At 72.0% G+C, this 56,558-nt stretch carries 48 protein-coding genes and 1 pseudogene (2 of these 49 cut by a window edge); 29 read left to right on the plus strand and 20 right to left on the minus strand.

From position 1 onward, the window contains the following. Positions 1-626, plus strand: partial view of a MerR family transcriptional regulator gene (locus ADK65_RS33545; RefSeq protein ID WP_053674881.1) — the 3' portion only. The gene continues 97 nt to the left of window position 1, outside the view; the window shows 626 of its 723 coding nt (coding positions 98-723); the start codon falls outside the window, past its left edge; its stop codon occupies positions 624-626. On the opposite strand, the gene ADK65_RS33550 is transcribed toward ADK65_RS33545, so the two are convergent. The 4 genes from ADK65_RS33550 to ADK65_RS33565 all read right to left on the minus strand — a co-directional run bounded on the left by ADK65_RS33550 (position 612) and on the right by ADK65_RS33565 (position 5,695). Beyond that, positions 612-2,798 (minus strand): 3-hydroxyacyl-CoA dehydrogenase NAD-binding domain-containing protein, encoded by a 2,187-nt coding sequence (locus ADK65_RS33550; RefSeq protein WP_053674883.1) that lies wholly within the window; start codon positions 2,796-2,798, stop codon positions 612-614. The genes ADK65_RS33545 and ADK65_RS33550 overlap by 15 nt on opposite strands. 34 nt (positions 2,799-2,832) lie before the next feature. Further along, entirely contained in the window at positions 2,833-4,047 is a 1,215-nt protein-coding gene (locus ADK65_RS33555) for an acetyl-CoA C-acetyltransferase (protein ID WP_053674885.1), read from the minus strand. Between the two features lie 11 nt (positions 4,048-4,058). Continuing rightward, positions 4,059-5,204 carry a CaiB/BaiF CoA transferase family protein gene (locus ADK65_RS33560; protein ID WP_053674887.1) on the minus strand — a complete coding sequence of 382 codons (1,146 nt, stop codon included), beginning with the start codon at positions 5,202-5,204 and terminating at the stop codon, positions 4,059-4,061. Positions 5,205-5,314: 110 nt separating this feature from the next. Further along, on the minus strand, positions 5,315-5,695 hold the full coding sequence (locus tag ADK65_RS33565) for an MmcQ/YjbR family DNA-binding protein (protein WP_053674889.1): 381 nt from the start codon (positions 5,693-5,695) through the stop codon (positions 5,315-5,317). Positions 5,696-5,786: 91 nt separating this feature from the next. On the opposite strand from ADK65_RS33565, the gene ADK65_RS33570 reads away from it, so the two are divergent. Continuing rightward, positions 5,787-6,965, plus strand: coding sequence for a saccharopine dehydrogenase family protein (locus ADK65_RS33570; protein WP_053674891.1), 1,179 nt, complete (start codon positions 5,787-5,789; stop codon positions 6,963-6,965). 37 nt (positions 6,966-7,002) lie between these two features. Here the strand turns inward: ADK65_RS33570 and mmpA are convergent, their stop codons facing one another. Then, complete coding sequence (gene mmpA / locus ADK65_RS33575) at positions 7,003-7,149, minus strand: morphogenic membrane protein MmpA (protein WP_170320889.1); 147 nt, start codon at positions 7,147-7,149, stop codon at positions 7,003-7,005. A gap of 180 nt (positions 7,150-7,329) precedes the next feature. Here mmpA and ADK65_RS33580 point away from each other — a divergent pair, with 180 nt between their 5' ends. Continuing rightward, positions 7,330-7,524 carry a hypothetical protein gene (locus tag ADK65_RS33580; protein ID WP_053674895.1) on the plus strand — a complete coding sequence of 65 codons (195 nt, stop codon included), beginning with the start codon at positions 7,330-7,332 and terminating at the stop codon, positions 7,522-7,524. Here the strand turns inward: ADK65_RS33580 and ADK65_RS33585 are convergent. Further along, entirely contained in the window at positions 7,512-8,204 is a 693-nt protein-coding gene (locus ADK65_RS33585; protein ID WP_053674897.1) for an endonuclease V, read from the minus strand. The two genes, ADK65_RS33580 and ADK65_RS33585, sit on opposite strands and share 13 nt — an antisense overlap. 62 nt (positions 8,205-8,266) lie before the next feature. Here ADK65_RS33585 and ADK65_RS33590 point away from each other — a divergent pair, with 62 nt between their 5' ends. Continuing rightward, the gene (locus ADK65_RS33590) at positions 8,267-8,560 is read left to right on the plus strand and encodes a YciI family protein (protein ID WP_053674899.1); all 294 of its coding nucleotides are present in this window, start codon (positions 8,267-8,269) and stop codon (positions 8,558-8,560) included. A gap of 10 nt (positions 8,561-8,570) precedes the next feature. On the opposite strand, the gene ADK65_RS33595 is transcribed toward ADK65_RS33590, so the two are convergent. Both ADK65_RS33595 and ADK65_RS33600 read right to left on the minus strand, forming a co-directional pair. Beyond that, a complete protein-coding gene (locus ADK65_RS33595; RefSeq protein WP_053674901.1) occupies positions 8,571-8,894 on the minus strand; it encodes a hypothetical protein in 324 nt (107 codons plus the stop codon). A gap of 70 nt (positions 8,895-8,964) precedes the next feature. After that, positions 8,965-10,011, minus strand: coding sequence for a WD40/YVTN/BNR-like repeat-containing protein (locus ADK65_RS33600; protein WP_053674903.1), 1,047 nt, complete (start codon positions 10,009-10,011; stop codon positions 8,965-8,967). Between the two features lie 322 nt (positions 10,012-10,333). On the opposite strand from ADK65_RS33600, the gene ADK65_RS33605 reads away from it, so the two are divergent. Further along, entirely contained in the window at positions 10,334-10,750 is a 417-nt protein-coding gene (locus tag ADK65_RS33605; protein ID WP_053674905.1) for an SsgA family sporulation/cell division regulator, read from the plus strand. Between the two features lie 72 nt (positions 10,751-10,822). Here ADK65_RS33605 and ADK65_RS33610 read toward each other — a convergent pair whose 3' ends face one another. Next, on the minus strand, positions 10,823-11,473 hold the full coding sequence (locus ADK65_RS33610) for a GOLPH3/VPS74 family protein (protein WP_053674907.1): 651 nt from the start codon (positions 11,471-11,473) through the stop codon (positions 10,823-10,825). A 309-nt stretch (positions 11,474-11,782) separates the two neighbouring features. Between ADK65_RS33610 and ADK65_RS33615 the strand changes: the two genes are divergently transcribed. From ADK65_RS33615 to ADK65_RS33635, 5 genes are all read left to right on the plus strand, one after another. After that, entirely contained in the window at positions 11,783-13,408 is a 1,626-nt protein-coding gene (locus ADK65_RS33615; RefSeq protein WP_053674909.1) for an ABC-F family ATP-binding cassette domain-containing protein, read from the plus strand. 10 nt (positions 13,409-13,418) lie between these two features. Next, positions 13,419-15,695 carry an ATP-binding cassette domain-containing protein gene (locus tag ADK65_RS33620; protein WP_053674911.1) on the plus strand — a complete coding sequence of 759 codons (2,277 nt, stop codon included), beginning with the start codon at positions 13,419-13,421 and terminating at the stop codon, positions 15,693-15,695. A gap of 175 nt (positions 15,696-15,870) precedes the next feature. Next, positions 15,871-18,288 carry an Orn/Lys/Arg decarboxylase N-terminal domain-containing protein gene (locus tag ADK65_RS33625; protein ID WP_053675183.1) on the plus strand — a complete coding sequence of 806 codons (2,418 nt, stop codon included), beginning with the start codon at positions 15,871-15,873 and terminating at the stop codon, positions 18,286-18,288. A gap of 347 nt (positions 18,289-18,635) precedes the next feature. Continuing rightward, positions 18,636-19,412 (plus strand): dimethylargininase, encoded by a 777-nt coding sequence (gene ddaH, locus ADK65_RS33630; protein ID WP_053674913.1) that lies wholly within the window; start codon positions 18,636-18,638, stop codon positions 19,410-19,412. A 190-nt stretch (positions 19,413-19,602) separates the two neighbouring features. Then, entirely contained in the window at positions 19,603-20,580 is a 978-nt protein-coding gene (locus ADK65_RS33635) for an acyl-ACP desaturase (protein ID WP_053674915.1), read from the plus strand. Positions 20,581-20,691: 111 nt separating this feature from the next. Here the strand turns inward: ADK65_RS33635 and ADK65_RS33640 are convergent, their stop codons facing one another. Beyond that, positions 20,692-20,940 (minus strand): WhiB family transcriptional regulator, encoded by a 249-nt coding sequence (locus ADK65_RS33640; RefSeq protein WP_053675185.1) that lies wholly within the window; start codon positions 20,938-20,940, stop codon positions 20,692-20,694. Positions 20,941-21,149: 209 nt separating this feature from the next. Here ADK65_RS33640 and ADK65_RS33645 point away from each other — a divergent pair, with 209 nt between their 5' ends. Then, positions 21,150-21,935, plus strand: coding sequence for a VOC family protein (locus ADK65_RS33645; protein ID WP_053674917.1), 786 nt, complete (start codon positions 21,150-21,152; stop codon positions 21,933-21,935). A gap of 248 nt (positions 21,936-22,183) precedes the next feature. Here the strand turns inward: ADK65_RS33645 and ADK65_RS33650 are convergent, their stop codons facing one another. Both ADK65_RS33650 and ADK65_RS33655 read right to left on the minus strand, forming a co-directional pair. After that, positions 22,184-23,221 (minus strand): LacI family DNA-binding transcriptional regulator, encoded by a 1,038-nt coding sequence (locus tag ADK65_RS33650; RefSeq protein WP_053674920.1) that lies wholly within the window; start codon positions 23,219-23,221, stop codon positions 22,184-22,186. Positions 23,222-23,324: 103 nt separating this feature from the next. Further along, positions 23,325-24,302 (minus strand): multicopper oxidase domain-containing protein, encoded by a 978-nt coding sequence (locus tag ADK65_RS33655; protein WP_053674922.1) that lies wholly within the window; start codon positions 24,300-24,302, stop codon positions 23,325-23,327. 189 nt (positions 24,303-24,491) lie between these two features. Between ADK65_RS33655 and ADK65_RS33660 the strand changes: the two genes are divergently transcribed. Together ADK65_RS33660 and ADK65_RS33665 are read left to right on the plus strand one after the other, a co-directional pair. Continuing rightward, entirely contained in the window at positions 24,492-26,972 is a 2,481-nt protein-coding gene (locus tag ADK65_RS33660) for a ThuA domain-containing protein (protein ID WP_053674924.1), read from the plus strand. A 44-nt stretch (positions 26,973-27,016) separates the two neighbouring features. Continuing rightward, a complete protein-coding gene (locus tag ADK65_RS33665) occupies positions 27,017-29,164 on the plus strand; it encodes an OmpL47-type beta-barrel domain-containing protein (RefSeq protein ID WP_053675187.1) in 2,148 nt (715 codons plus the stop codon). Here ADK65_RS33665 and ligD read toward each other — a convergent pair. Next, on the minus strand, positions 29,151-30,182 hold the full coding sequence (gene ligD / locus ADK65_RS33670) for a non-homologous end-joining DNA ligase (RefSeq protein ID WP_053674926.1): 1,032 nt from the start codon (positions 30,180-30,182) through the stop codon (positions 29,151-29,153). The genes ADK65_RS33665 and ligD overlap by 14 nt on opposite strands. Positions 30,183-30,754: 572 nt before the next feature. Here ligD and ADK65_RS33675 point away from each other — a divergent pair. Both ADK65_RS33675 and ADK65_RS33680 read left to right on the plus strand, forming a co-directional pair. Beyond that, entirely contained in the window at positions 30,755-31,588 is an 834-nt protein-coding gene (locus tag ADK65_RS33675; RefSeq protein WP_053674928.1) for a hypothetical protein, read from the plus strand. A gap of 194 nt (positions 31,589-31,782) precedes the next feature. Then, positions 31,783-32,847 (plus strand): ATP-dependent DNA ligase, encoded by a 1,065-nt coding sequence (locus ADK65_RS33680; RefSeq protein ID WP_053674930.1) that lies wholly within the window; start codon positions 31,783-31,785, stop codon positions 32,845-32,847. A gap of 13 nt (positions 32,848-32,860) precedes the next feature. Here ADK65_RS33680 and ADK65_RS33685 read toward each other — a convergent pair whose 3' ends face one another. Next, entirely contained in the window at positions 32,861-34,051 is a 1,191-nt protein-coding gene (locus ADK65_RS33685) for a zinc-dependent alcohol dehydrogenase (RefSeq protein WP_053674932.1), read from the minus strand. A gap of 204 nt (positions 34,052-34,255) precedes the next feature. Between ADK65_RS33685 and ADK65_RS33690 the strand changes: the two genes are divergently transcribed. Then, positions 34,256-35,236: a DUF3048 domain-containing protein gene (locus ADK65_RS33690; protein ID WP_053675189.1), complete on the plus strand. Its 981-nt coding sequence runs from the start codon at positions 34,256-34,258 to the stop codon at positions 35,234-35,236. A 38-nt stretch (positions 35,237-35,274) separates the two neighbouring features. Here ADK65_RS33690 and ADK65_RS33695 read toward each other — a convergent pair whose 3' ends face one another. After that, entirely contained in the window at positions 35,275-35,739 is a 465-nt protein-coding gene (locus ADK65_RS33695) for a MarR family winged helix-turn-helix transcriptional regulator (RefSeq protein WP_053674933.1), read from the minus strand. Positions 35,740-35,942: 203 nt separating this feature from the next. On the opposite strand from ADK65_RS33695, the gene ADK65_RS33700 reads away from it, so the two are divergent. The 7 genes from ADK65_RS33700 to pcaD all read left to right on the plus strand — a co-directional run bounded on the left by ADK65_RS33700 (position 35,943) and on the right by pcaD (position 42,421). Continuing rightward, positions 35,943-36,698 (plus strand): CoA transferase subunit A, encoded by a 756-nt coding sequence (locus tag ADK65_RS33700; protein ID WP_053674935.1) that lies wholly within the window; start codon positions 35,943-35,945, stop codon positions 36,696-36,698. After that, positions 36,698-37,342, plus strand: a complete 645-nt coding sequence (locus ADK65_RS33705; protein WP_053674937.1) for a CoA transferase subunit B — start codon at positions 36,698-36,700, stop codon at positions 37,340-37,342. The genes ADK65_RS33700 and ADK65_RS33705 overlap by 1 nt, the downstream gene beginning before the upstream one ends. Then, complete coding sequence (locus ADK65_RS33710) at positions 37,339-38,541, plus strand: thiolase family protein (protein ID WP_053674939.1); 1,203 nt, start codon at positions 37,339-37,341, stop codon at positions 38,539-38,541. Before ADK65_RS33705 ends, ADK65_RS33710 begins: the two co-directional genes overlap by 4 nt. Positions 38,542-38,628: 87 nt before the next feature. Continuing rightward, positions 38,629-39,402, plus strand: a complete 774-nt coding sequence (pcaH, locus tag ADK65_RS33715) for a protocatechuate 3,4-dioxygenase subunit beta (protein ID WP_053674941.1) — start codon at positions 38,629-38,631, stop codon at positions 39,400-39,402. A 6-nt stretch (positions 39,403-39,408) separates the two neighbouring features. Beyond that, a complete protein-coding gene (gene pcaG / locus ADK65_RS33720) occupies positions 39,409-40,014 on the plus strand; it encodes a protocatechuate 3,4-dioxygenase subunit alpha (RefSeq protein ID WP_053674943.1) in 606 nt (201 codons plus the stop codon). Then, on the plus strand, positions 40,011-41,306 hold the full coding sequence (gene pcaB / locus ADK65_RS33725; protein WP_053674945.1) for a 3-carboxy-cis,cis-muconate cycloisomerase: 1,296 nt from the start codon (positions 40,011-40,013) through the stop codon (positions 41,304-41,306). Before pcaG ends, pcaB begins: the two co-directional genes overlap by 4 nt. Then, positions 41,303-42,421: a 3-oxoadipate enol-lactonase gene (pcaD, locus tag ADK65_RS33730; RefSeq protein ID WP_053674947.1), complete on the plus strand. Its 1,119-nt coding sequence runs from the start codon at positions 41,303-41,305 to the stop codon at positions 42,419-42,421. Before pcaB ends, pcaD begins: the two co-directional genes overlap by 4 nt. A 196-nt stretch (positions 42,422-42,617) precedes the next feature. Here pcaD and ADK65_RS33735 read toward each other — a convergent pair whose 3' ends face one another. Next, positions 42,618-45,302: an ATP-binding protein gene (locus ADK65_RS33735; protein ID WP_053674949.1), complete on the minus strand. Its 2,685-nt coding sequence runs from the start codon at positions 45,300-45,302 to the stop codon at positions 42,618-42,620. A 687-nt stretch (positions 45,303-45,989) separates the two neighbouring features. Here ADK65_RS33735 and ADK65_RS37705 point away from each other — a divergent pair. Further along, a complete protein-coding gene (locus tag ADK65_RS37705) occupies positions 45,990-47,300 on the plus strand; it encodes a DUF2510 domain-containing protein (RefSeq protein WP_078956278.1) in 1,311 nt (436 codons plus the stop codon). 153 nt (positions 47,301-47,453) lie between these two features. Here the strand turns inward: ADK65_RS37705 and ADK65_RS33745 are convergent, their stop codons facing one another. Continuing rightward, positions 47,454-48,062 carry a TetR/AcrR family transcriptional regulator gene (locus ADK65_RS33745; RefSeq protein ID WP_053674951.1) on the minus strand — a complete coding sequence of 203 codons (609 nt, stop codon included), beginning with the start codon at positions 48,060-48,062 and terminating at the stop codon, positions 47,454-47,456. 167 nt (positions 48,063-48,229) lie between these two features. On the opposite strand from ADK65_RS33745, the gene ADK65_RS33750 reads away from it, so the two are divergent. Together ADK65_RS33750 and ADK65_RS33755 are read left to right on the plus strand one after the other, a co-directional pair. After that, complete coding sequence (locus ADK65_RS33750) at positions 48,230-49,033, plus strand: phosphatase PAP2 family protein (protein WP_053674953.1); 804 nt, start codon at positions 48,230-48,232, stop codon at positions 49,031-49,033. Then, complete coding sequence (locus ADK65_RS33755) at positions 49,030-49,977, plus strand: hypothetical protein (protein ID WP_053674954.1); 948 nt, start codon at positions 49,030-49,032, stop codon at positions 49,975-49,977. Before ADK65_RS33750 ends, ADK65_RS33755 begins: the two co-directional genes overlap by 4 nt. Here the strand turns inward: ADK65_RS33755 and ADK65_RS33760 are convergent. After that, complete coding sequence (locus ADK65_RS33760) at positions 49,967-52,018, minus strand: phosphocholine-specific phospholipase C (protein ID WP_053674956.1); 2,052 nt, start codon at positions 52,016-52,018, stop codon at positions 49,967-49,969. The two genes, ADK65_RS33755 and ADK65_RS33760, sit on opposite strands and share 11 nt — an antisense overlap. A gap of 169 nt (positions 52,019-52,187) precedes the next feature. Here ADK65_RS33760 and ADK65_RS33765 point away from each other — a divergent pair, with 169 nt between their 5' ends. Next, positions 52,188-53,471 carry an MFS transporter gene (locus ADK65_RS33765; protein ID WP_053674958.1) on the plus strand — a complete coding sequence of 428 codons (1,284 nt, stop codon included), beginning with the start codon at positions 52,188-52,190 and terminating at the stop codon, positions 53,469-53,471. A 22-nt stretch (positions 53,472-53,493) separates the two neighbouring features. Here the strand turns inward: ADK65_RS33765 and ADK65_RS36645 are convergent. Together ADK65_RS36645 and ADK65_RS33770 are read right to left on the minus strand one after the other, a co-directional pair. Beyond that, a pseudogene (locus ADK65_RS36645) lies at positions 53,494-53,711 on the minus strand (response regulator transcription factor); the annotation flags it as partial. A 126-nt stretch (positions 53,712-53,837) separates the two neighbouring features. Then, positions 53,838-54,836, minus strand: coding sequence for a YdcF family protein (locus ADK65_RS33770; RefSeq protein ID WP_159038859.1), 999 nt, complete (start codon positions 54,834-54,836; stop codon positions 53,838-53,840). Positions 54,837-55,349: 513 nt separating this feature from the next. Between ADK65_RS33770 and ADK65_RS33775 the strand changes: the two genes are divergently transcribed. Beyond that, positions 55,350-56,420, plus strand: a complete 1,071-nt coding sequence (locus ADK65_RS33775; RefSeq protein ID WP_199825751.1) for an aromatic ring-hydroxylating dioxygenase subunit alpha — start codon at positions 55,350-55,352, stop codon at positions 56,418-56,420. Continuing rightward, positions 56,417-56,558: the 5' portion of a hypothetical protein gene (locus ADK65_RS33780; protein ID WP_053674963.1), read on the plus strand. Its footprint extends 38 nt past the window's final position; the window shows 142 of its 180 coding nt (coding positions 1-142); its start codon is at positions 56,417-56,419; its stop codon lies beyond the right edge, outside the window. The genes ADK65_RS33775 and ADK65_RS33780 overlap by 4 nt, the downstream gene beginning before the upstream one ends.

A 56,558-nucleotide genomic window follows, 5' to 3' on the forward strand; every position in this document is an offset into this window, starting at 1 on the left:
GGCTGCTGCCCCCGCCGGTGCTCGGGCCGCGACGGGTGGGGCACTACGGGCGCGAGCACCTGGCCCGGCTGGCGCTGATCGAGGAGTTGCAGCAGCAGGGCATGACACTGGCCGGCATCGAGCGCTACCTGCGGCAACTGCCGCCGGACCTCAGTGCGCACGACCTCGCCATCCACCGGGCCGTGGTGGCGTCCTGGGCCCCGGAGACCGTCGAGACGGTCACCCGGGCGGAGCTGGAGCGGCGGGCCGGACGGCCCCTGGGCGACGAGGACGTCGAGCGGCTCGTCGCCATGGGCGTGGTCCGGCCCGCGGACGGCGGGTACGAGGCCGATCTCGGTCTGCTCCGGCTGGGCGCCGGACTGCTGGACGTACCGCTGTCCCAGCAGGCGATCTCCACGGCGCGCACCGTCCTCGTCGATCACGCCTGCGCCGCGGCCCGGGAGCTGTCCCTGCTCTTCCGCGGTGAGGTGGCGGAGCGTGACGCGCGGGACGTGTGGTCCCTGTCGGCGCACATGCACCCGCTGGTGGTGCAGGCGCTCCTCACCGCTTTTCAGCGGTCGCTGAGGGAAGAGCTGGGCGAGTGGCTCACCGGGCCGTCGGAGTCCGGCGGGTCAGGCGCGGGCTGAGTCGCTGAAGCGCTCCCCCTTCTCCGCCTTGTCCACCAGCAGCGCGGGTGGGGTGAAGCGCTCGCCGTACTGCTCGGCGAGTTCCCGCGCACGCGCCACGAAGCCGGGCAGGCCTCCCTCGTAGCCGTTGATGTACTGGAGCACGCCGCCGGTCCAGCCGGGGAAGCCGATGCCGAAGATGGAACCGATGTTGGCGTCGGCGACGGAGGTCAGCACGCCCTCCTCCAGCAGCCGGACGGTGTCCAGCGCCTCGGAGAACAACATCCGCTCCTGCATGTCCCGGAACGGGATCCGATAGCCCGGCTTGGTGTAGTGCTCGCGCAGCCCGGGCCACAGGCCGGTGCGCTTGCCGTCGTCGCCGTAGTCGTAGAAGCCGGCGCCGCCGCTGCGGCCGGTGCGGCCGAACTCGTCGACCATGCGGTCGATGACGGCCTCGGCGGGGTGGGCCGTCCAGGTGCCGCCCGCCTCCTCGACCGCGCGCTTCGACTCGGCCCTGATCTTGCGGGGCAGGGTCAGCGTGAGCTCGTCCATCAGGGACAGCACCTTGGCGGGGTAGCCGGCCTGGGCCGCCGCCTGCTCCACGGAGGCGGGCTCGATGCCCTCGCCGACCATGGCGACGCCCTCGTTGATGAAGTGGCCGATGACGCGGGAGGTGAAGAAGCCGCGCGAGTCGTTGACGACGATCGGCGTCTTGTTGATCTGCCGGACCAGGTCGAAGGCCCGGGCCAGGGCCTCCTCGCCGGTGCGCTCGCCCTTGATGATCTCGACGAGCGGCATCTTGTCGACGGGCGAGAAGAAGTGCAGGCCGATGAAGTCGGTCTGCCTCTCGACACCTTCGGCGAGAGCGGTGATGGGCAGGGTGGAGGTGTTGGAGCACAGCAGCGCGTCGGGGGCGACGACGTTCTGGATCTCCTGGAACACCTTGTGCTTGAGGGAGGTGTCCTCGAAGACCGCCTCGATCACGGCGTCGCAGCCGGCCAGGTCCTGCACCTCGGCGGTCGGGGTGATGCGGGCGAGCAGCGCGTCGGCCTTCTCCTGGGTCGTACGGCCCTTGGCGACGGCCTTGGCGCACAGTTTTTCGGAGTACGCCTTGCCCCTGAGGGCCGCCTCCAGGGAGACGTCCTTCAGGACGACGTCGATGCCGGCGCGGGCGCAGGAGTAGGCGATGCCGGCGCCCATCATGCCGGCGCCGAGGACTGCGGCCTTGCGGACCGTGCGGGGCTCGACGCCCTTGGGGCGGTTCGCGCCGGAGTTGACGGCCTGCAGGTCGAAGAAGAACGCCTGGATCATGTTCTTCGAGGTCTGGCCGGCCGCGAGGTCCACGAAGTAGCGGGCCTCGATGACCTGGGCGGTCTCGAAGTCGACCTGGGAGCCCTCGACGGCGGCGGCCAGGATGTTGCGCGGGGCCGGGTAGGGGGCGCCGCCCGTCTGCTTGCGCAGGCCGGCCGGGAAGGCGGGCAGGTTCGCGGCGAACTTGGGGTTGGCCGGCGTGCCGCCCGGGATGCGGTAGCCCGGCTTGTCCCAGGGCTGCTGGGACTCCGGGTTGGCGTCGATGAAGGCCCGGGCCTTGGCGAGCATGTCCTCCTGGCTGTCGGCGACCTCGTCGACGAGGCCGTTGTCGAGGGCGCGGCGCGGGTTGTACTGGGTGCCCTGGAGGAGGACCTTCAGCAGGGCGTCGGCGATGCCCAGCAGGCGGACGGTGCGGACGACGCCGCCACCCCCGGGCAGCAGACCGAGGGTGACCTCGGGGCAGCCGATCTTGGAGCCGGGCGCGTCGAGGGCGATGCGGTGGTGGCAGGCGAGCGCGATCTCGTAACCGCCGCCGAGGGCCGCGCCGTTGAGGGCGGCGACGACGGGCTTGCCGAGGGTCTCGATGCGGCGCAGGTTCCGCTTGATGGCCATGCCGCCGTCGAACAGCTCCTGCGCCGTCTCGGGCGTGACGCGGATGAGGTCGCGCAGGTCGCCGCCGGCGAAGAAGGTCTTCTTGGCGGAGGTGATGATGACGCCCCGGATGGAGTCCTTCTCGGCCTCCAGGCGGTCGGTGACGGCGGCGAGGGAGTCGCGGAACGCCTGGTTCATGGTGTTCGCGGACTGGTTGGGGTCGTCGATGACCAGGGTGACGAGGCCGGTGCGGTCCTGTTCCCAGCGGATGGTGGTGGACTCAGTGCTCATGTGGAGGTGCTCCGTGTGATCCGTCGGGAGGGGGTCAGATGCGCTCGACGATGGTCGCGACGCCCATGCCGCCGCCGACGCACAGCGTGGCGAGGCCGTAGCGCTTGTCCTGGCGCTCGAGTTCGTCGACGAGGGTGCCGAGGATCATCGCGCCGGTCGCGCCGAGGGGGTGGCCGAGCGCGATCGCGCCGCCGTTGACGTTGACCTTGTCCAGGGACAGGCCCATGTCCCTGACGAAGCGCAGGACGACCGCCGCGAACGCCTCGTTGATCTCGACGAGGTCGATGTCGTCGATGGTCAGTCCCGCCTTGGCGAGGGCCTTGCGGGTGGCGGGGGCGGGGCCGGTGAGCATGATGGTCGGCTCGGAACCGGACACGGCCGCGGAGACGATCCGGGCGCGGGGCGTGAGGCCGTAGCGCTCGCCGACCTCCTTCGAGCCGATCGCGACGAGCGAGGCGCCGTCGACGATGCCGGAGGAGTTGCCCGCGTGGTGGACGTGGTCGATCTTCTCCACCCAGTGGTACTGCTGGAGGGCGACGGCGTCGAAGCCGCCGAGTTCGCCGATGTCCGCGAAGGACGGCTTGAGCTTGGCCAGGGAGTCCGCCGTCGTGCCGGGGCGCGGGAACTCGTCGTGGTCGAGGACGACGAGACCGCTGCGGTCCTTGACCGGGACGACGGACCGCTCGAAGCGGCCGTCCTTCATCGCGGTGGCGGCCCGCTCCTGGGAGAGGGCCGCGTACTCGTCGACGTCGCGCCGGGAGAAGCCCTCGATGGTGGCGATGAGGTCGGCGCCGATGCCCTGCGGCACGAAGTTGACCTGGAGGTTGGTCATCGGGTCGTTGAACCAGGCGCCGCCGTCGGAGGCCATCGGCACCCGGGACATGGACTCGACGCCGCCCGCGAGCACGAGGTCCTCCCAACCGGAACGCACTTTGGCGGCGGCCAGGTTGACGGCCTCCAGGCCCGAGGCACAGAAGCGGTTCTCCTGCACACCGGCCACGGTGTCGGGCAGGCCCGCGGCGATGGCGGCGATCCGGGCGATGTCGGAGCCCTGGTCGCCGACCGGGCCGACGACGCCGAGGACGATGTCGTCGACGGCGGCCGGGTCCAGGTCCGGGAACCGGGCGCGGATCTCGTGGATGAGTCCGACGACCAGGTCGATGGGCTTGGTGCCGTGCAGGGCTCCATTGGCCTTTCCGCGGCCGCGCGGGGTGCGGATCGCGTCGTACACATACGCTTCGGTGCTCACGAGGAGGCCTTTCACTGAGAGGTGCGGGACGACGGGAGCAGCCCGGGGACGTCCCAGTCCCGGGCGACGTCCGCCGTGTCGGCGCCCGGCCGGGCCGGGCCGGTGCGGACGGTGGTCGGGGTCGCGGAGAAACGGGGGGCCGGGGCGGGCTGGGTGATGCCGCCGTGGTCGGTGAAGGTGCCGCGGGCGGCCAGATGCGGGTGGTGTGGGGCCTCGCGCAGCGACAGCACGGGCGCCACGCAGGCGTCGGAGCCATCGAAGACGGCCGTCCACTCGTCCCTCGTCCGCGCTTTGAAGCGGGCGGCGATCTCTTCGCGCAGTGCGTCCCATCGGGTGACGTCCGTGCGGGCCTCGGCCCGGTCGTCGACGCCCAGGAGGGAGAGGAACTCGGCGTAGAAGCGCGGTTCCAGGGCGCCGACGGCCATGTACCGGCCGTCGGCCGTCTCGTAGGTGCCGTAGTAGGGGCAGCCGCCGTCCAGGAGGTTGCCGCCGCGGCGGTCCTGCCAGCCGCCCGCGGCGAGCATGCCGTGGATCATCGTGGCGAGGTGGGCCGTCCCGTCGACGATGGCGGCGTCGACGATCTGGCCGGTGCCGGTCGCGCGGGCGTGGTGGAGGGCGGCGAGGACGCCGACGACGAGGTAGAGGGAGCCGCCCGCGTAGTCGCCGAGCAGGTTGGCCGGGGCAGGCGGTGCCTCCTGGGGACTGCCGATCATGCCGAGGGTGCCCGTGGGGGCGATGTACGCGATGTCGTGCCCGGCGCGCCGGGCGAGCGGGCCGTGCTGGCCCCAGCCGGTCATGCGGCCGTAGACAAGACGCGGATTGCGTGCGTGACAGGGCTCGGGGCCGACGCCGAGGCGTTCGGCGACCCCGGGGCGGTAGCCCTCGACCAGGACGTCGGCACGGGCCGCGAGGTCGAGCACCTGATCCCGGCCCTCGGGTGATTTCAGGTCGACGACCACTGAGCGCTTGTTGCGGTTGGTGACGTCGTACGCCGGGTCGATCCCGAGGCCGGGGCCGCCCGGGCGGTCCACGCGCACGACGTCGGCCCCGAGGTCGGCCAGGAGCATGGCGGCGAACGGGCCGGGTCCGATGCCGGCCAGCTCGACGACGCGCACGCCGGTGAGCGGGCCGTGTCCTGGCGTCCTTGCCGTGGTCATCCAGCCCCCATTGCTGTGACACATCTGATGTAACACCAGTGATGCTAAGAACGTGTTCCACTCGGCACAAGACCTGAACGAGCAAGCGCTTAGCAATCTGCCGGACGAGGTCAGGCCCCGTCCAGCGCGGCTATCAGCCGCTTCGGAGCGATGACGCGGTAGCTCTCCTCCACCCAGTCGCAGAGCACCTCCGCGGCCGGGGCGCCCTGCCGCTCCAGGGGGATGGACACCCAGCCCGCCTTGCCCAGGCCGTACCCGGCGGGCTCGGCGCCCGGGCAGGCCAGCGCATGGGCGTGCGCCGTCTCGTCGGTGAGCTTCACCGTCACCCCCAGGGGGTAACTGCCGTCCTGGACCCCGAGGAAGACGAACACCTTCTTGTTGACTTTCGCGACGGACTCGCCCCAGGGGAACTCCTCGACGGCATCCGGCAGCCCCAGCGCGAACGCGCGCACTTTCTCCCACTTCTTCAGGGCATTCCTGGGCACGGCCATCAGGGTCCTCCGGGCTCGTCGTCGGGCTCCGCACCCCTCACGCTAGCCTCGGCCACCGACAGCGGCACGGGCTGCACGACCGAGGGGTGTCATGAGCAGGCAAAGCAGGACGGACCGTCCGTACGACATCGTGCTCTTCGGAGCGACCAGTTTCGCCGGGGCGCTCACCGCCGAGTACCTGGCCGCCCACGCGCCGAAGGAACTGCGCTGGGCGATCGCGGGCCGCGGCGCGCAGAAGCTGGAGCGGCTGCGGGAGCGGCTGCCCGCCGACGCGGAGATCGACGTGCTGCGGGCGGACGCCCGCGACCCGGCCTCGCTGCGCGACCTCGCCGGGCAGGCGCGCGTGGTGGCCACGACCGTCGGACCGTACGTGACGTACGGGGAGGAACTCGTCGCCGCCTGCGCGGACGCCGGGACCGACTACCTGGACCTGTGCGGCGAGCCCGAGTTCGTGGACCTGATGTACGTCCGTCACGACGCCCGCGCGCGGGAGACCGGGGCGCGGCTGGTGCACGCTGCCGGGTTCGACTCGATCCCGCACGACCTGGGCGTGTACTTCACCGTCCGGCAGCTGCCCGAGGACGTGCCGCTGACCGTGGAGGGCTTCGTCACCGCGGACGCGGCCTTCTCCGGCGGCACCTTCGCCTCCGCGCTGGGCCAGTTCGCACGGCAGCGGGAGATGGCGGCGGCCGCGCGGGACCGGCGGCGGCACGAGCCCCGGCTGGTGGGCCGGCGGACGTCGGCACCGGTGGGCGCTCCGCGGTTCGCCAGGGAGGTCGGCGCGTGGGCGCTGCCGATGCCGACCATCGACCCGCAGATCGTGCGGCGTTCGGCGGCGGCCCTCGAACGGTACGGCCCCGACTTCCGCTACCGGCAGTACGCGGCCGTCCGGCATCTGCCCGTCGCCATGGGCGGGGTCGCGGCGGTCGGCGCTCTGGTCGCGGCGGCGCAGGTGGCGCCCGCGCGGCGCTGGTTGTCGGACCGGCTCAAGCCCGGGGAGGGGCCGAGCCCCGAGAAGCGGGCGAAGAGCTGGTTCTCCGTGCGCTTCGTGGGCGAAGGCGGCGGCTCCCGGGTGTACACGGAGGTCTCGGGCGGCGATCCCGGTTACGACGAGACGGCCAAGATGCTCGCCGAGTCGGCGCTGTGCCTGGCCTCCGACGACCTTCCCGAGACGGCGGGTCAGGTCACCACGGCGGTGGCGATGGGCGACGCGCTGATCGGCCGGCTGCGCGCGGCGGGCATCCGTTTCCGCGTCGCGGCGGCCCGCTGAAGGGCCGCTGAGGGCCTGCTGAGGGTCCGCCGGTGGCCTACAGCGGCCACTCGGCGAGGGTGTAGATCATCCCGGCGATCCAGCCGAGTCCGGCCAGGACGGCGAGGATCAGCCCTATGGTGACGGCCCGCTCGACGGTCTGGGTCGGGGCGGCGACAGGCTTGGGCGCGCGGTGCGTTGTCATGCGCCCCAGCCTGTCGGCGCGGCCGCCCCCGGACATCCGTACGGGTACTCAGGGCCGGTACTCAGATTCACCCGCCCCGCCCGGCCCGCGCTCCTCTCCCCCGCTTGAGACTTTCGGCCTTCCGCCTAGGGCGACCGCTCGAAAAGTCCCAACAAGGAGTTCAATGAAACCCTTGAAGGCATGAGATTCCTTCTGGAAGTTTCCCTGGACGACGCGGCGTTGGCGAAGGATCCGGCGGGCGAGCTGGGCCGGATCCTCAGGTACTGGGCCGGCAATCTGCGCCACTACGAACTCGTCCCCGGCGACGAGTCGGCGGTGTACGACTCGGAGTACCGCGAGGTGGGCCGCTGGCGGGTGGACGGTCAGGCCGAGTAGGTCTCCCGCAGCGCCTCGCGGCACAGCGCGTCCGCCCTGCGGGTGGTTTCCGGGAGGCGGTAGGCGGGGGTCAGCGCGAGGGTGTGGGCGCAGGCGTCGTCCAGCGTCATCCGGTGGCCGACGGAGACGAAGACCGGCTTGACCCCGGCCCGGGTTCGCAGGGCCCGGCCGACCTCCTCGGAGCCGGCCAGCAGGGGGGCGGTGCTGCCGCGCGGGGTGTCCGGGTCCTCGTGGGTGAAGGTGAACGGGTTCTTGGCGACGCCGATCGTGCGCAGGCCGGTCAGGACGCCGAGGTGGCTGGCGAGGCCGAAGCGGCGGGGGTGGGCGAGGCCGTAGCCGTCGCACACGACCAGGCCGGGCGGGCAGGGCAGGGCGTCGAGGGCGGCGAGGATCGTCGGGATCTCGCGGAAGGCGAGCAGCCCGGGCACATAGGGGAAGGAGACCCGGCCCACGGCCGTGGCCTCGGCGACGACCTCGAGACTCGACGCGTCCAGGACGACCGCCGCAGCGGCGACGACGTCCCGTTCGTCGTCGTAGGCAACGTCGACGCCCGTCACCCGGCCCGCTCCGGGCGGCGGTCCGTCCGCGTCGAGGATCACGCGTGCGCGCAGTTCGTCCTGGACGGCGCGGGCCTGTTCCTCGGTGGTGGGCCAGTCATCGGGGATGCGTACGGTCGTCATGGTGGCCTGAGCCTACGGGCTCCCCGGCAGCCGGACAGGGGCCCGGAGGTAGGCTCCCGGTCATGTTCGTGCTGGAGCTGACGTACACCGCCCCGCTGGAAGCCGTCGACGCCGTGCTGGAGGACCACGTGGACTGGCTCGACGAGCAGTACCGGCAGGGGGTGTTCCTCGCGTCCGGGCGCAAGAACCCCCGCGACGGCGGGGTGATCATCGCCGTCGCGGGGGATCGCGCGCGGATCGAGGCGATCGCCGCGGAGGACCCGTTCGTGACCGCGGGCGTGTGCGCGTACCGCGTCACCGAATTCGCGGCGACGAAGACGGCACCCGCGCTGGAGGCCTACCGCGAGACCCTCTGAGGCGCCCGCCTCACTTGCCCGGGGCGCGCTGCAGCTGGCTCTTGTTCATGCCGGAACGGCCCTCGACGCCCTTGCGCTTGGCCTCCTGGTACAGCTGGTCGTACGTGGGCCCCTGGGAGCCCTGCCCCGACCGCTGACCACCCCGCTTGCCGGAGGACATGTCCTTGGTGGAGGTACGGCTGGCGGTCTTGGACTCGCCGGAGCGGGCGCGTTCCTTGTTCACCGTCCGCGCGGCGATCTCCTTGGCGCGGCCGGTGCTCTCGCCCCGGTCCTTCGCACTTTCCTTGATGTGCTCGTACTGGCGCTCCCGCTTGGAGCTCGAACCGCGTGGCATTGCCGCTCACTTCCTTTCCCGATCAGTGAACGAGTACCCAGCCTGCCAACGATCAGGGCACCCCGCATGCTCAGTGCTCCAGGCGGGCAACCCGGCCCTTCTCACCGGCGGCCCAGCACCCGTGGTCCCGGGTGCAGTCGACGGTGTCGTAGGAGCCCGCGTCGACGGTCCGCCAGGTCCGGCCGGCGTCCGTGGTGAGGTCGGTGCCGGTGGGGCCGACGGCGAGGGCGGCGGTGCGGCTGTGCGGGAGCCAGGCGACGCCCGAGCGGTAGGCGGGCGGGGGTGTGGCGGCCGGGCGCCAGGTGCGGCCGCTGTCGGCGGTGCGGGCGGCGGCCCGCGGTGAGGGCTGGTCGGGGCGGAAGTCGCCGCCGACGGCGAGACCGTGGGTGCGGTCGCGGAAGGCGAGCGCGAAGACACCCCGGGCGGGGTCGCCCGCGGGGAGGGGCGAGTCGGTGGCCGTCCAGGTGCGTCCGCGGTCGAAGGAGTGCAGGACCCGCGCGCGTGCCGCCCCGCCGGTGGCCAGCCAGACGTCCCGTGTCCCGGACGTCACCAGACACTGGCCGCTCGCCGCGAACCCGGCCTCGCCCTCCTGCGCGGCCGGCATCCCCCGGTCCGGCAGCACCTTCCACGTACGGCCGCCGTCGCCGGTCGACAGGATGCGGAGCTTCCCGTCCACCGGGTCGCTCATCGCGAGCCCGTGGCGGCGGTCGAAGAAGGCGAGGCAGTCGTAGAACGCCCTCGGGTCGGAGTTGCGGAAGGATTCCGTCCAGGTCGCTCCGCCGTCGTCGGTGCGGTAGACCCGGGACGCCTCGCCCTCTCCGATGGCCAGCACCACGGCCCGGCGGGCGTCGAACGCCTCGACGTCCCGGAACTGCAACTCCCCCGCGCCGGGCGGCGACACGTTCCGCCAGTTCTCGCCGCCGTCGGTGGTGCGCAGCACGGTGCCGCCGGTGCCGGCGACCCAGGCGGTGTTCCGGCTGACGGCGGCGAGGCCCCGGAAGCGTGCCTGCGGGGTGCCGGTGTCCTTGAGTTCCCAGTGCGGCGAACGGTGCTCGGGCGCGTGCGCGTGCGCCGGTAGGGCGGTCAGGGCCGCCAGTGCCGCCCCGCAGACCGCCATGGCCGTCGCCCTGCCCCGCGTTCCTCCCGTCGGTCGTGTACGTCCCGTCCGTCGCGTGCTCCCCATGCGCCTCATGGCGGGGAAGCTAGCCCGCCCCCAGGGTGCCGTCCAGATGGCCTCGCGGGTGCTGCCGACGGTGCGGTGGACGCCACAAGTGCCCTTGGAGGCACACAAGGAGAGTCATGTCACTCCGGTGCATGAACGCGGTGACAGAGGTCACTCGCATCTCGTGTGCACGGATTGGCTGATTCCGTCGTCTCTTCCAGTGCCCGGCCTCATCCGCCCGGAAGTGTCCGTCCAGCCGTCACAAGGGAGCAAGGCGTTGTCCATCGTCATCGAGCAGCCCGTGGAGGCCCGCCTCGTCGCTGCCGCGCCGCGTATGCCGAGCATTCCCGCGACGCTGCACTACGACCGGCGTGACCCTTTCGCGGTCCGCATGACCTTCCCCGCCCCGGCCACGCTGGAGGGCGTCGAGGTCTGCTGGACCTTCTCCCGCGAGTTGCTCGCCGCGGGCCAGAAGAGCGCCGAGGGGCACGGCGACGTGCGGGTGCGCCCCTACGGCTACGACCGCACGGTGCTGGAGTTCCACGCCCCCGAGGGCACGGCGGTGGTCCATGTCCGCTCCAGCGAGATCCGCCGGTTCCTCGAGGCCACGAGCGAACTCGTGCCGGTCGGTCTGGAGCATCTCCAGCTTGATCTGGACCATGGCCTGGCCGAGCTGATGCGGGACGCGTGCTGAGCCGACGGTCTCGAGCCGGCAGGCGCCGCCTGTTCCGTCGCGGCCGGCCGTCACGCCACCGGGCACGGCGCATCATCCTCGGGCAGCTGCCGGATCCGGTGACCTCCCCGCGGTGACCGCCGCGGTGACCTCGCGGACGATGCGTCCCGATCCGGGCGTCGCCGCTGCGGCCCGCTCGGTCAGTTCCCGGGTGCGGTGTTCGGGGGTGCTCTCCGCGAAGAGGCCCGCGGCGGCAGCGAGGACGGCGACCGCCGCGTCGCGAGCGGAGATCCCGGCGGGCAGCGGCCCCCGGAGGACCTGCCGGGTCTCCTCCCGCAGCGCCGCCACGACGGTGGTGCGTTCCAGCGCGTACTCCACGGACGGGAGCACCCCGAGCACCCGGCGCTTCTCCGCCCGCAGGCAGCCCTCGGCCACCAACTGTTCCCGCACGGCGTCGGAGGTCACCCGCGCCCGCAGCGTCACCCAGGTCCGCCAGGGGTGCGGGCAGGACTCGCGGACGAGCTCCAGCAGCCCGTCGAGGACCGGGTCACCCGCGCTCGCGTCCAGGTCCACCGGCGTGGCGATACCGTCCACGTCGGTCAGCAGCCCGCGCTGGGCCAGCTCGACGAGGGCACCGGCCCGGACCAGGCCCGGCCACGGCACGGTGCGGCCGGCCGCGGGACGTGCGGCGTCCCAGGCCAGCAGGCAGAGCCGGGCCGGCAGCGAGAGCGGGCCGTGCGGCACGGGAGGCCTCCTCGAAGCGGGACGATCGGGTTGCGCGTAAATGCGTTGACAGGCTCACAGCGCCTTCATACGGTGTACGAGTCCTGTTGCCGCCGATTGGAGAAGGACGTTGCTCGTCTGAGGTCCTGAGACACCGCGTCACATCCCTCTGTGGTGTGCGCTGCGTGCGACCTCGGCGTTCGAGCCGTCCTCCCGGTGCAGGGCATTTTTCATGTCCGTGGCGTACCCATGGAGCCTCCTCCCCCCGGTCGCAGGTGTCTCGACACGCGTTTGCCCCTGACCGCTTCGAGCAACCGCGAATGAGGCTCCATGTCTGCTTCCATCACCGTCACGTCCCTTGCGTTCGCCTGGCCCGACGGCACTCCCGTCTTCGAGGGCCTGGACGCCGCGTTCGGCCCCGGCCGGACCGGCCTGGTCGGCGTCAACGGCTCGGGAAAGTCCACCCTGCTCAAGCTGATCGCCGGTGAACTCGCACCGGCCGACGGCACCGTCCGCGTGGCCGGCGAGGTCGGATACCTCCCGCAGAACGTCACACTCGACACCACCCTGCGCGTCGACGAAGCCCTCGGCATCGCCGCACAGCGCGCCGCCCTGCACGCCATCGAGTCGGGCGACGTCTCCGAGGCGCATTTCGAGACCGTCGGCGACGACTGGGACGTCGAGGAGCGCGCCCTGGCCACGCTCGGCGAACTCGGCCTGGGCCACGTCGAGCTGGATCGCACCATCGGCGAGGTGTCCGGCGGCGAGTCGGTCCTGCTGCGCCTGGCGGCGCTGCTGCTGCGCCGGCCCGACGTGCTGCTGCTGGACGAGCCGACCAACAACCTCGACCTGTACGCCCGCAGGCGGCTGTACGCGGCCGTCCAGTCCTGGCCGGGCGTGATGATCGTCGTCAGCCACGACCGCGAACTGCTGGACCTCGTCGACCAGATCGCCGATCTGCGTTCCGGCACGATCACCTGGTACGGGGGCAACTACGCGGCCTACGAGGAGGCACTGGAGATCGAACAGGAGGCGGCGGAACGCATGGTGCGGGTCGCCGAGTCCGACTTCCGCAAACAGAAGCGGGAACTGGCCGACGCCCAGGTCAAACTGGCCCGCCGCAAGCGGTACGGGCAGAAGATGTGGGACAGCAAGCGCGAACCGAAGATCGTCATGGGGGCGCGCAAGCGCGCGGCGCAGGAGTCCGCGGGCAAGCACCGCATCATGCACGAGGAGAAGCTCGCCGAGGCCCGGGAGCGGCTCGACGAGGCGGTGGAGGCCGTACGGGACGACGACGAGATCCGCGTCGACCTGCCGTACACGGCCGTGCCGCCGGGACGGACCGTGCTCACCCTCCAGGATCTCGGGCTTCGGTACGGCACCCGCGTGAAAGGCGGTTTCGAGCTGCGGGGGCCCGAGCGGGTCGCGTTGATCGGACGCAACGGCGCGGGCAAGACGACGCTGCTGCGCACGATCACCGGGGAGCTCGCCCCGGAGTCGGGCGAGGTGCGCACGCACGTCCCGTTGCGGTTCCTGCCGCAGCGGCTCGACGTCCTCGACGGGGAGCTGTCCGTCGCCGAGAACGTGGCCCGGTTCGCTCCGGGCGCCACCAACAACCGGGTCCGGGCGCGGCTGGCGCGCTTCCTGTTCCGGGGCGCCCGCGCGGACCAGAAGGCGGCGACGCTGTCCGGCGGTGAACGCTTCCGGGCCGCGCTGGCCGCGCTGATGCTGGCCGATCCCGCGCCGCAGCTGCTCATGCTGGACGAGCCGACCAACAACCTGGACATGGCGAGCGTCCGGCAGCTCACCACGGCCCTGGAGTCGTACGAGGGAGCGCTGGTCGTGGCCAGTCACGACCTGCCGTTCCTGGAGTCGGTCGGCATCACGCGCTGGCTGCTGCTGGAGGAAGGAGAACTGAAGGAAATCACGCCAGAGGCTGTCGGGTTTTCCTCCTAGCGTCGGAGGCATGACCGACTTCGCGCACGACGCCATCACCCTGACCGGAGCACGCGAGAACAACCTCAAGGACGTCACCCTCCGCATCCCGAAAGGCCGGCTGACCGTGTTCACCGGCGTTTCGGGGTCGGGAAAGTCGTCCGTCGTCTTCGACACGATCGCGGTGGAGTCGCAGCGCCAGCTGAACGAGACCTACCCCTGGTTCGTCCGCAACCGGCTGCCCAAGTTCGAGCGGCCGCACGCGGACCGCCTGGAGCACCTCACCCCGGCGATCGTCGTCGACCAGCGGCAGGTCGGCGGCCACTCCCGGTCGACGGTCGGCACCATGACGGACGTCTACTCGGTGATCCGGGTGCTGTTCTCCCGGCACGGTACGCCGAGCGCCGGGCCGGCGACGGCATACTCGTTCAACGACCCGTCGGGGATGTGCCCCGAGTGCGACGGCCTCGGCCGGACGGTGCGGCCCGACTGGGACCGGATCCTCGACCCGGACCGCTCCCTCGCCGACGGGGCGGTCCGCTTCCCGCCGTTCGCCGCCGGCACCTGGCAGGGCCAGACGTACACCAGCAGCACCGAGCTGGACCCGCACAAGCCGGTCGGGCGGTTCACCACCGCCGAACGCGGTTTCCTGATGCACGGGCGGCCGGGCAGCAAGGTCACGGTCACCGGCAGCGGCGGCACCTGGACCACCGAGTACGAGGGGCTGGCCGTCCGCTTCGAGCGGCTGTACCTGAAGCGGGACCTGTCGGCCATGAGCCAGAAGACCCGGGACCTGGTGAGCGCCTACGTGGTGGAAGGCACCTGCCCGGGCTGCGACGGAGCCCGGCTGAACGCGGCGGCGCTCGCGACCCGCGTCAACGGCCGGTCGATCGCCGACTGCACCCGTATGCAGGTCACGGACCTGATCACCGTACTGAAGGAGATCGACGACCCGGTGGCGGGGCCGGTCGCCTCGGCCGCCGTGGCCGCGCTGGAGCGCATCGAGGCGATCGGCCTCGGCTACCTCAGCCTCGACCGGGAGACCGCCACGCTCAGCGGCGGTGAGGGGCAGCGGCTCAAGACGGTGCGGCACCTCGGCTCCAGCCTCACCGGCATGACGTACATCTTCGACGAGCCGAGCCTCGGACTGCACCCACGGGACGTCGGCCGTCTCGGCGAGCTGCTGCTGCGGCTGCGCGACAAGGGCAACACCGTGCTGGTCGTCGAACACGACCCGGACGTCATCACACTGGCCGATCACGTCGTCGACATGGGGCCGGGCGCCGGTGCCGGGGGCGGCACGGTGGTGTTCGAGGGCACGCCGCAGGAGCTGGCGGCGTCCGGCACGCTCACCGGGCGGTGCCTGCGCCGCCGTACGGCGGTCAAGGACCGAGTCCGGAAGCCGACTGGGGAGTTGTGGGTCAAGGGCGCCGGCCGGCACAACCTGCGGGACGTGACCGTACGGTTCCCGACCGGTGTGCTCACCGCGGTCACGGGGGTCGCCGGGTCCGGGAAGAGCACCCTGGCCGGGGAGTTCACTGCGGCGCACGGCGAGACCGTGGTCGTCGACCAGTCGTCGATCGGCATCTCGGGCCGCTCCACCCCGGCGACGTACCTGGGGATCATGGACACGGTCCGCAAGATCTTCGCCCGTGAGACGGGGGCCGAGGCGGGCCTGTTCAGCTTCAACTCCGGCGGGGCCTGCGGCAGCTGCGGGGGACGAGGCATCCTCTACACCGACCTGGCCTTCATGGACCCGGTGACGACGACCTGCCACGCCTGTGAGGGGCGACGCTTCAAGGAGGAGGTGCTGCGGCTGACCGTGCGGGGCAGTTCCGTCGCGGACGTCCTGGAGATGACGGCCGAGCAGGCGCTGGGCTTCTTCGACGACCCGGGCGTACGACCCCGGTTGCGTGCCCTGCGGGACGTCGGACTCACGTATCTGACGCTGGGCCAGCCCCTGTCCACCCTCTCCGGCGGCGAGAGGCAGCGGATCAAGCTGGCCACGCGACTGCACCGGACCGGGGTGGTCTACGTCCTCGACGAACCGACGACCGGCCTGCACATGGCGGACGTGGAGGGACTCGTGGCCCTGCTGGACCGGCTCGTCGACGCGGGCAACACGGTCGTCGTCGTCGAGCACCATCTGGACGTGGTCGCCCGGGCGGACTGGGTGATCGACCTCGGCCCGGGCGGTGGCCGTGACGGCGGCGGGATCGTCTTCGAGGGGACACCGCGGCAACTGCTGGACGCCGAGGGCTCGTACACCGGGGAGCACCTGAGGCGGGCGGTGCGGCACCGCCGGTGAGCCGGGACCGCACCGGCCGGTCGTCGATGAGCGGTCCGGGCGTCGGACCGCTCGTCAACGCGCGGCCCTTCGGTGTGGGTCGATGGGGTGGTTTGGTCCGACGCCGGCCGATCAGGGTGCGGGGCCCGCGAACACTGGAAGGGGGTGGCGCGGGCCACCGGGGATGGGGAACGGCATGGCCGACAGCACGGTACTGGTGGCGGTGGCGGAGCACCCGGACGACGGGGGCGTCGGCGCCGAGCAGTTGAAGTGCATCGCCGAGGGAATCCGGGCGCGCGGCTCAGAGGTCCGGTGGGTGGTGAGCGTCGCCGACGCCGATGCTGTCCTGCGGACCGAGGCCGGGCTTGCCGCCGCGGTGGTCGCGTGGGACCTGCCGTCCGGGGCGGGGGACGGATCCGGGGCCGGGGGCGGGGGTGGAGCGGAAACCGGGGGCGGACCGGGTGGTGCGACGGTGCTGCGCCGGATCGGGCGCCGGTTCCAGAACCTTCCGGTGTTCTTGGTCATGGCGGACGAGGGGCTGTGCGAGCTGCCGCTGTGGGTGTCCCAGTCGGTGGTGGGTTACGTGTGGCCGCTGGAGGACACGCCGGCGTTCATCGCCGGGCGGATCACCACCGCCGCGCGCGCCTACCAGGACGCGCTGCTCCCGCCGTTCTTCAAGGCCTTGCGGCGCTTCGACGACGCGCATGAGTACTCGTGGCACACGCCCGCGCATTCCGGGGGTGTCGCCTTCCTCAAGTCGCCCGTGGGCCGGGCCTTCCACGCGTACTTCGGGGAGCGGCTGCTGCGCAGCGACCTGTCGATCTCGGTGGAGGAGCTCGGCTCGCTGTTCGAGCACACCGGGCCGATCGGCGAGGCGGAGCGCAACGCCGCGCGGGTCTTCGGCTCCGCGCACACCTACTTCGTCCTGCACGGCGACTCCACCTGCAACCGCCTGGTCGGACACTTCAGCGTGACCCGCGACGAGATCGCCCTGGTCGACCGCAACTGCCACAAGTCCGTCCTGCACGGCCTGGTCGTCTCCGGCGCGCGCCCGGTGTACCTGGTCCCCACCCGCAACGGTTACGGCCTCGCCGGGCCCCTGCCACCCGCCGAGATCGCGGCGGACTCGGTGGCCGCGCGGATCGCCGCGCATCCGCTGACGCCGGACGCCGTCTCCTCGCGTGCCCAGTACGCGGTGTTCACCAACTCCACGTACGACGGGCTGTGCTACGACGCGGTGGCGGCGGCCCGGGCCTTCGCCGCGGCCACGCCCCGGCTGCACTTCGACGAGGCGTGGTTCGCCTACGCCCGCTTCCATCCGCTCTACGCCGGGCGCTACGGCATGTCGGTGGACGAGGACGCCCTTCCCGGTCCCGACCGGCCGACGGTCTTCGCGACCCAGTCCACCCACAAACTGCTCGCGGCCCTCTCGCAGGCGGCCATGGTGCACGTCAGGCCCGCGCCCCGGGCACCGGTGGAGCACGACCGGTTCAACGAGGCACTGATGATGCACGGGACCACGTCGCCGTCGTACCCGATGATCGCCTCGCTGGACGTGGCGACGGCCATGATGGACGGCCCGCAGGGGCAGTGGCTGGTCGACGAGGCGGTGACCGAGGCGATCCGGTTCCGTCAGGAGATGGTGCGGATCGGGCGGCGGATCGAGGCGGCGGGTGACCGGCCGCCGTGGTTCTTCGGCGTGTGGCAGCCCGACGAGGTGACGGACCCCGCGAGCGGGAAACGCCTGCCCTTCGACGAGGCACCGGCCGACCTGCTGCGCACCGAGCCGACCTGCTGGCACCTCGCGCCCGGCGCGGACTGGCACGGCTTCCCCGGGCTGACCGACGGCTACTGCATGCTCGACCCGATCAAGGTCACCCTGACCTGCCCAGGGCTCGACGCGACCGGCCGGATGCCGGACCAGGGTATCCCGGCCCGGGTGCTCACCGCCTATCTGACGACGCGCGGCATCGTCGTCGAGAAGACCGACAGCTACACCACGCTGGTGCTGTTCTCCATGGGCATCACCAAGGGCAAGTGGGGCACCCTGCTGGACGCCCTCATGGACTTCAAGGACCTCTACGACGGTGACGCCCCGCTGGACCGGGTGCTTCCCGCTCTGGTGGCGGAGCACCCGCGGCGCTACATCGGGCTGACCCTGCGCGACCTGTGCCAGGAGATGCACGACCACCTGCGCGCGGCCCGCCTGGTCGAACTGCTCGACACCGCCTTCCAGCACCTGCCCGAGCCGGTCGCCCCGCCGCAGTTGTGCTACCAGCGGCTGATCCGCGGCGGCACGGAGCGAGTCCGTCTGGCGGACGCGCCGGGGCGGGTCGCCGCGGCGATGGTCACGGTGACGCCGCCGGGCATCCCGGTCCTCATGCCGGGCGAGAGCACGGGTGAGGCGGACGGCCCCCTCCTGCGCTACCTCGGCGCGCTGGAGTCCTTCGACCGCCACTTCCCCGGCTTCGGCAGCGAGACCCACGGGGTGACCCGCGAGCCCGACACCGGCGACTACCTGATCGCATGCCTCCGTCCGGACGAGCAGCCACAGACCACCGCCGGCGCGGTGACGCCGGCGCAGCGGCGAGGGACGGATGAGGCCGGAGTGTGAGGGGCTGAGCCGCGGCACGCGAACGGGGACGCCGGGCAGGCGAACGCTGCGGGCCACCCCCTCGGTGCGCTGACCCCGGAACGCGGGCAGGACGCCCGGCGGCCGGCGCCGAGGCCGGACGGGCGACGGCCGGAGGGCCGGATCGATGGGCTGTGTTGGAGGGGGCGCTCGCCGGGTACCCGGCGGGCGGTGGCTCGGCCCCTCCACCTGCTCCGCCCCTCCCCGGGGCTGTCCTCCCCCTCGTTCGCCCTGCATGATGGTCGGCCGACGCCCGATGGGTTCCGGTCGATCCCCGGAGGCTCCGTCGGTGCGGTCCCGACCGTCCCATCCGATACGGAGTCACGCTCGTGCCCAGCAAGAAGGCCCTCGTCCGCCGCCCCAGCCCGCGTCTCGCCGAAGGGCTGGTGACCCACATCGAGCGGGAGAAGGTCGACACCGGCCTGGCCGTCGAGCAATGGGAGGCGTACGTGGAGGCCCTGCGCACGCACGGCTGGGAGACCATCGAGGTGGACCCGGCCGACGACTGCCCCGACTCGGTGTTCGTCGAGGACACGGTCGTGATGTACAGGAACGTCGCCCTGATCGCCCGTCCGGGTGCCGAATCCCGGCGGGAGGAGACCGCCGGGGTGGAGGAGGCCGTGGCCGGTCTGGGCTGCTCGGTGAACTGGATCTGGGAGCCGGGCACCCTGGAGGGCGGAGACGTCCTGAAGATCGGCGACACGGTCTATGTGGGCCGGGGCGGCCGTACCAACGCCGCCGGCGTCCGGCAGCTGCGCGCCGCGTTCGAGCCGCTCGGCGCCCGGGTCGTCTCCGCGCCGGTGAGCAAGGTGCTGCACCTGAAGTCGGCGGTCACGGCGCTGCCCGACGGCACGGTCATCGGGCACATCCCGAAGATGGACACGCCGTCGCTGTTCGCGCGCTTCCTGCCGGTCCCGGAGGAGGCGGGGTCGCACGTGGTCCTGCTCGGCGGCGACAAGCTGCTGATGGCGGCGAGCGCGCCGAAGACCGCCGAGCTGTTCGCCGACCTCGGGTACGAACCGGTCGTCGTGGACATCAGCGAGTTCGAGAAGCTCGAGGGATGTGTGACGTGCCTCTCGGTGCGGCTGCGGGAGCTGTACGTCTGAGCGGACCGCGTGTCCCCCGTCCGGCCCCTCGGCCTGCGAGTCCGGGGAACTGACGCGCCATCGGGCGACCCTGCTGATCAGCGGCCTTTACAGCACCCTTAACCTACGGCTTCGTAACCTACGGAGACGTAGCCTACGATGCCGTAGGTTTACTGCTCACCGCTCGTACGCTTGTCCCCCTGGAGAGTCCATGACGATCACCACTCCCCACCTCGGCAGCCCGGCCGGCGCCTGGACCGACGCTCAGCTGCTGTACGCCCTGGAGGAAGTGGTCGAGAAGGAACTCAACCGGCATCTGAAGGTCGCCAAGGACTGGATGCCGCACGAGTACGTGCCGTGGACCGACGGTCGCAACTTCCCCGGTGTCTTCGAGGACGGCGAGGCGTGGGAGAAGGAGCAGTCCAAGGTCACCGAGATCGGGCGCATCGCGCTCGTCGTCAACCTTCTCACCGAGGACAACCTCCCCAGCTACCACCACGAGATCGCCTCCCTGTTCGGCCGCGACGGCGCCTGGGGCACCTGGGTGCACCGCTGGACCGCGGAGGAGGGCCGGCACGGCATCGTGATGCGCGACTACCTGCTCACCTCGCGCGCGGTGGACCCGGACAAGCTGGAGGAGTTCCGGATGTCCCACATGAGTGAGGGCTTCGAGTCGGACAACCGGCACTCGATGCTGCACTCGGTCGCCTACGTCGCCTTCCAGGAGCTCGCCACCCGCGTCTCGCACCGCAACACCGGCCACCAGTCCGGGGACCCGGTCTGCGACCGCATGCTGGCGCGCATCGCCACCGACGAGAACCTGCACATGGTCTTCTACCGGAACCTGCTGAAGGCGGCCTTCGAGCTGGCGCCCGACCTGACGATGATGGCCGTGCGCGACGTCATCGTGAACTTCCGGATGCCCGGCCACGGCATGCCCGGCTTCGAGCGCGCCGCCGCGCAGATGGCGATCGGCGAGATCTACAACATGCGCATCCACCACGACGACGTGCTCCAGCCGGTGCTGCGCTTCCTGAAGATCATGGAGGTCGACGGCCTCGGCCCCGAGGGCCGCAAGGCGCAGGAGGAGCTCGGCCTGTTCATGGGCGGGCTGGACTCCGAGGCGTCGAAGTTCGACGAGAAGCTGGCCGCCCGCAAGGCGCGCATGGCCGCCCGGGCCGGCGCCTGACGCCGCCCCGCACGCACGGCCACGAGGCCCCGGACGCCACGAGCGTCCGGGGCCTCGTGCGCTGCCGGCCGCGGGCGGCACGGAACCGGGCGGTCTCCGCCTCCCCGGTGGCTAGTGCCGCGGCATCCGCCGCAGCTCCAGCCGTTCCTTCTCCGAGAGACCGCCCCAGACGCCGAAGCGCTCGTCGTGCTCCAGCGCGTACGCCAGGCAGGCCGCCCGGATCGGGCACATACCGCAGATCCGTTTCGCCTCGCGCACCGAACTGCCCGGCTCGGGGAAGAAGAAGTCCGCCCCCGTCTGCGCGCACAACGCCTCGTGCTGCCATGTGAGTTCGGGCGGGGTGATGGTGTCGATGTGCATGACCGCGAGCGTCGCGGGCAGCGAAAAACGTTCGATCAACGCGCGATCAACACCGCGTTCAGGCACCCGGCCGCTCGATGATCACCCGCCGGGCAGAAAGACGCACGGCGGCGCGCCGACCCCGGGAGCCGCGCTCCGGCGGCGGTCGTCACCGGACGGTGCGAGACTCGGCAGTGCGGAGAACGGGCCCCTGCGTGAGGAGGGCGACGATGCTCACCACCCGTTTTGTCACCGGCGCTCCGAACTGGATCGATCTCGGCTCCCCCGACATCGACGGCGCCGCCGCCTTCTACGGCGGACTGTTCGGCTGGCGGTTCCAGCCGGGCGGCCCGGAGGTCGGAGGGTACGGCCTGTTCCAGCTCGGCGGCAGGACGGCCGCCGGGGGCATGCAGACCGCGCCGGAGCAGGGCCCGCCGTCCTGGACGGTGTACTTCCAGGCGCCGGACGCGGACGCCACGGCGCGGGCGGCCGAGCAGGCGCACGGTGCGGTGAGGGTGCAGCCGATGGACGTCCAGGACCTGGGCCGGATGGCGATCCTCGGCGACCCGGCCGGGGTGCCCTTCGGGCTGTGGCAGCCCGGGCGCAACAAGGGCCTGGAGGTCGTCCAGGAGCATGGCTCGCTGTGCTGGGTCGAGTTGTACACGGCGGACGTCCCGGCCGCGGCGGCCTTCTACCACTCCGTGCTGGGTCTGGAGACCTTCGGTGCCGACTTCGCCGGCGGCACGTACACCACGTTCCACCCCGCCGGACAGCACGAGGACGCCATGTTCGGCGGTGTCGTGCCCCTGGCCGACGACCCGGCGGAGAACGAGGCGTACTGGCTGCCCTACTTCGAGGTCGCCGACACGGACGCCCTCGTCGCCAGAGCCGAGGAGCTGGGCGGCACGGTCCGCCTCCCGGCCACCGACCTGCCGTCCGTCGGCCGCCTCGCCAAACTGGCGGACCCCTACGGCGCCCGTTTCGCGGTGATCCGCAGCGAGCCACGGCAGGGCTGAGCCGACCGCGGCATGCCGTCCGGACCGTCCCGGCGGCTCCGAGGCCGGCCGGGGAGCGGATCCTGCGGGCCTTGCCGGGGCGGTGGGGGGCGCCCGGGACCTCGGATGTGCTGGTCGTCGTGCGGGTGCCGCGGCGGGGTTGCTCGTCGCGCGGTTCCCCGCGCCCCCTCGGAGCGCGCTTCCTGGGGCGCATCCGGGGGTCCAGCCTGCCCGGCGAGGACGCCACGGCACGGCGGAGCGAACGCCCCTCAGGCAGACCCGCGCCGCACCAGCGTCGTCGGCAGCACCACGCTCGACGGGGGTGCCCCGACGCCCTCCCGCGGGGCGTCCCGGTCGAGGCCGCGCAGCAGCAGGCGGGCCATCAGGCGGCCCATCTCCTCGATGTCCTGACGGACCGTCGTGAGCGGCGGGTCGGTCTGGTCCGCGACGGGCCGCATGTCGTCGAAGCCGATGACGGCCACGTCGTCGGGGACGCGGCGGCCGGACGCGCGCAGGACGCGCAGCGCGCCGGAGGCCATGAGGTCGTTGCCGGCGAACACCGCGTCCAGGTCCGGGCAGCGCTCCAGCAGCTCGCCCATCGCCCGCTCGCCGCCGGCCGGGGTGAAGTCGCCCTCTGCGATCAGCCGCGGGTCGGCGTCCACCATGACGTCCCGGTAGCCGTCGAGGCGGTCCGCGGCGGAGGTCTGGTCGAGGGGGCCGGTGATGTGCGCGATCCGGGTGCGGCCGAGTCCTGCCAGGTGCCGTACGGCGTCGCGGGCACCGCCGCGGTTGTCGCTGTCGACGTAGACCACGTCGCGCCGGTCGCCGCTCCAGCCGGGCCGTCCGCCGAAGACGGTGGGCACACCGGCCCGCTGGATCAGCTCCGGCAGCGGGTCGTCCAGGTGCAGCGAGAAGACGAGGGCGCCGTCGACGTGTCCGCCGGCGAGGTAGCGGCCGACCCGGGCGTGGTCGTCCCTGCCCTCGGTGAGCAGCAGCACGAGCTGGTTGTCGTGGGCGGTGAGTTCTTTGCTGATGCCGCGCAGCTGGAGCGCGAAGAACGGGTCGGCGAAGACCCGGGTCTCCGGTTCGGCGACGACGACCGCCACCGCGTCGTGACGCCGGGTCACCAGGGAGCGGGCGGCCTGGTTGGGCACGTACCCGAGTTCCTCCACGGCCTTGCGGACCTTCTCCACGAGGACGTCCCGCACCCCGTCCCCGCCGTTGACCACGCGGGAGACCGTGGCCCGCGAGACACCCGCCCGGGCGGCCACGGCCTCCAGCGTGGGACGCGGCGCTGTGTCGGTCACTCAGGGCTCCTCACCTGCGGCTGCGGACCAGGATAGCCCGGGGACGCAGCGCGGTGAGAGCGCTCTCGTGTGTGCCTTCGCGCCTTCGGAGAGGGAGCGCCCGTCAGTGCTCGTGGCCGCCGCCGGGCGGCTCCTGGCCGTGCTCGTGCGGCTCGTGCCCCGGAATGGTCCCGTCCGGCTTCTTCACCAGGAACAGTCCGACCATCCCCATGTCGGAGTGACTCTGGACATGGCAGTGGTACATCCAGGCGCCGGCGCCGACCCCCTCCCCCGCGATCACCTGGAAACCGAAGGAGTCCGCCGGGCCCGTGATCTTGTTGTCGATGACCTGGCTGGGGTCCTCGGGGCCGGTCAGCATGCCCGTGCGGTTGTCCGCCCAGCGATGTCCGTGCAAATGGAACGTGTGGTAGAACTCGCCGTGCGTGATCACGACGAACTCGACGCGATCCCCTACCGTGGCCTCGAAGTCCGGCCCCGAGTGCGGCGGCCGGTTGTTGATGCGCATGTCGTTGAAGACGACGGTGTGGGTGCGGTCGGGCAGGTCGTCGCCCTCGCGGCGGACGACGACCGCGCCGAAGAGGCCCTTCTGCAGCCCCACGGTGCCGTGTTCCGTTCCCACGACGTGGTCGTGGTAGTGCCAGTAACCCGCGCTTCCCGAGCGCCAGGTGCCGTCCTTGCGACGTCCGGGGGCATGGGTGCGCCAGGTGTAGGTGCGGGTGCCGCCCGGCTCGACGTGACTGCGGTTCAGTTTCGTGCCGTCGCTGGTGATCTCGTAGTCGAGGCCGTGGACGTGCAGGCTGACGTCCACGTCCATGGTGTTCTCGAACTCGACGTGCAGCGTGTCCCCTTCGTTGAGTTCGATCAGCGGCCCGGGAACGCTCGCCCTGCCCTTCTCCAGGCCATAGCCCATCTGCCCGTCGGGGAGCTTCTCGGCGTAGAGCTTGATGCGCTTCACCTCGCCCCCGGCGGGAGCGGTCCTCGCGGGCCCAGCGGCGCTCACGGCCTCCGGCGCCACGGACAGCGACGTCGCGACGGCCGCGCCGCCCAGCAGGACCCGCCGGTTGAAGCTGCGTCTGTCCATGCGGAACTCCCCACCCTGGTAAGGCATTTACGGAGGCGTACCTGTGATGAACCTGTGAGACGGTACCGGCCGCACACCCGTTTATCCACACTCAAGACAAAGTTGGCGCCATACCGGTCATAGGTATTGGCGGGACATGCAAAGGGGTTTAGCTTCCTTGGCGGTGTTGCTGTGACCGAGGAGGTGCCCATGCACTTACGAGGGTTGAGCAAGTCAAGACGCGTCTGGGCGGCGTCCGTCGCCGCCGGGGCCGTGACCGCCGGGTTGCTGTCGGGCCCCGCCGCGAACGCGCGCCCCTTTCCGGAACCCCCGCTGACAACGATGTCGATCAAGTCGCCGCCGGGCGGCGCGAACGTACGGGTGCTGATCTTCCACGGTTCCGCGGCGGCCGGGGAGGAGTCGCCGGTGGTGAACGCCGGGATCGAGGCCATCGAGGACATCGGCCTGTCGGGCCCGGCGAACCGCCGCTTCACGGTGCGGGCCACCGACGACGCCTCGGTCTTCACCGACGAGACGCGGCTCGGCCGCTTCAACGCGGTCGTGTTCCTGACCGGCGGGGGCGATGTCCTCGACGCGGAGCAGGAGGCGGGCCTGGAGGCCTACATGGAGGCCGGCGGCGGGTTCGTCGGCATCCATGACGCGGCGCGCGCGGAGCCGTACTCGGACTGGTTCACCGGGCTGTTGGGCGCCCGTCCGGCCGCGTCGAGCCCCACGGCCGTCCAGCGGGCGACGGTGGAGGTCGGCGACCGCGGGCACCCCGCCACCAAGGGCCTGCCGGTGCAGTGGAAACGCCCGGACCGGTGGCTGAACTGGGTGAAGAACCCCTCCGGCGACGTGCACACGGTGGCCCGGGTCCGCGAGTCGACGTACCGGCCGGGCACGGGCTCCAACGGCTGGGACCATCCGGTGAGCTGGTGCCGTGACTACGACGGCGGCCGTTCCTTCTACACGGGCATGGGCGGGACGGTGTCGTCGTACGACGAGACCGACTTCCGCGACCATCTGCGCGGCGCGCTGATGTGGACGACCCGGCTGGAGCAGGCCGACTGCAAGGCGACCATCAACGCCAACTACGCGGCGGAGCGGCTGACCAGGCCCAACCAGCCCGGGCAGAACGACCAGATCGGCGAGCCGCACGGGATGGTCACCGCGCCCGACGGCAGGGTGTTCTACATCGGCCGGGGCGGTGCGGACTCCTCGCAGCCGGTGGTCACCGACTGGAACAACCCCGACATCGGCAAGGGCAGGGGCGAGATCCACGTCTACGACCCGAAGACCAAGCAGGTCACCCTGGCCGGGGCGCTCACCGTCTTCGGCAACAAGGGCGGCGGTGACGAACTGGTCAAGGTCGAGGAGGGGCTGCTGGGCATCGAGCTGGACCCGCGGTTCGCGCAGAACGGCTGGGTGTATCTGCACTACACGCCGCACGAGCGGATCAACCGCGAGACACGGATGGCGGAGCGGCGGGTCTCCCGGTTCACGCTCGACCGGACCACGAACAAGCTGGACCTGGCCGGCGAGAAGGTGCTGCTGAAGTGGCCGGTGCAAATCCACAGTTGCTGCCACGCGGGCGGCGGAATGGCGTGGGACTCCAAGGGCAACCTGTACATCGCCACCGGTGACAACAACTCCAGCGGCTTCAGCTCCGGTTACTCGGGCAACAACCCGGAGCCGAACTACAAGGGCGTCTCCTTCGCGGACGCGCGCCGCACCGCGGGCAACACCAACAACCTCAACGGCAAGATCCTGCGCATCCATCCGGAGCCGGACGGGACGTACACCCTCCCCCAGGGCAACCTCTTCACCGGCAGGGAGCCCGACGAGGGCGGCGGCAAGACGCGCGGCGAGATCTACGTGATGGGCGTCCGCAACCCGGCGCGCATCTCCGTCGACCCGTCCACCGACGTGCTCTACGCGGGCTGGGTCGGACCGGACGCGAGCGCGCCCTCGACGACCTGGGGTCCGGCGAAGTACGACACCTTCGCCGCCATCACCGAGGCCGGCAACCGCGGCTGGCCGTACTGCATGGGCAACAAACAGCCCTACCGGGACCGCAATCTGCCGGACCCGTCCAAGCCGCTGGGCTGGTACGACTGCGACCACCCGAAGAACGAGTCGCCGAACAACGACGGGCTGGTCAATCTGCCGCCGGTGACCGGCAACAACATCTGGTACTCGCCCTCGGGCGGCGGCCCGGACTACCCGCGGGACGCGAACGGCGTGCCGTCGTACAAGCCTGCGGAGGCCACCTACCGGCTGCCCTGGCTGAAGGGCGGCGGGCAGGCCGCGATGAACGGGCCGGTCTACCGGTACGGCACGATCGCGGCCGACAGTGCCGTGAAGTGGCCGGCGTACTGGGACGGCAAGTGGTTCGTCGGTGACTTCTACGACGCCGACCAGCCGCGCAACGCGGTGCTCATGGACCCGAAGACGCAGGGAGACGGTGGTCTGCCGGTGCACGCGGAGTCGCTGAAGAAGATCGTGCCGGTCGGCAACGACGGCATCAGGAACCTGATGGACTGGAAGTTCGGCCCGGACGGCGCGCTGTACGTCCTCGACTACGGGCGCGGCTTCTTCACCTCCGACTCCAAGTCGGCGCTGTGGCGGGTCACCTACAAGGGCGGCGGGCCTACGCCGGCCGTCAGCCAGTTGGCGAGGGGGACCGAGTGATCCGGCAACGAAGAGTCTGGGCCGCCCTGCTGGCCGCCCTGCTGATGATGCTCGGCGTGCAGGCGCTGCCCGCCGCCGGGCAGCCGGAGACGAAGGCGGCCGCCGACCAGGTGCTGACCTGGACGGCCGGCAACGACATCGACAGGTACCTCTCGGCACCGAGGACCGCGGTCGCCGGTGCCGCCACGATCGTCTTCGAGAACAGCGCGGCCACCGGCAACACCACGGGCATGCCGCACACGCTGACGTTCGTGACCAGCGACCCCGAGTTCAACAGCGACGTGCAGCTCAACATCCTGGCCAACCCCAACGACGCCCGGGGCGGCAGGCACACCGCCCAGGTGACGCTCACGCCCGGCCGGTACTTCTACCACTGCACGATCCCCGGCCACGGCCAGATGCAGGGCATCCTGACGGTGACCGAGGCGACGGGCGGGGACACCACCGCGCCCGAGACGTCGGCGCACGTGAGCGGCACGCAGAACGCGCAGGGCGAGTACGTCGGCTCGGCGAGCGTGGCGCTGCACGCCACCGACGAGGGCGGCTCCGGCGTCGAGCGGATCGAGTACGCGATCGGTGACGCGGGTGCCTGGCAGCCGTACACCACGCCGGTCGTCGTCGACCAGGTCGGCAGCCACACGGTCCGCTACCGGGCGTTCGACAAAGCGGGGAACGTCTCCGCCGAGAAGAGCGCCGCGTTCACCGTCGTCGCTCCCCAGTCGGACGACACCACCGCGCCGGAGACCTCGGCGACGGTGAGCGGGGAGCGCGACGCCGGCGGGGCGTACATCGACATGGCGACGGTCACCGTCTCTGCCTCCGACACGGGGACCGGGGTCAACACGATCGAGTACGCGATCGGCTCCGGCGCCTGGCAGCCGTACGCCGGGCCCGTGATGGTCCACCAGGTGGGTGAGCACACCGTCCGCTACCGGGCCACCGACAAGGCGGGCAACGTGGCGGCGGAGAAGAGCGTGCGGTTCACGGTCGTCGCGGCGCCACCCGCGGACACCACCCCGCCGGTGACCGGCGTGATCGTGGAGGGCACGAAGAACGCGAGCGGCGCGTACGTCAACAGCGCCCGGGCGACCGTCACGGCCACCGACGCGCACGGCTCGGGCGTCGACAGGATCGAGTACTCGCTCGACGGCGGACCCTACCTGGCGTACTCGGCGCCGGTCGTGGTCGACCGGGCGGGTGCGCACACCCTGGCCTACCGGGCGACGGACAAGGCCGGCAACACCGCGGCGGCCCGCACGGTGACCTTCACGGTCGTCTCCGGACAGGTCCCGGCACCGGACTGCCCCGAGTACGACGAGCGGCTGACGGTGATCGTCGGCACGGTCGACTCGGGCGTGCGCAACCGGGTCACGGACAACCGCTGCCGGATCGGCGAGCTGATCGAGGACGAGAAGGAGTGGACGTCCCAGGCGCTGTTCCTCAAGCACGTGAACTCCGTCCTGGACGCGCTGCTGAAGGAAGGGGTGGTCGACGAGCGGGAGTCCACGGCGATCCGCAAGGCCGCCCGGCAGTCGGGCATCGGCAGGCCGGGGCAGACCGAGGGCTACCGCTCGCTCTTCGACGGCACCGCGGAGTCCCTCGCCAAGTGGCAGCAGGTGGGCGGCGGTTCCTTCGGGCTGAACCCGGACGGGACGATCACCTCCGGCACCACCACGCCCGGCATGGGCATGCTGTGGTTCCCGCAGCGCAAGTACGGCGACTTCTCGCTGAAGCTCCAGTGGCGGGACGACGCCCCGGGCACCGGCAACGCCAACTCCGGTGTCTTCGTGCGCTTCCCGTGGGTCCACGACCACCCGGAGGAGTCGCGCCCGGAGTGGGTCGCCGTCAAGTACGGGCACGAGGTGCAGGTGCTCGACCGGCCCGACGGCGACCTGTACAAGACCGGCTCGGTCTACGGTTTCGACCGCGTCGGCCTCGCCGGTGCCGGCGTGACGCAGAAGGGCACCTGGAACGACTACGAGATCCGGGTGGAGGGCCAGCACTTCTCGGTGCTGCGCAACGGTGTGCTGATCAACGAGTTCGACAACACCGGCGGCCAGGAGTTCAGTCCGCCCCGCTCGGACGACCCGGGCACGGACGGGCGACGGTTCGCCTCCGGCTACATCGGGCTCCAGGTGCACGGCACGACGGATGTCGTCTCGTACCGGGACATCCGGATCAAAGAGCTGTAGGGGGCTCCTTCTCCTTGCGGGCCCTGCTCGGCTGTACCCGCCTGGGCTCCCCCGGCATCTTCGGATACTCGGGCGGGTACGGCAGATCGCCCAGTCCGTGGTCGTGTTCGTCGCGGCGGGCGAGGTCGAGCAGGGCTTCGAGGGAGTAGCGCTTGTCGTCCATGTCCGCGTGCACGTCGCCGAGTTCGGCGAAGCGTGCGGGCATGGTCGCGAGGTCGAAGTCCTGGGGGTGCGCGATGCCTACCTCCTCCCAGCGCAGGGGCGCGGAGACGGGGGCGTGCGGGCGTGGGCGTACGGAATAGGCGGAGGCGATCGTGCGGTCGCGGGCCGTCTGGTTGTAGTCGATGAAGATGCGCTTGCCGCGTTCCTCCTTCCACCACTTGATGGTGACCTGTTCCGGCATCCGCCGTTCCATCTCCCGGCCGACGGCGATGGCGGCGCGCCGGACCTGGGTGAAGGTCCAGCTCGGTTCGATGGGCACGAACACGTGCAGGCCCCGGCCGCCCGAGGTCTTGGGGAAGCCGCGCAGCCCGCCGAACTCGTCGAGCACCTGGCGCAGTTCGTGGGCGGCGCGGGCGGCGTCGTCGTAGTCCGTGCCGGGCTGCGGGTCGAGGTCGATGCGGAGTTCGTCCGGGTGGTCGACGTCGTCGCGGCGCACCGGCCAGGGGTGGAAGGTGAGGGTGCCGAACTGGGCGGCCCACACCACCGCTCCGGCCTCGGTGGGGCACATCTCGTCGGCGCTGCGGCCGCTGGGGAAGGTGATGTGCGCGGTCGGAATCCAGTCGGGCATGTTCTTCGGCGCCCGCTTCTGGAAGAAGTTCTCCCCGGTCACGCCCTCCGGGTAGCGCTCCAGGGTGGTCGGCCGGTCGCGCAGGGCGCGCAGGATGCCGGGGCCGACGGCGATGTAGTAGCGGGCCAGGTCCAGCTTGGTGAAGCCGCGCTCCGGGAAGAAGACCTTGTCCGGGCTGGACAGCCGTACGGTCCGGCCGCCGACCTCCAGTTCCACCGCGTCACCCATGCCCGCCACGGTAGGCGCAGGGCGCGGACCTCGCACATCGGCCGAGCATGAACGTTTCGCCACTTCACCCCGGATTTTCCGGCGCCTCTTGAAGCGGGTCGGCCACCCATTCCTCCGCCGTGCAACGCTCCACCCGCACGTGCCGGAAGCACATTCCCGGCCCGCGGCGAATCTCGCACACCTGCCGTCGCATCCCCTGCGAGCCAATACTCGGGCGGCATGTACATGTTAAAAGCAGAATGGGTAGCAGTGCATGTCTAAACCAAGGGCCGCCTAACGGCGAAAATTGGCCAAGATCCTGCCGCGACCAGGCATGACAGCACCTCGCGGCATCGATGGCCTGAAGTCATACGGCACCCAGAATGCGAGACCCAACAAAAAACCAGAACGCGTTTTGGAGTCCCTCGATCAAGCAAGTATGACGCCCTACTAAAACGCCGGACTTCACGGAATGTGCCGTCGCTCACACGAGATCGAATTACGTTTCTCATTTCACGCGACTGCCTGATAGGAGAAAGGCAGGACGCGTAACGCCGCTCAGTGTCGAGCGGCGGGAGAAGGGACACGCCGCAATGCCGATCGAAGCCATCACCGGGGCGCTGGCCGCCGGAATCATCCAGGCCATGACCTCGGACGCGTGGGCGAACGTGCGCCCGCGCATCACCCGGATGCTCGGCACCAGCAAGCCCGAGCGCGACGCCCTCGCCGGCGCTTTCGACGAGCACGCCGCGACCGTTCGGCGAGGCGACAGGAGCCAGGCCCGGAACGACCTGGTCGCCCTGCTCCGCGACTACGCCGCCACTCACCCCGACGCCGCCGACACATTCCAGGCCGTCATCGACGAGCTGGAGCAGATCGCCGACGTCACCGTCGACAACAGCACCACGACCGGCGACGTCTCGAACTCCATTGTCGCCGGCAACCGCGCCCAGGTCGCCACCGGCGGCGGCACCATCCAGGGCAGCCACAGCGTCAACGCCTCGGGCAGGGCACGCGTCCGACAGGACTACAGCACCCGTCACCAGAACATCACGGAGGAGCACAACGGCGGCGGCGGAAAGGTGCTCCTGCTCGCCCTCGCGGGTCTCGCCGCCGTCGTGTTCGTCATCTTCCTGGTCAACCGCGCCCAGGACGACAAGGCCTCGGACGACGGAGCGCCCGGCCCGGTGACCACTGCCACCGCGACCACCAAGAAGGACCCGCTCGACGGCGTCCCCGTCCGGACGTGCGGCGAATGGCTCCGCCTCCCCGCCGGCGAGGGCGAGCCCATCGCACGCGACATCGCCCTCCGCCTCGGCAATACGCAGGCGGCCAGTGACGCGTGGATCGTGCAGAACACCCAGTACGGCTGCGGCGGCGTGGAGGACCGGCTGCTCGCCGACGTCCTCGCCCCGTCCGGCACCTGACACGCCGCACGCCCCACCGGAGCCCGCCAGGCCCCCGCCCGGCGGGCTCCGGCACGTCCGGCCCCCACACACACGGCCGAGGCGCACGAAGGGCCGGAGCTCCGGTCTGACCGGCGCCGATCGGGCAGGTGACGCGGTTCCGGCCGACTCGGCGCTGACGGGCGGACGCCGTGGACGACTCGTAGAGTCGATCCATGGAGCTCCCGGTGATGCCCCCCGTCCTGCCGATGCTCGCCAAGTCGGTGGCCGCGATTCCCGCGGGGATGCAGTACGAGGCCAAGTGGGACGGCTTCCGGGCCATCGTGTTCCGCGACGGGGACGAGGTCGAGCTGGGCAGCCGTACAGGAAAGCCTCTGACCAGGTACTTCCCGGAGCTTGTGACGGCCGTGCGGGAGCGGTTGCCCGAGCGGTGCGTGGTGGACGGGGAGATCGTGATCGCCAGGGAGGGGCATCTGGACTTCGACGCGCTGACGGAGCGGATCCATCCGGCGGACTCGCGGGTGCGGACGCTGGCGGAGCGGACGCCGGCCTCGCTCGTCGTGTTCGACGTGCTGGCGCTGGGAGACGCGTCGCTGATGGACGCGCCGCTGACCGAGCGGCGGGAGCGGCTGACCGCTGAGCTGTCCGGGGTGCGGGCGCCGGTGCACCTGGCTCCGGCGACCACGGACATCGAGGTGGCGCGGCAGTGGTTCGAGGAGTACGAGGGGGCCGGTCTCGACGGTGTCATCGCCAAGCCCCTGACCGTGCCCTACCGGCCGGATCAGCGTGCCATGTTCAAGGTCAAGCACGAGCGGACGGCGGATGTGGTGGTCGCCGGGTACCGCCTTCACAAGAGCGGCCCTGTGGTGGGTTCGCTGCTGCTCGGCCTGTACGACGAGCGGGGGACCCTCCAGCACGTGGGAGTCTCCGCCGCCTTCACGATGAAACGGCGCGCGGAACTCGTGGAGGAGCTGGAGCCGCTGCGTCTGGACGACGTGTCGGGGCATCCGTGGGCGGCGTGGTCCGAGGAGGCCGCCCACGAGACGGCCCGGCTGCCGGGGGCGCCGAGCCGCTGGTCCGGCCGCAAGGACCTGTCCTGGGTGCCGCTCCGTCCGGACCGGGTGGCGGAGGTGGCGTACGACCACATGGAGAACGGGCAGCGCTTCCGGCACACCGCCCGTTTCCGCCGCTGGCGCCCGGACCGGACCCCCGAGAGCTGCACCTACGCGCAACTGGAGGAACCGGTCCGCTACGACCTGGCCGAGATCCTCGGCGCCTAGGGGCCTGCTGCCCTCACGGCTGCATGAGGATCTTCACCGCGCCGTCCTGCTTGCGCTGGAACATCTCATACGCGTGCGGCGCCTCGGACAGCGGCACCCGGTGGGTGGCGAAGTCGTCCACGCCGAGGGGGTCCTCGTCGGTCAGGTACGGGATGATCTCGTCGGTCCAGCGGCGGACGTTGGCCTGCCCCATGCGCATCTGGATCTGCTTGTCGAACAGGGTGAGCAGCGGGATCGGGTCCGCCATACCGCCGTAGACGCCGGACAGCGAGATGGTGCCACCGCGGCGCACCAGTTCGATGGCGGTGTGCAGTGCGGCGAGACGGTCGACACTGAACCGCTCGGCGATCGGGCCGCCCAGCTTGCGGGGCAGGAGCGCGGCGGCGTTCTGCACCATGCGGGCGGCCGCGCTGCCGTGGGCCTCGGTGCCGACCGTGTCGATCACGGCGTCGGGGCCGCGGCCGTCGGTCCGGTCGCGGATCGCTTCGACGAGTTCCTTCTCCTCGTCGAAGGACCCGAGGTCGAAGGTCTCCACGCCCCGTGCCTTCGCCCGGCGCAGCCGCGCCGGGACCAGGTCCACGCCGAACACGCTTCCCGCCCCCTGCACCTGCGCGACTCGGCAGGCCATGTCGCCGATGGGGCCGAGACCGAGCACGGCGACGCTGCCGCCCTCGGGGATGTCGGCGTAGGCGACCGCCTGCCAGGCGGTGGGCAGGACGTCGGAGAGGTACACGAAACGGTCGTCGGCCGGTCCTTCGGGGACCTTGATCGGGCCGAACTGCGCCTGCGGGACGCGCAGGTATTCGGCCTGGGCGCCCGGCACCGAGCCGTACAGGCGGGTGTATCCGAACAGCGCGGCGCCCATGCCCTCGCCCTGCACCTGGGTGGTCTCGCACTGGGTGGGCAGGCCGGTCAGGCACATCCAGCAGTTGCCGCAGGCGATCTGGAAGGGCACCACGACCCTGTCCCCCACCTGGAGGTCCTGGACGCCCGCACCGACCTCCTCGACGATGCCCATGGGTTCATGGCCGAGGATGTCGCCCGGGGTCATGAACGGGGTGAGCACCTCGTACAGGTGCAGGTCGGACCCGCACAGCCCGGTGGAGGTGATGCGGATGATCGCGTCCGTCGGCTCCTGGATCGTCGGATCGGGCACGTTCTCCACCCGGACGTCCCGCTTGCCCTGCCAGGTCACTGCCCTCATCGCCTCGCGCTCCCTCCGTCAGCGTGCGCGTCGGTCGTACGGCGCCGTCCGGGTACCCGGACGCCCCGCGCTGAACCTTGAGCCGATCGACGGACGCGGCCCGGACACCTCCCCGACGGGAACGATCGCCGGTGGCCATCGATGGTCAGATAAGCGCACAATCAAGACACATCGAGGACATGAGGCGCGGTGGCGACGGTGGGCATGAGACGAGGGGCACGCGGACGGCGCGCCACGACGGCGGCGGCGCTGCTCGTCGCCACGACGACGGCCGCCCTCGCGGCGGGCTGCACCGCCGGCAGCGGACCGGGCGACGACGGACGGGGTTCCCCGAAGGAGTCGGAACACACCGCGTCCCCGTCGGTGACCGGCCCCTCCGCGCTCGCCGTCAAGATCGACAACGCGCCCGTGGCCCGTCCGCACACGGGCGTCGACGCGGCGGACGTGGTCTACGCGGAGCAGGTCGAGGGCGGGCTGAGCCGGCTGATGGCGGTGTACGCGACCCGGCTGCCGGAGGCGGTGGGGCCGGTGCGCAGCGCCCGCGAGTCGGACCTGGAGCTGCTGCGCCAGTTCGAGCGGCCCACGCTCGCCTTCTCCGGTGCCCAGAAGAAGCTCCTGCCGCTGATCGACAGGGCGCCGCTGCGGGCGGAGACACCGGGCAACGCGGCCGACGCCTACTTCCGCGGCTCCGGCGAGCCCGCCCCGCACAACCTCTACCTCCGGCCCGGGCGGATCGTCCCCAAGGCCCCCGGCGAGGCCGCCCTGACCACCGGTTTCCACTACGGAGCGGCACCCGCGGGCGGCACGGCGACGAACTCCCGGACCGTGCGCTACCCGGCAGCCCGGTTCACCTTCACCTGGTCGGACTCCCGCGACCGCTGGCTGATCGGCATGGACGGCACGCCCGCGACGACGGCCGACGGCGAGCGGATGGCGGCCGCGACGGTCGTCGTGCAGTACGTGAAGGTGCGCGAGTCCGCCTTCCGCGACTTCCTCGGCAACAACACGCCGTACACCGAGACGGTCGGCTCGGGCACGGCGCAGGTGCTGCGCGACGGGCGGGCCTGGGAGGTGAACTGGAAGCGGCAGGAGGCCACGGACGGTACCGCTTTCACCACCGGCGACGGCACTCCGGTGAACTTCGCCGAGGGCCCGGTGTGGGTGGTGTTCGCCAAGGCGCCCTGACCGGCCCGGGCGCCCTGGCACCTCCCGGCCGGGCTCCCTCAGCGGGGCGCCACCAGGGGCTCCTCGGGGTTGCGGAGCCCCTCGGCCGCGTCCGCGACCCGCCGGATGAGGTCGAAGAACACGGTTCGCTCGTCGGCGGTCAGCGGGGCGAGGAACACCTGGTTCATCCGGGCGGTGCGCACGGTCAGCCTGCGATGCGTGCGCGTTCCCTCGTCAGTGGGACGCAGCAGGGAGCGGCGGCCGTCCTGGGGGTCACGCACCTTGTCGAGGAGTCCGCGCCGGCTGAGCCGGCTGATCACCTCGGCGATGGTGGACCGGTCGAGCCCCACCCGCTCCCCCACCGTGCGCTGGTCCAGTCCGGGTTCGGCGACGAGGGTGTTGAGGACCGCGTACTGGGGCGAGGTGATCTCCTCGGAGACCATCGCGTTCCACAGCAGGTAGTGCGCCTGCTGAAGCCGCCGGGCCAGGTGCCCGGGGTGGGTGGTGAGGTCCGCGGCCGCCATGTGCACCCCTCGCTCGTTCGTTGGTGCACTGAACAATACTCAACACGACGGCCGCTGTCTCCCGGCCCTGCACAGGTCGACCCGCCTGCTTTCCGGGGTCTTGACGCCCTCGTCTCTCGGTGGCAGCGTGAGGGCAGCTCGTAGAAATACTCAGTGCCCTGATTAATTCGATCGGGTCGCTTGGAAGAGATGGGGCCTCTCGGATGGACAAGGTGGTCGCCACAGCGCTGGAGGCGGTGGCCGACGTGCCGGACGGCGCGTCGCTCGCGGTGGGCGGTTTCGGGCTGAGCGGTGTACCGAACGTACTGATCGGGGCGCTGTACGAGCGCGGTGTGGCCGGGCTGTCGGTGGTCTCCAACAACTGCGGGGCGATGGAGTCGGGCCTGGCGGTACTGCTGGCCGCCGGCCGGATCGCCCGGGTCACGGGTTCCTACATCGGCGCCAACAAGGAGTTCGCCCGGCAGTACCTGGCCGGGGAGCTGGAGGTCGAGCTGATCCCGCAGGGCACGCTTGCCGAGCGGCTGCGGGCCGGCGGCGCCGGGATCCCCGCCTTCTACACCCCGGCCGGTGTCGGCACCCAGGTCGCCGACGGCGGGCTGCCCTGGCGCTACGACGGCCAGGGCGGGGTGGCGCTCGCCTCCCCGCCGAAGGAGGTCCGGGAGTTCGACGGCACCGAGTACGTGCTGGAGCGGGGCATCCGCACCGACTTCGCCCTGGTGAGGGCCGCGCGTGGCGACCGGCACGGCAACCTCGTCTTCAACAAGTCCTCCCGGAACTTCAACCCCCTGGCCGCGATGGCCGGGAAGGTCACGATCGCCGAGGTGGAAGAGCTGGTGGAGCCCGGTGAGATCGACCCGGACGCGGTGCACCTGCCGGGCATCTTCGTGCAGCGGGTGCTCGCGCTCACCCCGGAGCAGGCGACGGACAAGAACATCGAGCAGCGGACGGTGAGGTCCTGATGGCCTGGACGCGTGAGGAGATGGCCGCACGGGCGGCGCGGGAGCTGCGGGACGGCCAGTACGTCAATCTCGGCATCGGCCTGCCCACGCTCATCCCCAACCACCTCCCCGAGGGCGTCGAGGTCGTCCTCGAATCGGAGAACGGCATCCTGGGCACCGGCCCCTACCCCACCGAGGACGCCGTCGACCCGGATCTGATCAACGCCGGGAAGGAGACGGTGACGGTCCTGCCGGGGGCCTCCTTCTTCGACTCGGCGCTGTCCTTCTCGATGATCCGGGGCGGGCACATCGACGTGGCCGTGCTCGGTGCCATGCAGGTGTCCGAGCGGGGCGACCTGGCCAACTGGGCCGTCCCCGGCAAGCTGATCACCGGCATCGGCGGGGCGATGGACCTGGTGCACGGCGCCCGTACGGTCGTCGTCGTCATGACCCACACGGCCAAGGACGGCTCGCCGAAGATCCGCACCGAGTGCGCCCTGCCGCTGACCGGCAAGGGCTGCGTGAACCGCGTCATCACCGACCTCGGCGTCCTCGACGTCACCGACGACGGACTCGTCCTGGTCGAGACCGCGCCGGGTGTGACCGCCGACGAGATCGCCGCCAGGACGGACGCCGAACTGACCGTGCCGGAGGGCCTGAAGTGAAGGACGTCTACATCGTCGACGCGGTCCGCACGCCGATCGGCCGCTACAACGGCGCTCTCGCCTCGGTCCGCCCGGACGACCTCGGCGCGCACGCGATCCGCGAACTGCTCGCCCGCACCCCGGATCTGGACCCGGCGCGCATCGAGGACGTGTACTTCGGCAACGCCAACGGCGCCGGAGAGGAGAACCGCAACGTCGGCCGCATGGCCGCCCTGCTGGCGGGGCTGCCCACCTCGGTGCCGGGCGTGAGCGTCAACCGGCTGTGCGCGTCCGGTCTGGAGGCCGTGATCCAGGCGGCCCGCGCGATCGCCGTCGGAGACGCCTCGATCGCCGTGGCCGGTGGCGTGGAGTCGATGACCCGGGCGCCCTATGTGCTGCCCAAGTCCGGCAACCCCTTCCCGGCCGGGCACACCGAGCTGTACTCGACGACGCTCGGCTGGCGGATGGTCAACCCGCGCATGGAGCCGCAGTGGACGATCCCGCTGGGCGAGTCGGCCGAACTCATCGCGGACAAGCACAAGATCGGCCGGGAGCAGCAGGACGAGTTCGCCCTGCGCAGTCACGAGAAGGCCGCCCGGGCGCAGTCCGAGGGCCTGTTCGACGGTGAGCTGGTGTCCGTGCCGGTCCCGCAGCGCAAGGGCGATCCCGTGCTCTTCGCCGCCGACGAATGCGTCCGCCCGGACGCCTCCCTGGCGGCGATGGCGAGGCTGAAGCCGTCGTTCCGGGCGGAGGGCGGCACCGTGACGGCAGGCAATGCCTCACCGCTGAACGACGGTGCGGCGGCGCTGCTGCTCGTCGACGAGGAGGGGCTGAGCGCCACGGGGCGCGAGCCGCTGGCCCGGGTGTCCGCCACCGGTGTCGCCGCGACCGACCCGCACTACTTCGGGCTGGCGCCCGTGGAGGCGGTCAACCGGGCGCTGGCCAAGGCGGGCAAGGGGTTCGGCGACCTGTCCGTGCTGGAGCTGAACGAGGCGTTCGCGGCGCAGGTGCTGGGGTGTGTGGCCGAGTGGCCCGAGTTCGATCCCGCGATCCTCAATCCGCGGGGCGGGGCGATCGCCCTGGGGCATCCGCTGGGTGCGTCCGGGGCGCGGCTCGCAGGGACCGTCGCCCATCAGCTTGCCCGGCGGGGCGGCGGCGTCGGTGTGGCCACGCTGTGCATCGGCGTGGGCCAAGGGCTTGCGCTCGTTCTGGAGCGTTAGGCGTTCGGCTGCGGGCCGTATGTGGCCGGCCGCGCAGTTCTCCGCGCCCCTGACGGGGCACGATCCTCAAGAACCTCAGGGACCCTCATGACTCTCACGCAGCACGACATCGATCAGGAGATCGCGGCCGAGCGCGCCGCGTACGAGAAGCGCCTCGCCGACGGCGGGCCCGTCGAGCACCAGCCGCGCCGCGACTACGCGCCCTACCGGTCCTCGCTGCTCCGGCACCCCAAGCAGCCGCCGGTCACCATCGACGTCAGCAAGGACCCGGAGCTGGTGGAGCTGTCCTCCCCCGCCTTCGGGGAGCGGGACATCACCGAGATCGACAACGACCTCACCCGGCAGCACGACGGCGAGCCGATCGGCGAGCGCATCACGGTCTCCGGACGGCTGCTGGACCGCGACGGACGCCCCGTGCGCGGTCAGCTCGTGGAGATATGGCAGGCCAACTCCGCGGGCCGCTACGCCCACCAGCGCGAGCAGCACGACGCCCCGCTGGACCCCAACTTCACCGGTGTGGGCCGCACCCTCACCGACGCCGACGGCCACTATCGCTTCACCACCGTCCAGCCGGGCCCCTACCCGTGGCGCCAGCACGTCAACGCCTGGCGGCCGGCGCACATCCACTTCTCGGTCTTCGGCTCGGCGTTCACCCAGCGGCTCGTGACGCAGATGTACTTCCCGAGCGACCCCCTGTTCCCCTACGACCCCATCATCCAGTCCGTGACGGACGACGCCGCCCGGCAGCGGCTGGTCGCGACGTACGACCACAGCCTGTCGGTGCCGGAGTTCTCGATGGGCTACCACTGGGACATCGTGCTGGACGGCCCGCAGGCCACCTGGATCGAAGAAGGGCGCTGAGCGGCCATGACGAAGATCGACACCAACCGGCCCGATGCCGTGCTGCCCACCCCGTCGCACACCGTCGGCCCGTTCTACGGCCACGCCCTGCCGTTCCGCGGCGGTGAGGACATCGCGCCCCTCGGGCATCCGGACACCGTCACCGTGCACGGTCACGTCACCGACGGCGAGGGCAACCCACTGCCGGACGCCCTGATCGAGCTGTGGGGGCCGGACCCCGACGGCAATCTGGCGACGGCCGACGGCTCCATGCGGCGCGACCCGGCCTCCGGAGGCTTCCTCGGGCGCAACGGCGTGGAGTTCACGGGCTGGGGACGCATCCAGACCGACGCGAACGGCCACTGGTACGCGCGCACCCTGCGGCCCGGCGCACGGGGGCGCAGCGCCCCGTACCTCAGCGTGTGCGTGTTCGCGCGCGGCCTGCTCGTGCATCTGTACACCCGCATCTACCTGCCGGGCGACGCGGCGGTGCTCGCGGCCGATCCGCTGCTGTCCGGGCTGGAGGACGCTCGGCGCGACACGCTGATCGCCGCGGAGGAGGGGAACGGCACGTACCGTTTCGACATCCGCCTTCAGGGCGAGGGCGAGACGGTCTTCCTGGAGTTCACGTGACAGCGCACCCCGGCGACACCGGCCTGCTCGCCCCCGGCTGGGCCGGCTCGGAGGCCGCGACCGCCACCGGCGACGAGGCGTACCTGCGGGCGCTGCTCGACGCGGAGGCCGCGTTGACCCGCGCCCAGGCCGCCATGGGGCTCGCCCCTGCCGAGGCGGCTACGGCGGTCACCGAGGCCGCCCGCTCCGGTGCCTTCGACGTACGGTCTCTCGCCGAACGCGCCCGCACGGGCGGCAACCCCGTCATCCCGCTGGTCGGGGATCTGACCAGGGCCGTGGGCGAGGCGTACGGGTCCTACGTCCACCGGGGCGCGACCAGCCAGGACATCATGGACACGGCGACGATGCTGGTCGCCGCGCGGACCCTCGACGTGGTCCTCGCCGACCTCGGCCGCGGCGAACGGGCGCTGTCCCGGCTGGCCGCCGAGCACCGCGACACCGCGATGCCGGGGCGGACCCTCACCCAGCACGCCGTACCGACCACCTTCGGGCTGAAGGCGGCCGGGTGGCGGTCACTGGTCCTGGACGCGCGGGACCGGGTGCGGGCCGTCCGGGAGTCGCTGCCCGTCCAACTCGGGGGCGCGGCGGGGACGCTGGCGGCGTTCGGGGCGTACGGCGCGAGCGATCCGGCCGGGCTTCCGGAGGCGTACGCCCGGGAACTCGGTCTGCGGGCACCCGGACTGCCCTGGCACACCCTGCGGACACCGGTCGCCGACCTCGCCGGATGCCTCGCCTTCACGGCGGGCGCGCTGGGCAAGGTCGCCGCTGACGTCCTCATCCTGTCGCGCACCGAGATCGCCGAGGTGGCGGAGGGCAGCGGCGGGGGTTCGTCCGCCATGCCGCACAAATCCAACCCCGTACGGTCCACCCTGATCGCCTCCGTCGCGCGCCGGGCGCCCCAGCTCGCGGCGACGCTGTACGGGTCCATGGCCGCCGAGGACGAACGCCCGGCCGGGGCCTGGCACGCCGAGTGGGAACCGCTGCGGGACCTGCTGCGGCTGACCGGCGGTGCCGCTCGTGACGCCGCCGAACTGGCCGAGGGGCTGCGGGTCAGGCCCGAGGCCATGCGCGAACACCTGGACAGCACGCACGGGTTGATCGTCTCGGAGCGGCTGTCCGCCGAACTGACCCCGGTACTCGGCCGCGCCCGCGCCAAGGAGCTCCTCACCAGGCTGGCCTCCAAGGGGCAACCGCTGGCCGAGGCCCCCGAGCTGGCCGACGTGGATCTCGATCCGGCCCATTACACGGGCTCCGCCGGAGTCCTCACCGACCGTGCTCTGGAGCGACGTTGACACTTCTGAACCACCATGCCGAAGGGCCCGCCTCCGCTCCCCCGCTGCTGCTCGGCCCCTCGCTCGGCACGTCGTACGCCCTGTGGGACGACGTGGCGCCCGAGCTGTCCGTCACCCATCGGGTGGTGCGCTGGGACCTGCCGGGGCACGGCGGTTCGGCGGCCGGTCTCATCGAAGCCGGCGCCACGGTCGGCGACCTCGCCGAACTGGTGCTGGCGCTCGCCGACTCGCTCGGCATCGAGCGGTTCGCGTACGCGGGCGTGTCGCTGGGCGGGGCCGTGGGGCTGCATCTCGCGGTGCACGCTCCGGAGCGCCTGACGTCGCTCGCCGCGATCTGCTCGTCGGCCCACTTCAACGGGCCCGGGCCGTGGGAGGAGCGGGCCGCGCTGGTACGGCGGGAGGGGCTGGCCGGGCTGGCGGACAACGCCGGCGCGCGCTGGTTCGCCGGTGACTTCACCGTGCCGCGCCTGGTCCAGGACCACCGGGACGCCGACCCGGAGGCGTACGCCGCGTGCTGTGACGCGCTCGCCGCGTTCGACCTGCGCGACCGGCTGCCGGAGATCGCCGTGCCGACCCTGCTGGTCGCCGGCCGCGAGGACCCCGCGACGCCCCCCGCCCATCTGCGGGAGATCGCCGACGCCGTGCCGGGCGCGACGCTCGTGGAGCTGCCGGGGGCCTCGCACCTGGCCCCCGCCCAGTGTCCGGAGGCGGTGCTGACCGCCCTGCGCGCCCACTTCGGTCAGGGCGCCCTTCTGGGCATGGCGGTGCGACGCGAGGTGCTCGGCGACCAGCACGTCGACCGGGCGCAGGCCCGCCAGACCCCGTTCACGGCCCGCTTCCAGGACTTCATCTCGCGCTACGCGTGGGGCGAGATATGGACCGATCCGACGCTGTCCCGCCGTGAGCGCAGCATGATCACCCTCACCGCGCTGGTCGCACACGGCCACTACGACGAGCTGGCCATGCATGTCCGCGCGGCCCGGCGCAACGGCCTCACCCCGGAGGAGATCGGCGCGGTGCTGCTCCAGACGGCCGTGTACTGCGGGGTGCCGGCGGCGAACTCGGCGTTCGCGACGGCCCAGCGGGTGCTGGCGGAAGAGGACGGCATCTCGTGAGGGCCGGCGGACGAGGGCCCCGCATGTCATGAGCCCGGCCGGTCTCGCACCCTCCTGCCTCACCGCTCCGGCCATGGACGAGTCCACGGACGGCTGCCGCGGTGGCGGCGTGCGGGGAGGCCGCCCGGCTCACCGGCCCTGAGCGGCCCGGAGGTCTCCGCCGGTGGCGGGCCCGGCCCGCCGCTCCGCGCCCGCCCTACGCCGGGCCGACACCCGCCCTGAGCGCGGCACGTGCCCGCTGTGCCAGTCCGTCGGCCCCGCACGAGACCGCCAGGTCCAGGCCGCGGTGCAGGTCGGCCGCCGAGCGGGCGGCGATGCCGAACTCGATGCGGGCCGCCGCGTGTTCGTACTGGCAGGGCGAGGCTTCCAGGTAGGTGACGGCCTGGCCGTAGAGCCGGACCGCCCGCTGGCCGGTCTCCAGGTCGGCGGCGCAGCGCAGGGCTTCCCCTATCGCCGTGTCCGTGCCGAAGCGCTCGGCCTGGCGGCGTACGTCGACGGCGAGCCGCGCGGCACGGGCCGGGTCCTCGGTGCGCAGGGCGCGGGCGAGGTCGGCCGCCCAGGGGACCAGTACGGGGTTGTGGTGCCCGCGGGCCGCGGCAGCCTTCTCCGCGGCCTCCAGTTCGTTGATGCCGTCCTTGGTGCGGCCGACGGCCAGCAGCAGGCGGCCGCGCACCGAGCGGGGATCGGGCAGGACGATGGTGGACGGGTAGGGCGGGGCGAAGCCGTGCCGTTCGGCGACCTCCCAGGCCTGCTCGACCTGGCCGCGGGCGAGCAGGGTGTCGACGAGGCTGCAGGTCGCGGACCAGTACAGGGGCAGGCCGCGGCCGACGCGTTCGGCCAGGCGCAGTGCCTCGCGCAGGGACGCCTCGGCCTCCTTCAGACGGCCTCGCCTGCGGTGACCGATCCCGACGTAGGCGTGGGCCAGGGCGAGGTGGCCGCCGCTCCAGCCTGCCGTCTCGTAGGCGCGCAGTGCTTCGTTGTAGAGGGTCTCGGCGCGGTCGAGGCGGTCGGTGAAGCCGTAGGCGTTGGCCAGCATCAGCAGCAGTTCGATGCCCCACTCGGTGTCGGTCCAGCCGAGCCCGGGCGCGAGACGGCCGTTGACGAGGGCGCGGTCGCACAGCTCGGCGACCTCCTCGGCGTTCTCGCCGTGCATCAGGGCGTCGAAGCCGCGCAGGATGAGCAGGGCGCGTTCGGAGTTGTCCCGTCCGGTGCAGGGGCGGGCGAGGTCGGCGAGCCGCTGGGAGCGGCCGGGGGAGGCCGCCTCGCCGGCGTGCAGCCCCTCCCACATGAACTGCGCGGCCTGCAGCCGCATCCGGTCGGGGCCCGGCTGGAGCCGGGCGGCCTCCGCCTCGACCGTGCGGACGGCTTCCTCCAGCTGGTCGTTGTGGAGCAGCGCCTGGGAGAGCCGGAAGACGGCGTCGACCCGCCGGCCGCCGTGGAGGCCGGGCATGCCGAGCGCGGCCCGCAGATGGCCGATGGTGCGGGCGGGCGCGGTGAGGAAGGTGGCTTCGGCCAGTTCGTACAGCACCTGCGGGTGCGACTCGGGCCGGGGCGGTTCCTTCAGGGCGCGTTCCAGGCAGCGGCGGGCCGCGTCGGGGGCGCCGACGGCGAGGTGCTCGCGGGCTGCCTCGCGCAGTTGTGTGACGAGTTCCTCGTCGTCGTCCGGGTGGACCTCCAGGAGGTGGCGGGCGGCCGTCGCGGCGCTGTGTCCCTCGTCGGTGACGATCCGCGCCGCGATGCCGTGCATGGCGGTGCGCAGGGCGTCGGGGATGGAGTTGTAGACGGCGGTGGCGATCAGCGGGTGGACGAACTCGAGGTCGCCCTCGGTGCTGTGGCCGGTCGCGGGGTCGGGTGCGGTGAGGATACGGGCGGTGCGCAGCAGTTCGGCGCAGCGGCGGGCGTCGTCCGGTCGCAGGGTGGCGAGCTTGGCCACCAGGTCGGTGGAGATGCCGGTGCCGAGGATGGCGGCGGCCCAGGCGAACCTGGTGGCGTCGATGCCGAGTTCCTCCAGGCGGGCGACGAGGCCGCCGCCTCGGGCCGAGCGGTTCAGGTCGCGCAGTTCACCGGCCCGGGCCTCGACCGGTTCGAGTTCGCTGTCCTGTACTCGGGCGAGGAGTTCGACGGTCTCGTAGGGGTTGCCCGCGGTGACGGCCCAGACCTCGCGGCAGAACGCGGCGTCGGCGTGTTCCCCGAGGGTGGCGCGGGTGAGTCCGGCCGTCGCGTCCGGGGTGAGGGCGCTCAGGGTCGTGGCGGGGCCGTGCGCGGCGGCGGCGACGGTGTCGAGGTGGCGGGCGCTCGCGCCGGAGATCTCCTCGTGGCGGCGGGTGACGACGACCAGGACGGACATCTCGTCGAGGCGCTCGGCGAGTCCCGCGAGCCAGTGCAGGGTCTCCTGGTCCGCCCAGTGGGCGTCGTCGATCATCAGCACCAGTGGCCAGTCGCGGCGGGCGAGCCGGCGCACGGCCGCGACCAGGCCGTCGCACACGCCCTGCGGGTCCGCCTGCCGGTCGCCGGGCTCCGCGATGCCGAGGGCGGGGCCGGCGATGTCGTACCAGTCGCCGAGGTACTCGCGCGCCTCTTCCGGCAGCATGGACACCAGCGCCGGCTGCAGCAACTGACGTACCACGTTGAAGGGGACCGACCTGAGGGTCTCGCCGCCGCGTGCCGACCAGACCGTGCAGCCGCGGGCCTCGGCGATGCGGCGGGTTTCGGCCAGCAGGGCGGTCTTGCCGAGTCCGGCCTCGCCGCGGAAGACCAGCAGCCCGCCGGACGAGGAACGGTCCGCGCACAGGCTGTCGACCGCCCGCTCGACGGCGGCGACCTCCTCGTCGCGCTCCCACAGGGAAGCCGAGGCCGCGGCCGTGGGCCGTACCTCCGTCATCCCGCTCCCTCCCCAAGTCGCCCGAACGACGTACAGACATCGAGCGTAGCCGTCCGATTGTCCGAGTGGAGGGTGGTCGGTGCACCTCTTGCCGTGACGGGTGACACCGGGTGCGGCCGGGCGACGCACTTGTCCTGCCACCAGCCGCCTTGGGGTCAACGGCGTGCAAAGGCAAGGGAGGTGACGTCCATTCAGTGACGAGGGGCAGCGGCGTGGCCCCGCGGACGGCACGCCCGGGGCCGCGGGCCGTCCCATCGACCGGTACGAGTTCGGCGTCGGCGGCGGCTGCTCCGCGACGATCATCACGGCACGGTTCCTCACGCAGGAGGGCGACTGCACGGCCGAGCCTCCGGTCAGGACGTACGCCTTCTTCGCCCTCGACCCTCCTTCGGACCCGCCGGGGCGGCGTCTTTCGGCCGTGCGTACCTCGGACGACGTCGGTCTGCCGTCGGACGCCGAGGAGGCATTCGCCCTCGCCGTAATCGGGTTACCGAGCTGCACGGCCTGCCGGAGACCGAACCTGCAGGCACGGGGCAGGTGTCCCGGTGTGCCGGTGTCGGCGCCCCCCCGGGAACGGGACGCGCGGCTTCCGTCACGGGCGGTCCGGCGGCCGACGGTACCGCTGCCGGAACAGCCGGTTCCGACTCCTCTCATGCCTCTTTCACCGACGCCTCATACGGTGGGGGCATGACGCAGGAGACTCCTCCCGGGTGGTACGCCGATCCCGGACAGACAAGTGACGGGCCCGCCACCGAGCGCTGGTGGGACGGCCGGGCCTGGACGGACCGCATCCGCCCGGCGCAGCCGCCCGCGACCTGGGGTCCCCCGACGGGCCCGGCGTCCGCCGGCTCCGCATCGACGCAGCGGACGGCACCCGACGTGCCGCCCGCCGAGCCCCCGGCACCGGCGGAGCGTCCGGCTGCCGCCGAGGACCGGAGCGGGGCCGAGGGCCCGGAAACCGGGCAGACCGCGGGGGCCGCGGACCCGGCTGCCCCCGGGACGGCGGAAGCCGGTCCGCCCGGCGCCGCGACACCGGCCGCCGCAGGGCATCCGAACCCGGCCGGGCAAGCCGGAGCCGGACAGTACCCGGGGGCCTGGGGTCCCGCAGCCGCCGGTTACGCGGGTGCTGCCGGGCAGCCGGGGACCGGGGCGTTCGCGGGGTCCGCCGGGTATGCCGGCTACCCCGCCTACCCCACCGCGCCTCCCGGAGGCAAGGGGCGGCGGCTGCGGATAGGTGCCGCCGTCGCCGCAGCCGTAGTCGTCCTCACCTGCATCGGTGTGGGCGTCTACGCGTTGACGGACAACGGCGGGGGCGGTTCGCCCACTTCACAGGCGCCCGGCGGGCCGGGCGCCCCCGGAGGTCAGGGCGGACCGGGCGGCTCGGGTGGATCCGGAGGGTCCGGAGACAACGGCGACGGCGGGTCCGGTGGGCAGAGTCCGCGGCCCGAGCAGTCCCGGCCGCCGAAGATCAGGAGCGGTTCGGTGACCGATGCGGTCAGCGGCATCAGCCTGCCGATCCCGAAGGGCTGGTACGGCCAGCAGGCCCAGGCCGGCGCCCAGGTGACGTCCGACGAGTCCTACAAGTGCCCCGGCGACACCTCCTCGACCTGCACGAAGGGCGGCGCCTACTCGGCCCCGGCCCTGGCGCTGGGCACCAAGGGCGCCACCGCCGAGGAGATCGCGAAGGCGGACATCGCGAAGAACGCCGAGGAGTCCTACGGCGGGAAGTCCTACGGCGGGATCACCTCCCACGACGTACTGGACTCCAAGGCCGTGACCGTGGCCGGGCAACAGGGCTACCTGGTGCGCTGGAAGGCCGTCACGAGCAAGGGCGCCGACGGCATCGTGGAGTCGCTCGCGTTCCCCTCCCCCGCGAACGCGAAGCTGATGGTGGTCGTGCGGTTCGGCGTCGACGCGGACCAGAAGGAGACCGTGCTGGACGACATCACCAAGGGCATCAAGGTGTCCACGGGCAGCGGCAACGGCCAGGACGTCTGACGCCCGGCGCCCCACAGCCCGGCCGGCCGGGTGGGGCGCCCCCGCCGCTCACAGGGGCACCCCACCCGGCCGGGGGATGCGCGCCGCCCCCGTCCCCACGGGTCGGCGCGGTCGGGTCACCGTCCGGTCATCCGGCGGACGGCGGCCCGGGCTTCAGGTCAGGCCCAGGGCCGGCAGCAGGGCTGCTTCCACGAACCGGACCAGGTAGTCCGGGTCCGCGTACTCGCCCTCCAGGACGGGCCGGACGCGCAGGACGCCGAACATCTGCGCCGGGATGTACTCCAGCGCCGGGAGGTCGGCGGGCACTTCCCCCCGTTCGACCCCGCGCCGGATGATCTCCTTCAGCGCGGCGATCTCCGGTTCCACCAGCGCCTCGCGCAAGGCACGCTGCAACTCCGGGTCCTGAGGGGCCGCGTGCGCGAGCGCCTGGAGGAGCTTGGTGTCCCGGCCCGACAGCTCTCCCGCCGCCCGGGCCGCCTCCCGCAGGTCCCCGGCGAGCGAGCCGGTGTCGATGCAGCGCGTCCGCCGGTGCGAGCGCAGCGCCGCCGCCACCAGCTGCGGCTTGGTCTTCCACTGGCGGTAGAGCGTGGACTTGCTGCACCGGGTGTCGGCGGCGATCCCCTCCATGGTGACGGAGTCGTAGCCGCACTCACGGAGCTGCTCCAGGACGGCGTCGTAGAACTCCTGCTCACGCTCGGGCGTGATCTTGGAGCGGCGCGAGGCACCGAGCGGCTCGGGCCGGTCCGCGGCCTGCGGCGTCATGGGCGGGGCTCCTGGTTTCCCTCGGGCGGCCGGAGCATTCCCGGCCGACGGTGTGTTCTTCGTCTATCGATACGCCAGTGTACCGGTACGCGACCGTATCGGTACACTGACGTATCGGTACGCTCTCGTACCGATAAGAGCACCACCGTCACCGAAGGGGCCGGGGGATGAATGCCCGCACCGAGCCTGAACCGGCGGGGTCCGACGCCGTAGCGCGACCGCCGCTCGTCCGGGAGATCCTGCTCGTCGCAGGGCTCTTCCTCGTCTACAAACTCGGCCGGCAGCTTGCCACGGGCCACACCGGCGAGGCCTTCCACAACGCGCGCCGCGTGTGGGACTTCGAGCGGGCGGTCCATCTCCCCGGCGAGGGCGCCGTGCAATCGCTCCTGCTGCACGGTGACGGCCTGGCGCACCTGGCGAACACCTACTACGCGACCGTCCACTTCCCCGCCACCGCCGCCTTCCTGATCTGGCTCTATCTGCGCCGGCCGGCCCACTACGTCTGGGCCCGCCGGGTCCTGGCCGCGGTCACGGCCGCCGCGCTGGTGCTGCATCTGCTGTTCCCGCTCGCCCCGCCCCGCATGCTGGCCGCGACCGGCCTGGTCGACACGGCGCGGGTGTACGGGCCGTCGGTGTACGGCAACCCCACGACGGACTCCCTGTCGAACCAGTTCGCGGCGATGCCGTCGCTGCACTTCGGCTGGGCTTCGATGGTCGCTATCGGGCTGATCGCCGCCACCCGCTCGCGGTGGCGCCTGCTGTGGCTGACGCATCCCCTGCTGACCCTGCTGGTGATCGTCGGCACCGCCAACCACTACTGGCTCGACGCGCTCGTGGCCGCAGCCCTGCTCGGGCTCGCCCTCGCGCTCATCCCCCTGCCGCACCGCACGGCGAGCACCGCCGGGCGGACGCCGGGCCGCCTCGTACCGGCGCAGCGGGACGAGCAGGCGCTCGTGGGAGCCGGCCGATGAACACCGTGGTGATCGCCGTCGCCCTGTCCCTCGTTTCGGCCGTCGCCTACGCCGCCGCCGCGGTCGCCCAGGAGCGGCTCGCCTCCCGCTCCCCGGCCGCGGGCACGCGCACGCTGCTCGGCAGCGGCGCTTGGTGGTGGTCGGTCGGACTGAACGCATCGGCCGCCCTGCTGCACGTCGTCGCCCTTCGGTACGGCCCGCTGACCGTGGTGCAGCCGCTCGGTGCTCTCACCCTGGTCGCGGCGGTGCCCATGGGCGCGCGGATGGCGGGACGGCGGGTGAGCGCGGCCGAGTGGAAGGGCACCGCCCTGACCCTCCTGGGACTGGGCGCGGTCCTGGTCACGGCGTCCGGTCCGGCGCCCGACGGTGTGCTGAGCGTCCCCGAGGCGCTTGCGGTGGCCGGCGCCACCGCGGCGTTCATCGGGGTGCTGTCCCGGCCCGGTGCCCGCCCCGGGCTGCGGCACGCGACCGCGTCCGGTCTGGCCTCCGGGGTCGCCTCGGCCCTCACTCAGACGGTGACGGTGGCCGCGACGGACCGGTCCGGCCCGGTGCTGAGCGTCCAGGTGGTCGGCGTGGCCCTGCTCGTGGCGGCCTTCGCGGCCGGCGGGCTGGTGCTGTCGCAGACGGCGTACCGGGGCGGTCTGGGCGGACCCCTCGCGATGGTGACCCTGTCCAACCCGCTGGCCGCCGCGGTGATCGGCCTGTCGCTGCTCGGCGAACGCCTCCAGGGCGGTCCTGCGGGCATGCTGCTCGCGCTCGCGGGGGCGGCCGTCGCGTCCTGGGGCGTGCTGCTGCTGACCCGGACGGCACCCCCGGCAGCCCCGGTCGGCGACGATCACCCGGTTGCGGCCCTCCTGGCTCTGGAGGCCGGCTCGGCCACGCCCGAACCGGCGCTGGTGCCCCGGCCGCGCGATCCGGGGCACCTCACTCCTGCTACGCGGTGATGATCGCCGGGTCGCTCACCCCCGGCCGGCCGTTCTCGACGTGCCCGGCGAACCGCCGCAGGAACGCCTTGTCGCCCTCGGCGGTGACGGTCAGGTCGTACCAGCGGCGGCTGCCGGCGAGTTCGGCCGTCCGGCACACCTTCGCGCCCGGACGGACGGTGACGGTCGCGGGCCGGCCGCCGTACGCGTCGGTGAGCTTCAGACGGACCGCGCCGGAGCCCTTGTTGGTGAAGGTCAGCTCGATGTCGCCGCCGGTGTGGCGGGCGGTGACCTCGCAGCCGGCCGCCTTGTTCGAGCCCTTGAAGACGCGCACGAAGCCGTTCGGGCCGTGCACGGTCAGGTCGTAGGAGCCGCCGGAGTACGCCGAGTTCCACGTGTCGGAGAGCGTCTTGCCCGCCTCGGTGGTGTACATCCAGGGGCCGTCGGTGCGGTTGCCGGAGGTCACATGGAAGGCGCCGCCGGCCTTCGCCCCGGTGGCGAAGGTGAGGGTGAGCCTCCCGGCCGCGGTGTCGACCGAGGCGTCCACGTGCGGGGCGTACTTCAGCGGCCGGGAGCGGCGCAGGCCGCGCTCCTGGCGGGGCATGCGCGGGTCGGCGGGCGGGACCGGCTTGTAGTCGGGGTGGCGTTCGCGGTCCTGCGGCTCGTAGCCGTCGGTGCCGGGCAGCGGGGCGGGGCGCGCGTCCGTGCGGGAGAAGTCGAACGCGGACGTCAGATCACCGCAGACGGCGCGCCGCCAGGGCGAGATGTTCGTCTCGCGCACACCGAAGCGGCGCTCCATGAACCGCAGGATCGAGGTGTGGTCGAAGGTCTCGGAGCAGACGTAACCGCCCTTGCTCCACGGCGAGACGACCAGCATCGGCACCCGGGGACCGAGGCCGTAGGGGCCCGCCGTGTTCTTGGCGTCGCCCGGGAAGAGGTCGAGAAAGACGTCGACGGTGGACAGTCCGCAGGAGGCGTCCTTCGGCGGCAGCGGCGGCACCACGTGGTCGAAGAAGCCGTCGTTCTCGTCGTAGGTGATGAACAGGGCGGTCTTCGACCAGACCTCCGGGTTGGAGGTGAGGGCGTCGAGGACCTGCGCGATGTACCAGGCGCCGTAGTTCGAGGGCCAGTTGGAGTGCTCGGAGAAGGCCTCGGGGGCGGCGATCCAGGAGATCTGCGGCAGCTTGCCGGCGTTGACGTCGGCGCGCAGCAGGTCGAAGTAGCCCTGGCCGGCCTTGGCGTTCGTGCCGGTGCGCGCCTTGTCGTACCAGGGGTCGCCGGGCTTGGCGTCGCGGTACGTGTCGAAGTACAGCAGCGAGTTGTCGCCGTAGTTGCCGCGGTAGGCGTCCTGGATCCAGCCCCAGGAGCCCTGGGCGTCGAGGCCGTCGCCGATGTCCTGGTAGATCTTCCAGGAGACGCCGGCCCGCTCCAGGCGCTCGGGGTAGGTCGTCCAGCCGTAGCCGAGTTCGTCGTTGCCGAGGACCGGGCCGCCGCCGGTGCCGTCGTTGCCGGTGCACCCGGACCACATGTAGTAGCGGTTGGGGTCGGTGGAGCCGATGAACGAGCAGTGGTAGGCGTCGCAGACGGTGAAGGAGTCGGCGAGGGCGTAGTGGAAGGGAATGTCCTCGCGGGTCAGGTACGCCATGGTCGTGGTGCCCTTGGCGGGCACCCACCGGTCGTACGCACCACCGTCGTAGGCCTGGTGGCCGTCGGGCCAGGAGTGCGGCAGGCCCTCCAGGAACTGCATGCCGAGGTCGTCGGCGTCCGGGTGGAACGGCAGGATCTCCTTGCCGTCCTTCTCCTGGTGCCAGACCGGTTTGCCGTTGCCCAGGGTGACCGGACGCGGGTCGCCGAAGCCGCGGACGCCTCTCAAGGTGCCGAAGTAGTGGTCGAAGGAACGGTTCTCCTGCATGAGGACGACGATGTGCTCGACGTCCTCGATCGACCCGGTGCGGTGGTTCGCCGGAAGGGCGGCGGCGCGTTGGATGCTGGCGGACAGGGCACTGAAGGCCGTGGTGGCACCCGCGAGCTGGAGAAAGCGGCGCCGGTTTACTTCGGACATGAAGGACAGACCTCTCATCCTGAGGTGCGGGATGGCCGGAACCTGACGGAATCTGCGCGGAAGGAGTGTTTCAGGGACACCAAACGCCGAGGAAGGGGCACGTGACACTCGTGTGAAAGTCGCCGGTACGGACGGTGTGCCCGGGCTTTGCCGGGGGAGGGTGAGGGGCGTGACAGAGACGCAGACGGTTTCCCCGCCGACGAAACGGCCCGTTCGCCAGCTCCTCGCCGCCTCGGTGGGCAACGCGGTGGAGTGGTACGACTGGTACGCCTACACGTTTCTTGCCACGTACATCGCCGCCCAGGTCTTCCCGAAGAGCGCGGACAACTCGCTGGTGCCGCTGCTGTCCACGTTCGCGGTGTTCGCGGTCGGCTTCTTCATGCGGCCGGTGGGCGGGCTGCTGATGGGCGCGGTCGCGGACCGGCACGGGCGGCGGGCCGCCCTCACGGTCACCATCCTGCTGATGGGCGGCAGCAGCCTCCTGGTCGGGCTCACCCCGACCTACGCGGCCGTCGGCGTCCTGGCGCCGGTCGTCCTCGTCCTCGCCCGGCTGCTGCAGGGACTCTCCGTGGGCGGCGAGTTCGCGGCCTCGACGACGTTCCTGGTGGAGTCGGCGGGGCCCGGCCGGCGCGGGCTGTTCTCCAGCTTCCAGTACGTGTCGACGACGGTGGGGCAGCTGGTCGCCTCCGCGGTCGCCACCCTGCTCGTGGACACGCTGAGCGACGGGCAGATGAACGGCTGGGGCTGGCGGGTGCCGTTCGTGCTCGGCGCCGTGCTGAGTCTGGTCGGGTTCTGGATCCGGCAGGGCGCGCAGGAGACCCGCAGCGCCGAGCAGCAGCAGGGCCCGCGCCCGGGCCTGTTCGAGGCGCTGCGCCGGCACCCGCGCGAGTCGCTGCTCATCGCCGGCATCACGGCGGGCGGCACCATCGCCTACTACACGTGGACGTCGTACCTGCCGACGTACGCCGAACTGAACGCGGGCGTCGAGAAGTCGGACGCGCTGCTCGCGGGCACGATCTCACTGGCGTTCTTCGCCCTGCTGCAGCCGCTCGGCGGTCTGCTCTCGGACCGCTTCGGCCGCCGCCCCCTGCTGCTCTTCTTCGGCCTGGGCTTCGCGCTCCTCGCGGTGCCGCTGCTGCACGTCCTGAGCGACTCGTTCACCGTGCTGCTGCTCGTGCAGTGCGCGGGCATGGTGCTGCTGACCGGCTTCACCTCGATCAGCGCGGCCGTGAACGCGGAGATCTTCCCGCCCCGGGTCCGCGCCGCGGGCATCGGCTTCCCCTACTCCCTGACGGTGGCCCTCTTCGGCGGCACGGCCCCGTACGTGGGCACGCTGTTCAAGGAGCAGGGGCACTCGGGGCTGTTCCCGTGGTACGTCGCGGTGATCTGCCTGGTGTCGTCGGTGGTGTACCTGCGGCTGCCGGAGACGGCTCACGCGGCGCTGCGGCGGTGAAGCGTGCGCGGTCGCGCTGCTGGGCGCCCCCGCCCGCGGTGATCAGGCCCGTCTCGTAGGCGAAGACGCCTGGACCCGATCGCGCAGGTCCAGCTTCGACAGGATGCGGCCGACGTGACTCTTGACCGTGGTGGGGCTCAGGAACAGCCGGGAGGCCAGTTCGGCGTTGCTGAGTCCGGTGGCGAGCAGGCGGAGCACCTCCAGCTCGCGCGGGGTCAGGCCGGAGAGATCACGGTGTGGGCGCCGACCTCGACGAGCTGACCGCGCGCACCGGTCGGGCAGTCCGGCCCGTCTTTCCCCTCCTCCTCAACCGCGCCTTGTGCGTCACCTGTGTCAGGACCTCTTACGAGGTCGGCGGCTGGCGCTTCAGTGCCCGAAGACCGCCGTCGCCACCGGCACTGCCAGCAGCATGCTGAGTCCGACCAGGGGGAGGCGGTCCAACCAGAGGACGGCGGCGAATTCACGCAGTGTCGCGGCCAGCCAGTAGGCGGGGGAGGTAGGCGCGCCCACGACGTGCACGGGCACGCCGACGCGGCGGGCCAGCAGGGTCGTGCGGTAGACGTGGAAGCAGCTGGTGACCACCGTGGCACGGTGGCCGGGATGGGTGTCACCCACGAGGGCCGCGCTGAAGCGGAGGTTCTGCCCGGTGTTGACGGAGCGGTCTTCCCGCACGATCCGGTCGGCGGCCACTCCGCGTCCGCGCAGGTAGTCGGCCATGGCGTCCGCCTCGGAGCGGACCTCGTCCTCACCCTGGCCGCCCGAGACGACGAACACCACACCCGGCGTGTCCGGTGCCCGGGCGGCGTCGATCGCCAAGGCCCGCTCCAGTCTGCGGGTCAGCAGCGGGCCGGGCCGGTCGCCGTCGAGCCCGGCGCCCAGGACGACGACATGGGTGGTTCCCGGTAGAGGGGTTCTACGGCCCCGCACGAACGCGTAGCCGGCGAAGACCAGGAAGAGCAGAGTGAGGTATCCCGCGGTCGCATTCACCGCGACCACGAGGGCACCGAACGCCTCGCCGCCGACCGCGTGGAAGACCGCATCGAGGCCGAGCACCGCCAGCAGTGCGAAGCCGGCGCCCCCGGTCGCCAGCAGGGCTGCCTGCGGTCCGTAGCGCCGGACCAGGAGGACCCCGTCGGCCAGCAGCAGCAGGCCCAGCGCGAACGCAACAAGCAGGGCGGCGACGGTGAGGACAGTGGCGATGGCCGGGTGGGCTGCCGCGCTGCGAGAGGCCACGCCGAGCCCGGCAGAGGTCACCGCGAGGCAGAACAGGACGGCGGTGGAGAACCGGTGCGGTGCCAGCACGGCGTTGACGACGCCGCCCACCGCGAACACGACCGCGGTGAGGTACTCCGGGTACTCCGGCATGTGCCGCACCGCTCCGCTCTCCCGCCCGCCGGGCCGCTCCCCGTACCCGCTCGCCTCGCCGCCCGCAGGTCCCCGGACCTTGCACGGACGGCTGCCGGCCATCCTCCCAGATCTGCTGTGGTGCGCCGAACGCGGGCGGTGTAACCGAGTTCGAGTTGTTGCGAGCAGTGGAGCGCATCCCCGCTCTCGGCTACCGCGTCGGCGGCCCTGAACGTCACCGCCGGTTCGAACCGTGCACCGACGTCAATGGGGGGACGTAGCAATACGAGAACAGGGCCCATAGGAGGAGCCGGACTCGGCGATCAACCTGAGGTGACGAGGAAGCCTTCGCACCGGCGCTGGGAGGTGCCCCGTGATGACAAGGCGCATGAAGAACGCGCTCTGCACAGCCCTTTCGCAGGGGGACTTCCGTCTGGCAGAAGTCGTCTTGCGCGGCAACCACAGCCCTGTCGAACCTGATTCCGACCACGGCACGCGGGGCGACGACGCCCCGCCGACAGGGACGGGAACCCCATGCCTCACATGACCGCCTTCGCCAGGAACCAGTGGTACGTCGCCGCCTACAGCCACGAGGTGGGGCGGGAGTTGCTCGGCCGGACGATCCTCGGTGAGACGCTCGTGCTCTACCGGACCGAGGAGGAGGGCACGCCGGTCGTCCTGCACGACCGCTGTGTGCACCGCCGTTACCCGCTGTCCGAGGCGCCGACGCGGCTGGACGGGGACCGGATCGTGTGCGGCTACCACGGGTTCACCTACGACACGTCCGGTACGTGCGTGTACGTGCCCGGGCAGAAGCGGGTGCCGCGCACCGCCCGGGTCGCCTCCTACCCGGTCGTCGAACAGGACTCGCTGATCTGGGTGTGGATCGGCGACCCGGCGCTCGCCGACCCGCAGACCATCCCCCGGGCCCGGCACCTCGACTCCCCCGGCTGGGTCACCGTGCGCGGCATGGAGCCCATCGACTGCGACTACGGCCTGCTCGTCGACAACCTCCTCGACCTGTCCCACGAGACGTATCTGCACGGCGGTTACATCGGCACCCCCGAGGTCGCCGAGACGCCGATCACCACCGAGGTCGACGAGGGCGCCGGGATCGTCCGGGTCAGCCGGCACATGGACGACGCCGCGTGCCCGCCGTTCTACGCCAGGTCGACCGGCATCGAGGGCCGTATCACCCGCTGGCAGGACATCGAGTACCACGCCCCCTGTCTGTATCTGCTGCACAGCCGTATCGCCCCGGTCGGGGTGCTGCCCGAGGCGGACGGCAGTGACCCGAACGGCTTCCACACCGAGATCACATACGCGATCACGCCCTCCGGCGACGGCACGGTGTACGACTTCTGGGCGGTCTCCCGGGACTGGGCCACCGACGACGCCGAGGTCACCGAGTTCCTCCGGGGCAACAACCACACGGTGGTGATGCAGGACGTCACCGCGCTCAACCTGCTGCAGAAGACCCTCGGCACCGAACGCACCGGCTACCAGGAGCTGAGCATCAACATCGACACCGGGGGTCTGGCCGCCCGCCGCATCCTCGCCCGGCTGGTGGAGCAGGGCGAGAAGCCCGTGGAGAAGGTCCGGTGACGGCTCCCACCGGCGAGGTCTACCGCATCGCCTGGCTGCCGGGCACCGACACCCTGCACGGCACGTGCCACTGCGGCCGTGAGCACACCGCGCAGGACCCCGTCGAGATGTGGGAGTGGATGCTCGCCCATCCGCAGG

Origin of the sequence: Streptomyces sp. NRRL B-1140 (assembly GCF_001280065.1) — a bacterium.
Taxonomy (GTDB): Bacteria; Actinomycetota; Actinomycetes; order Streptomycetales; family Streptomycetaceae; genus Streptomyces.

Bases quoted from the DNA above. Each gene is read 5' to 3' on its own strand.
- ADK65_RS33550 (WP_053674883.1), bottom strand. From the start codon at position 2,798: ATGAGCACTGAGTCCACCACCATCCGCTGGGAACAGGACCGCACCGGC.
- ADK65_RS33560 (WP_053674887.1), bottom strand. From the start codon at position 5,204: ATGACCACGGCAAGGACGCCAGGACACGGCCCGCTCACCGGCGTGCGC.
- ADK65_RS33565 (WP_053674889.1), bottom strand. From the start codon at position 5,695: ATGGCCGTGCCCAGGAATGCCCTGAAGAAGTGGGAGAAAGTGCGCGCG.
- ADK65_RS33570 (WP_053674891.1), top strand. From the start codon at position 5,787: ATGAGCAGGCAAAGCAGGACGGACCGTCCGTACGACATCGTGCTCTTC.
- mmpA (WP_170320889.1), bottom strand. From the start codon at position 7,149: ATGACAACGCACCGCGCGCCCAAGCCTGTCGCCGCCCCGACCCAGACC.
- ADK65_RS33580 (WP_053674895.1), top strand. From the start codon at position 7,330: ATGAGATTCCTTCTGGAAGTTTCCCTGGACGACGCGGCGTTGGCGAAG.
- ADK65_RS33585 (WP_053674897.1), bottom strand. From the start codon at position 8,204: ATGACGACCGTACGCATCCCCGATGACTGGCCCACCACCGAGGAACAG.
- ADK65_RS33590 (WP_053674899.1), top strand. From the start codon at position 8,267: ATGTTCGTGCTGGAGCTGACGTACACCGCCCCGCTGGAAGCCGTCGAC.
- ADK65_RS33595 (WP_053674901.1), bottom strand. From the start codon at position 8,894: ATGCCACGCGGTTCGAGCTCCAAGCGGGAGCGCCAGTACGAGCACATC.
- ADK65_RS33600 (WP_053674903.1), bottom strand. From the start codon at position 10,011: ATGGCGGTCTGCGGGGCGGCACTGGCGGCCCTGACCGCCCTACCGGCG.
- ADK65_RS33615 (WP_053674909.1), top strand. From the start codon at position 11,783: ATGTCTGCTTCCATCACCGTCACGTCCCTTGCGTTCGCCTGGCCCGAC.
- ADK65_RS33620 (WP_053674911.1), top strand. From the start codon at position 13,419: ATGACCGACTTCGCGCACGACGCCATCACCCTGACCGGAGCACGCGAG.
- ADK65_RS33625 (WP_053675183.1), top strand. From the start codon at position 15,871: ATGGCCGACAGCACGGTACTGGTGGCGGTGGCGGAGCACCCGGACGAC.
- ADK65_RS33635 (WP_053674915.1), top strand. From the start codon at position 19,603: ATGACGATCACCACTCCCCACCTCGGCAGCCCGGCCGGCGCCTGGACC.
- ADK65_RS33640 (WP_053675185.1), bottom strand. From the start codon at position 20,940: ATGCACATCGACACCATCACCCCGCCCGAACTCACATGGCAGCACGAG.
- ADK65_RS33645 (WP_053674917.1), top strand. From the start codon at position 21,150: ATGCTCACCACCCGTTTTGTCACCGGCGCTCCGAACTGGATCGATCTC.
- ADK65_RS33655 (WP_053674922.1), bottom strand. From the start codon at position 24,302: ATGGACAGACGCAGCTTCAACCGGCGGGTCCTGCTGGGCGGCGCGGCC.
- ADK65_RS33660 (WP_053674924.1), top strand. From the start codon at position 24,492: ATGCACTTACGAGGGTTGAGCAAGTCAAGACGCGTCTGGGCGGCGTCC.
- ADK65_RS33665 (WP_053675187.1), top strand. From the start codon at position 27,017: ATGATGCTCGGCGTGCAGGCGCTGCCCGCCGCCGGGCAGCCGGAGACG.
- ligD (WP_053674926.1), bottom strand. From the start codon at position 30,182: ATGGGTGACGCGGTGGAACTGGAGGTCGGCGGCCGGACCGTACGGCTG.
- ADK65_RS33675 (WP_053674928.1), top strand. From the start codon at position 30,755: ATGCCGATCGAAGCCATCACCGGGGCGCTGGCCGCCGGAATCATCCAG.
- ADK65_RS33680 (WP_053674930.1), top strand. From the start codon at position 31,783: ATGGAGCTCCCGGTGATGCCCCCCGTCCTGCCGATGCTCGCCAAGTCG.
- ADK65_RS33685 (WP_053674932.1), bottom strand. From the start codon at position 34,051: ATGAGGGCAGTGACCTGGCAGGGCAAGCGGGACGTCCGGGTGGAGAAC.
- ADK65_RS33690 (WP_053675189.1), top strand. From the start codon at position 34,256: ATGAGACGAGGGGCACGCGGACGGCGCGCCACGACGGCGGCGGCGCTG.
- ADK65_RS33695 (WP_053674933.1), bottom strand. From the start codon at position 35,739: ATGGCGGCCGCGGACCTCACCACCCACCCCGGGCACCTGGCCCGGCGG.
- ADK65_RS33700 (WP_053674935.1), top strand. From the start codon at position 35,943: ATGGACAAGGTGGTCGCCACAGCGCTGGAGGCGGTGGCCGACGTGCCG.
- ADK65_RS33705 (WP_053674937.1), top strand. From the start codon at position 36,698: ATGGCCTGGACGCGTGAGGAGATGGCCGCACGGGCGGCGCGGGAGCTG.
- pcaH (WP_053674941.1), top strand. From the start codon at position 38,629: ATGACTCTCACGCAGCACGACATCGATCAGGAGATCGCGGCCGAGCGC.
- pcaG (WP_053674943.1), top strand. From the start codon at position 39,409: ATGACGAAGATCGACACCAACCGGCCCGATGCCGTGCTGCCCACCCCG.
- ADK65_RS33735 (WP_053674949.1), bottom strand. From the start codon at position 45,302: ATGACGGAGGTACGGCCCACGGCCGCGGCCTCGGCTTCCCTGTGGGAG.
- ADK65_RS37705 (WP_078956278.1), top strand. From the start codon at position 45,990: ATGACGCAGGAGACTCCTCCCGGGTGGTACGCCGATCCCGGACAGACA.
- ADK65_RS33745 (WP_053674951.1), bottom strand. From the start codon at position 48,062: ATGACGCCGCAGGCCGCGGACCGGCCCGAGCCGCTCGGTGCCTCGCGC.
- ADK65_RS33750 (WP_053674953.1), top strand. From the start codon at position 48,230: ATGAATGCCCGCACCGAGCCTGAACCGGCGGGGTCCGACGCCGTAGCG.
- ADK65_RS33755 (WP_053674954.1), top strand. From the start codon at position 49,030: ATGAACACCGTGGTGATCGCCGTCGCCCTGTCCCTCGTTTCGGCCGTC.
- ADK65_RS33760 (WP_053674956.1), bottom strand. From the start codon at position 52,018: ATGTCCGAAGTAAACCGGCGCCGCTTTCTCCAGCTCGCGGGTGCCACC.
- ADK65_RS33770 (WP_159038859.1), bottom strand. From the start codon at position 54,836: ATGCCGGAGTACCCGGAGTACCTCACCGCGGTCGTGTTCGCGGTGGGC.
- ADK65_RS33775 (WP_199825751.1), top strand. From the start codon at position 55,350: ATGCCTCACATGACCGCCTTCGCCAGGAACCAGTGGTACGTCGCCGCC.